This is a genomic window from Streptomyces sp. DSM 106670, assembly GCF_055792845.1.
In genome coordinates, this window is sequence record NZ_CM147704.1 from 3410643 (window position 1) to 3468313 (window position 57671).

General features: G+C 71.6%; 44 protein-coding genes and 1 pseudogene (2 of these 45 cut by a window edge). 10 read left to right on the forward strand and 35 right to left on the reverse strand.

Features of this window, described 5'->3' with window-relative positions; translation table 11 throughout:
• Positions 1–875, reverse strand: the 5' portion of a protein-coding gene (locus ACSMXR_RS15050) for an AMP-dependent synthetase/ligase (RefSeq protein ID WP_473172090.1). It extends 1042 nt beyond the left edge of the window; only the first 875 of its 1917 coding nucleotides appear in the window; it begins with the start codon at positions 873–875; its stop codon lies beyond the left edge, outside the window.
• A 104-nt stretch (positions 876–979) separates the two neighbouring features.
• Entirely contained in the window at positions 980–2275 is a 1296-nt protein-coding gene (locus ACSMXR_RS15055) for an acetyl-CoA C-acetyltransferase (protein WP_381795171.1), read from the reverse strand.
• A gap of 100 nt (positions 2276–2375) precedes the next feature.
• On the opposite strand from ACSMXR_RS15055, the gene ACSMXR_RS15060 reads away from it, so the two are divergent.
• Together ACSMXR_RS15060 and ACSMXR_RS15065 are read left to right on the forward strand one after the other, a co-directional pair.
• Complete coding sequence (locus ACSMXR_RS15060) at positions 2376–3698, forward strand: 3-oxoacyl-ACP reductase (protein WP_473172091.1); 1323 nt, start codon at positions 2376–2378, stop codon at positions 3696–3698.
• A gap of 5 nt (positions 3699–3703) precedes the next feature.
• Positions 3704–4555 (forward strand): MaoC family dehydratase, encoded by an 852-nt coding sequence (locus ACSMXR_RS15065; RefSeq protein ID WP_473172092.1) that lies wholly within the window; start codon positions 3704–3706, stop codon positions 4553–4555.
• On the opposite strand, the gene ACSMXR_RS15070 is transcribed toward ACSMXR_RS15065, so the two are convergent.
• The 10 genes from ACSMXR_RS15070 to ACSMXR_RS15115 all read right to left on the reverse strand — a co-directional run bounded on the left by ACSMXR_RS15070 (position 4552) and on the right by ACSMXR_RS15115 (position 23991).
• On the reverse strand, positions 4552–5220 hold the full coding sequence (locus ACSMXR_RS15070; RefSeq protein ID WP_473172093.1) for a DUF2238 domain-containing protein: 669 nt from the start codon (positions 5218–5220) through the stop codon (positions 4552–4554). The two genes, ACSMXR_RS15065 and ACSMXR_RS15070, sit on opposite strands and share 4 nt — an antisense overlap.
• A gap of 97 nt (positions 5221–5317) precedes the next feature.
• Positions 5318–5962, reverse strand: coding sequence for a TetR/AcrR family transcriptional regulator (locus tag ACSMXR_RS15075; protein WP_030088171.1), 645 nt, complete (start codon positions 5960–5962; stop codon positions 5318–5320).
• A gap of 83 nt (positions 5963–6045) precedes the next feature.
• Positions 6046–7986, reverse strand: coding sequence for a N,N-dimethylformamidase beta subunit family domain-containing protein (locus ACSMXR_RS15080; protein ID WP_473172094.1), 1941 nt, complete (start codon positions 7984–7986; stop codon positions 6046–6048).
• Positions 7983–9578, reverse strand: a complete 1596-nt coding sequence (locus ACSMXR_RS15085) for a condensation domain-containing protein (protein WP_473172095.1) — start codon at positions 9576–9578, stop codon at positions 7983–7985. Before ACSMXR_RS15085 ends, ACSMXR_RS15080 begins: the two co-directional genes overlap by 4 nt.
• Entirely contained in the window at positions 9571–9861 is a 291-nt protein-coding gene (locus ACSMXR_RS15090; RefSeq protein WP_364889712.1) for a phosphopantetheine-binding protein, read from the reverse strand. Before ACSMXR_RS15090 ends, ACSMXR_RS15085 begins: the two co-directional genes overlap by 8 nt.
• Positions 9858–10061 carry an MbtH family protein gene (locus ACSMXR_RS15095; protein WP_137234170.1) on the reverse strand — a complete coding sequence of 68 codons (204 nt, stop codon included), beginning with the start codon at positions 10059–10061 and terminating at the stop codon, positions 9858–9860. The genes ACSMXR_RS15090 and ACSMXR_RS15095 overlap by 4 nt, the downstream gene beginning before the upstream one ends.
• Entirely contained in the window at positions 10054–13245 is a 3192-nt protein-coding gene (locus tag ACSMXR_RS15100; protein ID WP_473172096.1) for a non-ribosomal peptide synthetase, read from the reverse strand. Before ACSMXR_RS15100 ends, ACSMXR_RS15095 begins: the two co-directional genes overlap by 8 nt.
• Positions 13242–14780 carry a class I adenylate-forming enzyme family protein gene (locus ACSMXR_RS15105; RefSeq protein ID WP_473172097.1) on the reverse strand — a complete coding sequence of 513 codons (1539 nt, stop codon included), beginning with the start codon at positions 14778–14780 and terminating at the stop codon, positions 13242–13244. Before ACSMXR_RS15105 ends, ACSMXR_RS15100 begins: the two co-directional genes overlap by 4 nt.
• Positions 14777–20581: an amino acid adenylation domain-containing protein gene (locus tag ACSMXR_RS15110; protein WP_473172098.1), complete on the reverse strand. Its 5805-nt coding sequence runs from the start codon at positions 20579–20581 to the stop codon at positions 14777–14779. Before ACSMXR_RS15110 ends, ACSMXR_RS15105 begins: the two co-directional genes overlap by 4 nt.
• Entirely contained in the window at positions 20578–23991 is a 3414-nt protein-coding gene (locus ACSMXR_RS15115; protein WP_473172099.1) for an amino acid adenylation domain-containing protein, read from the reverse strand. The genes ACSMXR_RS15110 and ACSMXR_RS15115 overlap by 4 nt, the downstream gene beginning before the upstream one ends.
• A gap of 462 nt (positions 23992–24453) precedes the next feature.
• Here ACSMXR_RS15115 and ACSMXR_RS15120 point away from each other — a divergent pair, with 462 nt between their 5' ends.
• A complete protein-coding gene (locus ACSMXR_RS15120; RefSeq protein WP_473172100.1) occupies positions 24454–25719 on the forward strand; it encodes an alpha/beta hydrolase family protein in 1266 nt (421 codons plus the stop codon).
• Positions 25720–25843: 124 nt separating this feature from the next.
• On the opposite strand, the gene ACSMXR_RS15125 is transcribed toward ACSMXR_RS15120, so the two are convergent.
• The 5 genes from ACSMXR_RS15125 to ACSMXR_RS15145 form a co-directional block, all read right to left on the reverse strand.
• A complete protein-coding gene (locus ACSMXR_RS15125; protein WP_137234176.1) occupies positions 25844–27226 on the reverse strand; it encodes a dicarboxylate/amino acid:cation symporter in 1383 nt (460 codons plus the stop codon).
• A gap of 404 nt (positions 27227–27630) precedes the next feature.
• Positions 27631–27924 (reverse strand): DUF4229 domain-containing protein, encoded by a 294-nt coding sequence (locus ACSMXR_RS15130; protein ID WP_137234177.1) that lies wholly within the window; start codon positions 27922–27924, stop codon positions 27631–27633.
• A gap of 74 nt (positions 27925–27998) precedes the next feature.
• Complete coding sequence (locus ACSMXR_RS15135; RefSeq protein WP_473172101.1) at positions 27999–28538, reverse strand: GNAT family N-acetyltransferase; 540 nt, start codon at positions 28536–28538, stop codon at positions 27999–28001.
• Positions 28539–28655: 117 nt separating this feature from the next.
• A complete protein-coding gene (mqnE, locus tag ACSMXR_RS15140) occupies positions 28656–29819 on the reverse strand; it encodes an aminofutalosine synthase MqnE (protein ID WP_218526574.1) in 1164 nt (387 codons plus the stop codon).
• Positions 29820–29868: 49 nt separating this feature from the next.
• Positions 29869–30324 (reverse strand): Lrp/AsnC family transcriptional regulator, encoded by a 456-nt coding sequence (locus ACSMXR_RS15145; protein ID WP_018961621.1) that lies wholly within the window; start codon positions 30322–30324, stop codon positions 29869–29871.
• 121 nt (positions 30325–30445) lie between these two features.
• On the opposite strand from ACSMXR_RS15145, the gene ACSMXR_RS15150 reads away from it, so the two are divergent.
• Positions 30446–30592, forward strand: coding sequence for a hypothetical protein (locus ACSMXR_RS15150; protein WP_007460445.1), 147 nt, complete (start codon positions 30446–30448; stop codon positions 30590–30592).
• Between the two features lie 8 nt (positions 30593–30600).
• On the opposite strand, the gene ACSMXR_RS15155 is transcribed toward ACSMXR_RS15150, so the two are convergent.
• The gene (locus ACSMXR_RS15155) at positions 30601–31284 is read right to left on the reverse strand and encodes a UbiX family flavin prenyltransferase (protein ID WP_137234180.1); all 684 of its coding nucleotides are present in this window, start codon (positions 31282–31284) and stop codon (positions 30601–30603) included.
• A 121-nt stretch (positions 31285–31405) separates the two neighbouring features.
• Here ACSMXR_RS15155 and ACSMXR_RS15160 point away from each other — a divergent pair, with 121 nt between their 5' ends.
• Positions 31406–32038 (forward strand): rhomboid family intramembrane serine protease, encoded by a 633-nt coding sequence (locus tag ACSMXR_RS15160; RefSeq protein ID WP_137234181.1) that lies wholly within the window; start codon positions 31406–31408, stop codon positions 32036–32038.
• A 20-nt stretch (positions 32039–32058) separates the two neighbouring features.
• Here the strand turns inward: ACSMXR_RS15160 and mqnP are convergent, their stop codons facing one another.
• Together mqnP and ACSMXR_RS15170 are read right to left on the reverse strand one after the other, a co-directional pair.
• On the reverse strand, positions 32059–32979 hold the full coding sequence (mqnP, locus tag ACSMXR_RS15165) for a menaquinone biosynthesis prenyltransferase MqnP (protein ID WP_137234182.1): 921 nt from the start codon (positions 32977–32979) through the stop codon (positions 32059–32061).
• Positions 32976–34433 (reverse strand): menaquinone biosynthesis decarboxylase, encoded by a 1458-nt coding sequence (locus ACSMXR_RS15170; RefSeq protein ID WP_137234183.1) that lies wholly within the window; start codon positions 34431–34433, stop codon positions 32976–32978. The genes mqnP and ACSMXR_RS15170 overlap by 4 nt, the downstream gene beginning before the upstream one ends.
• Positions 34434–34587: 154 nt before the next feature.
• Here ACSMXR_RS15170 and ACSMXR_RS15175 point away from each other — a divergent pair, with 154 nt between their 5' ends.
• On the forward strand, positions 34588–34944 hold the full coding sequence (locus tag ACSMXR_RS15175; RefSeq protein WP_218526573.1) for a PLD nuclease N-terminal domain-containing protein: 357 nt from the start codon (positions 34588–34590) through the stop codon (positions 34942–34944).
• A gap of 82 nt (positions 34945–35026) precedes the next feature.
• Here the strand turns inward: ACSMXR_RS15175 and ccsB are convergent, their stop codons facing one another.
• The 8 genes from ccsB to hemL all read right to left on the reverse strand — a co-directional run bounded on the left by ccsB (position 35027) and on the right by hemL (position 44776).
• Positions 35027–36109, reverse strand: a complete 1083-nt coding sequence (gene ccsB, locus ACSMXR_RS15180) for a c-type cytochrome biogenesis protein CcsB (protein ID WP_364889698.1) — start codon at positions 36107–36109, stop codon at positions 35027–35029.
• The gene (gene resB / locus ACSMXR_RS15185) at positions 36106–37893 is read right to left on the reverse strand and encodes a cytochrome c biogenesis protein ResB (protein ID WP_473172102.1); all 1788 of its coding nucleotides are present in this window, start codon (positions 37891–37893) and stop codon (positions 36106–36108) included. Before resB ends, ccsB begins: the two co-directional genes overlap by 4 nt.
• 5 nt (positions 37894–37898) lie before the next feature.
• A complete protein-coding gene (locus ACSMXR_RS15190) occupies positions 37899–38681 on the reverse strand; it encodes a cytochrome c biogenesis CcdA family protein (RefSeq protein ID WP_381851917.1) in 783 nt (260 codons plus the stop codon).
• A gap of 4 nt (positions 38682–38685) precedes the next feature.
• The gene (locus ACSMXR_RS15195; protein WP_137234187.1) at positions 38686–39288 is read right to left on the reverse strand and encodes a TlpA family protein disulfide reductase; all 603 of its coding nucleotides are present in this window, start codon (positions 39286–39288) and stop codon (positions 38686–38688) included.
• A gap of 67 nt (positions 39289–39355) precedes the next feature.
• Positions 39356–40612 carry a polysaccharide deacetylase family protein gene (locus tag ACSMXR_RS15200; RefSeq protein ID WP_137234188.1) on the reverse strand — a complete coding sequence of 419 codons (1257 nt, stop codon included), beginning with the start codon at positions 40610–40612 and terminating at the stop codon, positions 39356–39358.
• A 268-nt stretch (positions 40613–40880) separates the two neighbouring features.
• Positions 40881–42269: an enterochelin esterase domain-containing protein gene (locus tag ACSMXR_RS15205; RefSeq protein ID WP_381795200.1), complete on the reverse strand. Its 1389-nt coding sequence runs from the start codon at positions 42267–42269 to the stop codon at positions 40881–40883.
• 480 nt (positions 42270–42749) lie between these two features.
• Entirely contained in the window at positions 42750–43472 is a 723-nt protein-coding gene (locus ACSMXR_RS15210; protein WP_218525990.1) for a histidine phosphatase family protein, read from the reverse strand.
• Positions 43469–44776 carry a glutamate-1-semialdehyde 2,1-aminomutase gene (gene hemL, locus ACSMXR_RS15215; RefSeq protein WP_170994653.1) on the reverse strand — a complete coding sequence of 436 codons (1308 nt, stop codon included), beginning with the start codon at positions 44774–44776 and terminating at the stop codon, positions 43469–43471. The genes ACSMXR_RS15210 and hemL overlap by 4 nt, the downstream gene beginning before the upstream one ends.
• A gap of 295 nt (positions 44777–45071) precedes the next feature.
• On the opposite strand from hemL, the gene ACSMXR_RS15220 reads away from it, so the two are divergent.
• On the forward strand, positions 45072–45656 hold the full coding sequence (locus ACSMXR_RS15220) for a hypothetical protein (RefSeq protein ID WP_073780093.1): 585 nt from the start codon (positions 45072–45074) through the stop codon (positions 45654–45656).
• Between the two features lie 70 nt (positions 45657–45726).
• Here ACSMXR_RS15220 and ACSMXR_RS15225 read toward each other — a convergent pair.
• The 7 genes and pseudogenes from ACSMXR_RS15225 to ACSMXR_RS15255 all read right to left on the reverse strand — a co-directional run.
• Positions 45727–45897: pseudogene (locus ACSMXR_RS15225) on the reverse strand (site-specific integrase); the annotation flags it as partial.
• A 30-nt stretch (positions 45898–45927) separates the two neighbouring features.
• The gene (locus ACSMXR_RS15230) at positions 45928–47049 is read right to left on the reverse strand and encodes a hypothetical protein (RefSeq protein WP_473172103.1); all 1122 of its coding nucleotides are present in this window, start codon (positions 47047–47049) and stop codon (positions 45928–45930) included.
• A gap of 88 nt (positions 47050–47137) precedes the next feature.
• Positions 47138–49216, reverse strand: coding sequence for a methyltransferase, FxLD system (gene fxlM / locus ACSMXR_RS15235; protein ID WP_473172104.1), 2079 nt, complete (start codon positions 49214–49216; stop codon positions 47138–47140).
• A 21-nt stretch (positions 49217–49237) separates the two neighbouring features.
• Complete coding sequence (locus ACSMXR_RS15240) at positions 49238–50533, reverse strand: lanthionine synthetase C family protein (protein ID WP_473172105.1); 1296 nt, start codon at positions 50531–50533, stop codon at positions 49238–49240.
• A complete protein-coding gene (locus ACSMXR_RS15245; protein ID WP_473172106.1) occupies positions 50500–53454 on the reverse strand; it encodes a lantibiotic dehydratase in 2955 nt (984 codons plus the stop codon). The genes ACSMXR_RS15240 and ACSMXR_RS15245 overlap by 34 nt, the downstream gene beginning before the upstream one ends.
• Before the next feature lie 226 nt (positions 53455–53680).
• A complete protein-coding gene (locus ACSMXR_RS15250; RefSeq protein WP_016825826.1) occupies positions 53681–53860 on the reverse strand; it encodes an FxLD family lanthipeptide in 180 nt (59 codons plus the stop codon).
• 502 nt (positions 53861–54362) lie between these two features.
• The gene (locus ACSMXR_RS15255; protein ID WP_473172107.1) at positions 54363–54809 is read right to left on the reverse strand and encodes an ATP-binding protein; all 447 of its coding nucleotides are present in this window, start codon (positions 54807–54809) and stop codon (positions 54363–54365) included.
• Positions 54810–55035: 226 nt separating this feature from the next.
• Between ACSMXR_RS15255 and ACSMXR_RS15260 the strand changes: the two genes are divergently transcribed.
• The 3 genes from ACSMXR_RS15260 to ACSMXR_RS15270 form a co-directional block, all read left to right on the forward strand.
• On the forward strand, positions 55036–56319 hold the full coding sequence (locus ACSMXR_RS15260; RefSeq protein ID WP_473172108.1) for an XRE family transcriptional regulator: 1284 nt from the start codon (positions 55036–55038) through the stop codon (positions 56317–56319).
• Positions 56316–56855 (forward strand): GNAT family N-acetyltransferase, encoded by a 540-nt coding sequence (locus tag ACSMXR_RS15265; protein ID WP_473172109.1) that lies wholly within the window; start codon positions 56316–56318, stop codon positions 56853–56855. The genes ACSMXR_RS15260 and ACSMXR_RS15265 overlap by 4 nt, the downstream gene beginning before the upstream one ends.
• Before the next feature lie 694 nt (positions 56856–57549).
• Positions 57550–57671, forward strand: partial view of a hypothetical protein gene (locus ACSMXR_RS15270; RefSeq protein ID WP_473172110.1) — the 5' portion only. Its footprint extends 1075 nt past the window's final position; 122 of the gene's 1197 nt are visible here — the first part of the coding sequence; its start codon is at positions 57550–57552; the stop codon falls past the right edge of the window.

Consider the following 57671-nt stretch of genomic DNA (forward strand, 5'->3'; position numbering starts at 1 on the left):
AGGTCTTCCGTCTGGATGGAGGGGGCGTGGCCGAGGCGGACCCTCGCCCGCATGCAGCCGATCGCCACCATCCGGCCGAAGACATGGGAGAGGGGCAGGAAGAGGAGCGTCGAAGCCGGGTCCTTGGATACCGACTTGAAGACCGGGTGGAGGAGTTCGATCGCGTTGTCCACCTCGGCGAAGAAGTTGCCGTGGGTGAGGACACAGCCCTTCGGACGGCCCGTCGTGCCCGAGGTGTAGATGAGCGTGGCGGGGGTGTCCGGTTCCAACGTTGCGCGGCGCGCCGACACCGCCTCGTCCGGGATGTCCTTCCCCAGCGACTTGAGGTGGCCGATCGCCCCCGTGTCGAACTGCCACAGATGCGCCAGGTCGCCCAGCTGCTTGCGCTCCTGGCTGATCAGGCGGCCCTGCTCCTTCGTCTCCACCGCGCACGCCACCGCACCCGAGTTCTGGAGGATCCAGCGGGCCTGGAAGGCCGAGGAGGTGGGGTAGATGGGGACCGTCACCAGGCCGGCCGCCCAGGACGCGAAGTCCAGCAGCGTCCACTCGTACGTCGTCCGGGCCATGATCGCGACCCGGTCCCCCGCCCGCAGCCCCTCCGCCATCAGGCCCTTCGCGACCGCCACCACCTCGGCGGCGAACTCGGCGGCGCTCACGTCCTGCCACGTGCCCTCGGCGTCCTTGCGGCTGAGGACCAGGTCCCCCGGCGCCTCCCGGGCGTTGTCGAACGGGATCTCGGCCAGCGAGCCGCGCTCCACGGGCGGCGCGAACTTCGGTACGGAGACCTCCTGGACCCTGCCGTCCGGGCCGCGCTTCTTCGTCGGTTCGATCAGGACGGGCCCAGGGGGCGTGGAGGCGGAAGGTGGCGTTGACACGTGCGGCTCCTCGGTTCGGGGGTCGGGCGGGTCGGTTCGCCGGGTCGTCCGTCCGGCAGGGGGAAGGGAAGAAGGGAACAGCGGAGAAGGAAGGAACTATCCGGTCACGCGCGCTCCAGGATCGCCGTCACCCCCTGGCCGCCCGCCGCGCAGATCGAGATCAGGCCCCGGCCCGGGCCCTCCCGCTCCGCCAGCAGCTTCGCCAGGGTCGCCACGATCCGGGCTCCCGTCGCGGCGAACGGGTGGCCGGTGGCCAGGGAGGACCCGGCCACGTTCAGCCGGGTGCGGTCCACCGGGGCCAGGCCCTGCTTCTCCCAGGCGGCGAGGGTCGCCAGCACCTGGGAGGCGAACGCCTCGTGGATCTCGTACAGGTCGAAGTCCTCGATGCCCAGCCCGGCCCGCTCCAGCAGGCGCGGCACCGCGTACGCCGGGGCCATGAGGAGGCCGTCGTCGCCGTCCACGTAGTCGACCGCGCCCGTCTCGTAGAGGGAGAGGTAGGCGAGTGGTTCCAGGTCCCGGTCCCGCGCCCACTCCTCGCTCGCCAGCAGGACCGTGGCCGCCCCGTCCGTCAGCGGCGTCGAATTGCCCGCCGTCATGGTGGGGTTGGGGTCGGCCGTGCCGAACACCGGCTTCAGGCGGGCCAGTTTCTCGGCCGTCGAGTCCGGGCGCAGGTTCTGGTCGCGGTCCAGGCCGCGGTACGGGACCACCAGGTCGTCCAGGAAGCCCCGTTCGTAGGCCGCCGCCAGGCGCTGGTGGCTCGTGGCGGCCAGCTGGTCCTGGTCCTCGCGGGTGACCGCCCAGCGGCGGGCGGTGACGGCGGCGTGGTCGCCCATCGACAGGCCGGTGCGGGGTTCGGCGTTGCGCGGGATGTCCGGGACGAGGTGGCGGGGGCGTACGGCGGAGAGGGCCTTGAGGCGGGCGCCCGTCGTCTTCGCGCGGCGGGCGGCGAGCAGGATGCGGCGCAGGTCGTCGTTGACGCCGAGCGGGGCGTCGCTGGTGGTGTCGGAGCCGCCCGCGATCGCCGAGTCGGCGGACCCGAGCGCGATCTGGTTCGCGGCGGCGATGACCGCCTGGAGGCCGGTGCCGCAGGCCTGTTGGATGTCGTACGCGGGGGTGCGCGGGTCGAGCGCGGAGCCGAGGACGGTCTCGCGGGCCAGGTTGAAGTCCCGGCTGTGCTTGAGGACCGCGCCCGCGACGAACGCCCCGACCCGGTCACCGGCCAGACCGTACCGCTCCACCAGGCCGCCCAGCGCGGCCGTCAGCAGGTCCTGGTTGGATGCGGTCGCGTACGGGCCGTCGGAGCGGGCGAACGGGGTGCGGCTGCCGCCGATGACCGCCACGCGGCGCGGCTGCGGCGGCGCGAGCGGAACGAACGGGTCCTGGCGCGTCATCGTGACCATCTCGTCTCGGTCGGTCCGGGATTGTGCATCTCGACCAGCTCCTGACTCTTGAGTAACCTTACTCAAGAGTAAATCTACGACCGAGCAGGGAGTCAGGACAATGGCCGATCGCTATCTGCACCTCACCGGCACAGCACCCGGCCGCTTCCTCACCCGCAGGCTCGGCCTGCCGCAGCCCGCCCCGCTGCGCCGCTGGACCCTGGAGACACCGGGCCTGGACGGGCCGCTGCTGCATCTGACCGCCGGGGCCTCGGCGATCACGGACGGGCTGGCGAAGGTGCTGGCGGCGACCGGGCTGACCGTCGAGGCGCAGGCGTCGCGGCCCGCCGGGATCGTGCTGGACGCCACCGGGGTCGCCTCCGCCCAGGGCCTCGCCGAGGTGCACGCGGCCCTCCATCCTGTTGTACGGTCGCTCGCTCCCGGTGGCCGGATCGTCGTTCTCGGCACGCCCCCGTCCTCCGAGGACCACCATCAGGCCGCTGCCCAGCAGGCGTTGGAGGGTTTCGTCCGGTCGCTGGGCAAGGAGATCGGGCGCGGCTCCACCGCACAGCTCGTGCGGATCCCGGCCGACACCGAACCGGCGGCCGCCGAGTCCACCCTCCGCTTCCTCCTCTCCCCCCGGTCCGCCTATGTCAGCGGCCAGGTGATCGAGCTGACGGCCGCCGCCCCGGACCCCGTCGCCGACCGGGACGCCCCGCTCGCCGGGCGCACCGCCCTGGTCACCGGAGCGGCCCGGGGCATCGGCGCGTCCGTCGCCTCGGTGCTGGCCCGTGACGGGGCGCGGGTCATCGTGCTGGACGTCCCGCAGGCCCAGGACGATCTCGTGCGCACCGCCGACCGGCTCGGGGCCACCGCGCTGCCGCTGGACATCACCGCACCCGACGCCGCGGCCCGCATCGCCGCCGCCGCACCGGACGGGCTCGACGTCCTCGTCCACAACGCGGGCATCACCCGCGACCGCCGCCTCGCCAACATGCCGGCCGACCGCTGGGCCCAGGTCATCGACGTCAACCTCGACAGCGTGCTCCGCACCACCGACGAGCTGCTCACCTCGGGCACGCTGAACCGGGGCGGCCGGATCGTCGCCACCGCCTCCATCGCGGGCATCGCGGGCAACAACGGCCAGACCAACTACGCGGCCAGCAAGGCCGGTGTCATCGGCCTCGTCCGCTCGCTCGGCCCGCGCGCCGCCGCCGAGCACGGTGTCACGGTCAACGCGGTGGCCCCCGGGTTCATCGAGACGAAGATGACCGCCGCCGTGCCGTTCTTCATCCGTGAGGCGGGCCGCCGGATGAACTCCCTTTCCCAGGGCGGACTTCCGGCCGATGTCGCCGAGGCCGTCGCCTGGTTCGCGCAGCCCGACTCCACCGCCGTCAACGGCCAGGTGCTGCGCGTCTGCGGCCAGAGCCTGCTGGGGGCGTGAGCCCGATGACCTCACTCAGCGCCTCGCTCGTGCGCGGGGCCGTCACGTCACCGTTCAAGCGCGCCGGGCAGCCGGACGCCACCCTGCCCCCGGGCCGTCTCACCCGCCCGGGCTCGCCCGTCGCGCCCGGGCCCCTCGCCGCGTACGCCCGGATCTGCGGGTTCGCGGAGTCCGGCCCGCTGCCGGTCACGTACCCGCACGTCCTGGCCTTCCCGCTCACCATGCGGCTGATGACCGGGCGCGCCTTCCCGCTGCCGGTGCTCGGGCTCGTCCACACCTGGATCGAGATCACCCCGCACCGGGCCGTGCGCATCGATGAACCCCTTGAACTGACCGTTTATGCAAGCGAGTTGACCTCGCATCGGCGAGGAACCGAGGTCACCATGGCGACCGAGGCGCGGGTGGACGGGGAGCTGGTGTGGGAGTCCCGCAGCGGCTATCTGTCCCGGCACCGGCAGCCGGCCGGCGACACCCCGCCCCCATCGCACGCACCCCCGGCCGCCGAGGAGCTGCCCGCCGTCACCGAGTGGCGGCTGCCCGGCGATCTCGGGCGGCGGTACGGGGCCGTCTCCGGCGACCGCAACCCGATCCATCTGCACCCGCTGACCGCCCGGCTGTTCGGCTTCCCCCGGGCCATCGCCCACGGCATGTGGACGGTCGCCCGCTGCCTCGCCGAGGCGGGAGAGGCCGCCGAACTCCGTTCCGTACGGGCCGAGTTCAAGGCCCCTGTACTGCTGCCCGCGACCGTGACGTACGCCGCCGACCCCGCCGGGAACGCCTTCGCCCTGCGGGGTGTTGGGGGGCGCGTGCACCTCGTGGGGGCGGTGACCCGTCCGGGCCAGGTTGACACACCTTAGGGCTTGCCCAGGCCCGTACGGGTGAGGGAGCGGTCGTGGGCCCGGCTCAGGAACAGCAGGGCGCAGACCGCGCCGATCAGGGCGCAGAACATGTCCCACTGGGTGTCCCACATGTCTCCCTGGGTTCCCAGGAACGCGTCCGCGGCCTCGCCGCCGGTGACGGCCGCCAGCCATTCCAGCATCTCGAAGACGGCGCTGAAGGCCAGGCAGGCGCAGACGGTGAGCACCGGGAGCCAGCGGCTGCCGCGCAGCGGTGAGGTGCGAACGAGCAGTTCGCGTACCAGGATCGCCGGGACGAAGCCCTGCATGAGATGGCCGAAGCGGTCGTAGGGGTTGCGCTCCCAGCCGAGCACGTCGCGCACCCAGTCTCCGACGGGCACCTCCGCGTACGTGTAGTGGCCGCCCACGATGAGCACCAGGGCGTGGGCCGCCAGCAGCCCGCAGAGCAGGCCGCTCAGCGGGAAGCGGTTACGGAGCAGGATGATCAGCGGCAGGCCCGCCATCACCCACACCGTCTCCAGCAGCCAGGTGGTGGGGTCGGCGGCGCCGAACCTCGACACGACGAGCGCCGCGGTCACCGCGACGGCGAGTGCGGCCGGCAGCCGACGGCTCGGCGACAGTCTCATGTCGAGCGACGGGGCGGGGTTCGGGGTGGTGGCGGCCATCGCCTGCTCCTAGGAGGTCGGTGCGGGCCCCCAGTCTCGGGCTCGCGGGCCGACGCCTCCTTGAGTACACGTACTCAACCAGCCTCTGATGACATGCCTATGACGTCGGGGGCGTCCAGGGCTTGGCGTGCATCAGGTTCTCCAGGCCCGCCCAGGCGAAGTTCATCAGGGTCGCCGCGGCCTCCTTCGCCGAGACGTCCGGGGTGTCGTTCGCCCAGCCCGCCAGCGACTCCGCGGCTCCCACCAGGGCCTGGGCGAGGCCCGCCACATCGCGGTCCGCGAGGGCGGGATCGCTGTGGGCCTCGCGGGCGGCGGCTCCGATCAGGCCCGTCACGAACGCGACGATCTCGTCCCGCATGGAGCCGACCTCGCTGACGAACGGCTCCCCGTGCGAACGCGCCTGGCGGTGCAGGACCGACCAGCCGTCCGGGTTCTCGGCGGTGTGGAGGAAGAACGCCCTTAGCCCCGACCACAGTTGGCGGTCGGCAGGAAGGCCAGGCTCGACCCCGGCGCGTACCGCCTCCAGCAGGGCCGCCGCCTCCCGGCGGATACAGGCGGAGAACAGCTCTTCCTTGGAATTCAGGTACAGGTAGACCAACGGCTTGGAGACGCCCGCCAGCTCCGCGATCTCGTCCATCGAGGCCGCCCGGTAGCCGCGCTGCCCGAAGGTCCGCACCGCGGCGTCCATCATCTGCTTCTCGCGCACCGCGCGCGGCATCCGCTTGCTCTTCACTGCACCCACGTCCGGCTTCCTCCCCGCCCCCACTGCCCTGCTCCCCGCCCACACTACGGCGGCGGGCGGCCCGGCGTCGTGCCGGAAGCCGATCAGCCGGGCGGTACGGCGGGCCGCGCGCACAGCAGCAGCGGGCCTCCGGCGACGGCCGCGTACAGGCTCCCGGCGCGCCCCGCGAGCCCCGTGCAGACGCCCGGGTGGCCGGTGACCGGGGAAGGGCCCGGCACACCGCTGTCCGTGAAGGCGGCGGGGCCGTCCGCCGGGCCCGCCGGGAGACGGGTACGCAGCCGGCCGTCGGCGGTGACCGCCCAGAGCCTGCTGTTCAGCGTGGTCAGCGCGACCGCCCCGCCCGCGTCCCCCAGCACCTGCCACGGCTCGTCGAGCGCGAGCGCGGAGAGATGGTGGAGCCTGTCGTCGTGCGGGGTCACGGCGAAGATCCCCGCGTCACAGAGGGCCAGCGCGGTCGTGCCGGCCGGCACCGTCCCGGCCTCCACCCACTCCCGCGCCCCCGGCACCGGCCCCGGCACCGGGGCGCGGCGCAGCAGCCGGCCGTCCTCCGTCGCCGCGTACAGCTCCAGCGGCAGCCCGCCGGACGCCTCGCGCGCCGAGGCCAGCGCCCGCACCCCGGGAGCGTGCCCGGCCGGCCGCCACGGCAGGTTCTGCCCGGACGGCTCCCGGCACAGCAGCCGGCCCCGGCCGTCGACGCCGAACAGGGTGTTCGCGCAGACGGCCAGCGCATGCACGTCGTCCGGGTCTCCGGCCGCCTCCCAGCCGTCGCCGGGGGCCGCCCCGCCGAGCCGGTCCAGGACGTTGCGGGTGATGCGGTCCGCGACCGGGTCGTCCGCCAGGACGCTGCCCCAGTTGATCGTGCCCGCGTTGAACACCGTGCCCGCGCCGAGCCGGAAGACGCCCATCGTCGCCGCGCCGCCCTGCCCGTACTCCCGCCAGTGCCGCAGATCCGCGGTGGCGAGGACGACGAACGAGCCCGGTGTCCCGTCCACGCCCGTCGCCCGCGGCACCTCGCCGGTCCACTCCAGGTCGCAGGCGTCCGTCTCGTAGCCGAGCGCGCCGCGCGCGAAGGGTTCGCCGTCCGCCAGCCCCGTACCGGCGAAGGCCCAGTGCCCGGCGAACCGGGCCGTGTAGGCGTCCTTGCGCATCACCGCCATGCCCTCGCCCCACGCTCCCGCGCCCCGGCGGAAGCTGAGGCCCGTCATCGTGTTCTCCGGGCGGTCCACGGGCGAGCTGGACCACTCGACGGTGGTCCGGCGCGGGTCGGTCGCCGTCATCGGGTCGGTGAGCGCGTCCCGGTGGCAGACCATGGTGCGGCCGTCGTCCTCCAGCCGCATCTGCCACCAGGCGGTGTTGGCGGCGAAGAAGGCCACGTTGCCGCCGCGCCGCGCGAACGCCTCGACGCTGTCGCGCATCTCCATCGACCAGTACTCGTCATGGCCGTTGACGACCAGCAGGCGGTAGTGGGAGAGGAGTTCGTCGCCGCCGTGCAGGTCCAGGCCGGAACAGAAGTCCACCGGCCGGCCGGCCGTCGGCAGCCAGCGCAGCAGCCCTTCCTCCCAGCGCTCGGGCGGTGGCCCGCCGCCGGGCGAGGCGAAGGAGACCCGGGCGGCGCGGTGGGGCTGCTCGGAGTAGTAGAGGCCCCGGTGCGGCTGCCCGGCGTGGGTGTACGCCCGCCAGGTGGCGAACGGGACCGTGACGAGGATCCGGGAGGCCGTGCCGGGGCGGGCCGCCCGGACGACGAACCACACCTCGTGCTCGGCCTCGTCGGTCGTCGGCCGGTCCTCGCCCGGTACGTCGAAGACGGCGCGGCAGAGCGAACTGGGCCACTCCGGCGGGACGTCCAGAGTCCAGCCGGGGCCGGTCGCCGCAGCCGTGAGGAGCAGTTCCTCGCTCACCCCGTCGAAGACGCGGACCCGGACGTCCGTCGACCGGTCCGCCCCCGTCAAGTGGAAGGCGAGCCGGCCGCCCTGGACGCAGGAGGTCCGGTCGGCCCAGGCCCGCAACGGTTCGCCGGTGGTCATGGCCGGTCCCCCTCCGCCGTCTCCAGCAGCGCGCGGAGCTCCGCGACAAGCGGCGGGCCGCCCGCCGCGCTCGTGACGATCAGCTCCTCCATCGCGTACAGGTGCGCGCGGATCGCCTCCGGCGGCAGATACGCGGTGTCGGCGGTCAGCGAGACCGCCAGCGCGTCGCCCTCCTCGGTGATGTGCAGGCAGTAGCGGCACGCCACCCGGTCCTGGGTGGCGGGGAAACCGAAGGCGGTCCGCCGCCGGGCCTCCGTCAGCTCCTCCGCCAGCTCCCGCGCGGTCGGCCGGGGGCCTTCGGACACGGGCCGTTCGACCAGCCGCATGTCGTTGAAGCAGCAGTACGGGTGCACCTCGCTCCCGTACTCCGCGTGCAGCCGCTCGCCGAGCGCGTCCCACTCCACCGGGTCGTACACGGCGGCCCGGTAGGCACGCAGGGCCGCACGGTGGGCGGCGGGAAGGAGGTCCGTGAACCGGGCCGCCCCGGTCTCTTCCCCGGCCCCCTCCCCGTCGCCCTTCCCGTCTCCGTCCCCGTCGTCGTGCTTCCCTTCGGACCCCGCCAGGTCGAGGACGAACAGGCCGTCCTGCGACAGCGTGGAGACCAGGTCGCGCAGGGCCCCGGCGGTGCGGTTGCCGACGATCGGCATCACGGCCGCCGTACGGTGCCCCTCCCCGGCGGCCACCAGCGCGGCCGACGCGGTGAGCAGCACGGTGGAGCCGCTGACCCCGTGCGCGGCGGCGACCGCGCCGACCGCGCGGGCCAGGGCGGGCGACACGATCCGCCCGGTCCAGAAGCGCGGGCTGCGGGGTTCCGCGCACGGCTCGGGGAACATCGTCGGCGGCGCGGCCCGAAAGCCCGCCTCCCAGTGCGCCAGGGCCGCCGCGCCACGCCGCCGCCCGCGCTCGGCGTGCTGGTCGCGGGCCAGGTCCAGCGGGGTGGTGGCGGGCGGCCGCCCGGCCGAGCCGCGCCGGACCAGCAGCCGCAGATCGCGTACGAGGACCTCGGCGGCGTGCCCGTCGGCGGCGAGGTGGCACAGCACCAGCACGGCATGGGTGACCCGGTCGCCGACGGTGACCAGGGCGGCGCGCAGCGGCCATTCGGCCGGGTAGTCGAAGCGGGTGGCGGACAGCCCGTCGAGGAGCGCCTCCGCCTCGGCCGCCGCCTCCGGCAGCCCGGTGGCCGGGGCGATCGTCACGGGCAGCGACCCGGTGGCCGCGAGGCACTGCGCCGGTTCGCCGTCCGCCGCCGCCGGTACGAGCCGGGTCCGCAACGCCTCGTGCCGCTCGATGAGCCGGGCCAGCGCGTCCAGCGTCGCGGCGACCGTGGCGGGGCGGCCCCGGTCGGCCAGCGGCAGGACGCGGCCGATGTTGAAGTAGTGGTCGTTCGGCGCGGTGCGGCGGATCGCGTGCCAGATGGCCCGCTGGCCCCAGGTGAGCGGGGCCGTCCCGGACCGCTCACCACGGAAGCTCACCTCGGTGGGGATGGTCTCTCCGGCAGAGCCGGCAGAGCCGGCAAAGGCGGGGGCGCCGGTGGGGGGCGCGGTGGCGGTGCGGGTGCCGGTGGGGGTTGCTTCCAGCGCGGTCTCAGCCATGGTCGCCGCCGCCCGGTTCCACGCCCAGCCCGGCCAGATGGCCGACCAGGCCGTCGAGGTCGTCCAGGAAGCGGAACGGCCCGTCGAGGTCGAGGAAGATCCCGAACTCCTCCTCCACCGCATCGATCAGCCGGAGAAGCGCCAGCGACGTCACCCCGAGAGCGGTCAACGAGACGCCCTCGGCGAGCAGTTCGGCCTCGGTCACCTCGCCGTCGGTGGCGCGGGACACCAGCGCGGCGACCCGCGCCCGCAGCGCGGCCCCGGCGGCGGCCGGGGCCGTCACCGGCCCTGCTCGGTGAGACGGCGGCGCAGGCCGAGCGGGCGGATGTCCGTCCAGACCCGGTCGACATGGGCCATGCACTCCTCCTCGGACCCGGAGAAGCCCTCCGCCCGCCAGCCGGCCGGCGGATCGGTCCTGGCGGGCCACAGCGCGTGCTGCTCCTCGTCGTTGACGACCACCTGGTACGCGGTTGCGTCACTCATCGCTGCTCTCCTCCTGCTGCTGGAGCTCGCTCACCACGGCCGAGACCTCGGCGAGCGTCGGGGTGTCGAAGAAGACGTCGAGGGGCACCTCGACGCCGAGCCGCTTGCGGATCCGGGCGGCGATGGCGGTGATCGTCAGCGAGTGGCCGCCGAGGTCGAAGAGGTCCTCGTCCGGGCCGATGTCGTCGAGCCGCAGCACCTCCTGCCAGATGTCGCGCACCACGGCGGCGGCTCCGGCCGGCGGTGCACCGGCCGCCTCGGCAGCGACGGTCTCAGCCGTCTCGGCGGTCCCGGCGGTCTCCGGCCGGGTCCTCGGGGCCTGCGGCAGCCGGGCCCGGTCCACCTTGCCGTTCGGGGTGAGCGGCAGCGCGGACAGCGGGACCCAGGTGGCGGGGACCATCGCGGCGGGGAGCGTACGGGCGAGGTGGGCGCGCAGTCCGTCGGCGGCCGGGGCCTCCTGCCCGGCTCCGACGACGTACGCCACCAGCCGGTCCTGGCCCGCCTCCCCGGCCTCCCCGGTCCCCTCGGCGTCGTCCACCCGGTCCAGGACCACGACCGCCTGGGACACCGAGGGGTGTTCGGCCAGCCGGGCCTCGATCTCGCCCAGTTCGATGCGGTGGCCGCGCAGTTTGATCTGCGTGTCGACGCGCCCGGCGAACTCCAGCCGCCCGTCCGGCAGTCGGCGCACCAGGTCACCCGTGCGGTACATCCGCGAGCCCGGCGGCCCCCATGGATCCGGCACGAAGCGCTGGGCGGTCAGCCCGGGGCGGCCCCGGTAGCCGTGGGCCAAGCCCGCGCCGCCGAGGTGCAGTTCGCCGGGGATGTCGTCCGGTACGGGCCGGCCGCGCGCGTCGAGGACGTACGCCCGGGTGGCGGCCAGCGGCCGTCCGATCGTGACCGGGTCGCCGGGGCCGAGCTCGGCCAGGGTGGACCAGACGGTGGTCTCGGTCGGCCCGTAGACATTGATCAACCTGCCGACGGATCGGCCCAGTTCGGCCGCCAGCGGCTCCGGCAGCGCCTCGCCTCCCGCCAGGCCGACGAGACCCGGGCGGTGCAGACCGGCGGCCAGCATCAGCCGCCAGCTGCTCGGCGTGGCCTGGACATGGGTGACGTCATGGGCCTCGATCAGCTTCAGCAGCGCCGCGCCGTCGCGCTGCCGCTCCTCCGGGACGAGGACGACGCGGGCTCCGGCGGTCAGCGGCAGCAGCAGTTCCACGGTGGAGATGTCGAAGGACAGCGAGGTCAGCCCCAGCCAGCGGTCCTGCGGCCCCGCCGCCAGCCGGTCGGCCAGCGCGCCCAGGAGGTTGGCGAGCGCACTGTGCGGCACCTCGACGCCCTTGGGCCGGCCGGTGGAGCCGGAGGTGTAGAGGACATACGCGGGATCCCCGGCGGCCGGAGCGGTGGCCCGGTCGCGCGGCGGTACGGGAGCCCCCCGGCCCTCCGGGGACGCCTCGCGCCCCGGGCACACCCCGTGCTCCGGGGACAGCACCGGGAGGCCGTCGGGCAGTCCGTCCGGCGCGGGTCCTTCGACGACCAGTGCGGCCAGGCGCGCGTCCGCGCGGACGAAGGCGAGCCGGTCGGCCGGATAGCCGGGATCCAGCGGTACGTAGGCCGCGCCCGCCGCCAACGTACCGAGCACGGCGGTCAGTTCGCCCGCCGATCGTGCCACCTGGACGCCCACGAGATCACCGGGCCCGATGCCCTCGGCGGCCAGCCGGTCCGCGAAAGCCTCTGCGGCCGCGTGGAGTTCAGCGTAGGAGAGCTCTGTTCCGTCCGGCGTGACCACGGCCACGGCGGACGGGGTCGCCGCCGCCCGTTCCGTGAACATCGCCCACACCGTGGCGTCCGCCGAGCGGGCCGGGGGCGTGCCGTTGCCCGCGTACAGCGCCCGGTCCAGCTCGTCGCCCGCCAGCAACGGCAGGTCGGCGAGTCGGGTGTCCGGCGCGGTGAGCACCGCTTCGAGCAGGGTGCGGAAGTGCCCGACGATCCGGGCGGGCGCGCCGGGCGCGAAGGCGTCGGTGCGGTACTGCAACGAGCCGTCCACCCCGTCCGGCCCCTCCACGAGCTGGAGGTGCGCCAGATTGCGGACGGAGTGCGTGAAGCCGATCCAGTCCACGGCGACGTCCGGTGCTTCTCTCACCTCCCGGCCGGTGCGGCGGCGGTAGCTGACCGAGAGCGGGGTGAGCGCGGTGCGCGGGGTGAGGCCGCCTCGCACGGCACGGCCGAGCGGGACCGTGCGGTGGTCGTAGAGGGCCCGCAGCTCGGCGCGGACGTCCCGGACGAAGTCGGCGAACGGCCGGTCCGGGCCGGGCCGGCTGAAGAGCGGCAGCTCGTTGACGTACAGGCCGACGTGGTCGGGACTTCCCGGGCGTCTGGTGGAGAGTTCCAGCGCGGTGACGGGTGCTCGGTCGCCGTAGCGGAACAGCAGCGTGTGCCAGAGCGCCAGGAGCAGTTCGAAGCGGGTGACGCCGAGCGACCGCGCGGTGTCGGTGATCCGGGCGTGGAGCGGGCCGTCGAGCGTGAAGGGGACGGCGGAGCCCGGTGCCGGAGCGGTGGTGTCGCGTACGGAGGGCGGGAGGCCGGGGAGCACAGGCGCGGCCGGGTCGGACCAGCGGCCGGCCCAGAACTCCGCTGCTGCGGCAGCCTCTTCGGCTGTCGGCTCGGCGGGCTCGTCCGGCGGCAGGCCGGCGGTCGTCTCCGCGCCGAGGATCTCCGCGAGCAGGACGTCCTTCGACGTGCCGTCGAACACCAGGTGGTGGACCACGGCGTGCAGCACCGGGCTGTCGTCCCCGGCCGTCACGAGCGCGAACCGTACGAGCGGACCGGCGGCCAGGTCGAAGGGCCGGGCGCTCTCCTGCGCGAGGAGCGCGTCGAGTTCGTCCGGCGCGCAGGTCAGCCGGCGGAGTTCGGGTGCGCGGCCGGTGGCCGGAGCGAGCGCGGGGCCCTCCGGGTCCAGCCGCGACGCCAGTACCGGATGCCGTGCGAGCAGGCGGGCGCAGCCGGCGTCGAGCGCGGCCGGATCGGGCGGTACGGCGAACCGTGCGGTCACCGCGAGGTGATGCGCCGCGCCGGGCCGCAGCACCTGTTCGGTGACCCACATCCCGTGCTGGGCCGGGCCGAGGGCGCGTTCGGGGGAAGAGGAAGCGGAAACGGAAGGAGAGGGGGACGTCGTCGTGTTCGTCATCGCAGGGCCTCGTCGTCCAGGAGCGGGCGCAGCTCGCGCTTGAGGATCTTGCCGCCCTCGTTGCGCGGCAGGAAGGGGCGGAACAGCAGGCGGGCCGGGAGTTCGTGGGCCGCCAGCCGGTCGAGCAGGAAGGTCCGCAGCTCCGGCACGGTCAGCTCGCCGCGCGGCACGACCACGGCGGCTACGACCGCGCCCAGGACGGGGTGCGGAACACCGAACGCCGCCGCGTCCGCCACCGCCGGATGGGCGTGCAGCGCGTCCTCCACCTGGAGCGTGGAGACCTTGTACGCACCGGACTTGATGACGTCCCGCTCCCGGTCGAGCAGCTGCAGATACCCGTCCTCGTCCAGCCGCCCGAGGTCGCCCATCCGCACCCAGTGCCCCTGGAAGACCTCCGACCGGGCGGCGTCCTCACCGAGGTAGGCACGGGGTGCGGCCGGGGTGCGGAGCCGGACCTCGCCCGGTTCGCCGGGCGGCAGCGGGGTCCCGTCGGGGGCGGTGATCCGCAGGTCGCGCAGGGAGGCGGGGCGGCCCGGGGAGTCGGGGCGGTCGGGGTCGAAGAGCAGGGTGATCTGGGCGGGGGCGGCCTCGGTGGAGGTGTAGTAGTTGACGACCTGGGCGCGCGGGAAGGCGCGGGCGAGGCCGAGGGCGACGGGCCCGGGGAGGGCGGCGGCGGTCGAGCCGACGAGCCGGACGCTGTCGGTGGCGTACCGGCGGGCGGCCTCGGAGCCGAGCAGTTCGATGGCCATCGCCGGCACCAGGAACACGCTGCCGACCCCGTACTCCTCGATGAGCCGCGCGAACCGTCCCGGGGTGAACTGCGGTGCGGCCACGGCGGTGGCGGCGGAGTCGAGGGCGTTGACCAGCATCGTCTGCCCTGCGTTGGTGCCGACGGGGAAGGCGTGCAGGAAGTGGCGGGAGTGCCGGAGCGGACGGCGGCGTTCGTCGAGCGTGCAGCCGTACGCCAGATTGCCGTGGGTGGCGGTGACGCCCTTGGGCCTGCCGGTGGTGCCGGAGGTGTAGAGGATCTGGGCGAGGTCGGCGGGGTCCGGCTCCGCGAGCGGCTCGGCGAGGGGGGCGGGGCCGGGCTCGGCGAGCGGCTCGGCACCGGACCATGCGGCTTCCGCCGCCTCGATCTCCTCCGCCGTGGCCGACCACACTCCTGGCGGGAGCAGGCCGGAGGGCAGATCCGCCCCGGACGGGCGCAGTACGGCCGTGGCCCCGCTGTCCGCGAGGACGTGGGCGGCGGTCGCCGGGGACTGCCGGTCCGAGAGCGGTACGGCGACACAACCGGCGCGCAGGACACCGCAGTACGCGACGGCGTACGCGATCCAGTCGCCGCTGCCGTAGCGGAGCACGACCCGCGCCCCCGGCCCGAGGCCCCGGCTCCGCAGCCCGGCGGCGAGCGCCTCGGCCCGCTCGTGCCACGCGCCGAAGGTCAGGGTGCGAGGGCCGCAGATCAGCGCGGTGCGGCCGGGGTCGGCGGCGGCCCGGTGGCCGAGCAGGGCGGGAAGGCTGCGCGGGGCGGTGGTCATCGGACGTCCTCCAGGATGGCCTCGGCGTCCTGCGTGTCCTGTGCGGACCGTGTGTCCTCTGCGGACCGTGTGCCCTGTGCGGACTGCGTGTCCACCAGGTCCCGCGGCTCCCGCACCTCCCGCGCCTCCCGCTCCCGGCGTTCGCGCTCCTGGATGCCGACCAGGTCGTCCGGCAACGCGTCCGGGACATCGAGGTCGAAGCGGGCCAGCACCGGCAGCCGGAGGCCGATCACCACCAGGGCCAGCATGGCCGCGCCGAACAGCAGGTACATGAACCCGATCCCGCGCCCCGGCCCCGTACCGATGAGGGCTCCGACCGTCGAGGTCAGCGAACCGCCGTCCTCGAACATCGGGCCGAAGACCGACGAGCCGACCGGCGCGATGATCCCGTGCCCGATCGGCAGGGTGGACCAGGCGACCAGCGTGTTCAGCGCGAACACCCGGCCGTGGAACCGCTGCGGGACCTTGATCTGGACGATCGTCGTGTAGACGCCGTTCACCATCGACAGCGCGCAGGACATCCCGAACGCGCCGACCCCGATGATCCACAGGTCCGCCCGGACCCCGACCAGCGCACAGGCCACCGCGAGCAGCCCGGCCAGGCCCAGCATGCCGCGCATCCGGTTGCGCTTCGGGCCGCCCCAGAAGCCCATCGCGATGCCGCCGAGAATCGCGCCCGCCCCTCCGGCCACCGAGATCCGGGCCACCGCCTCCAGCGAGTCGAACGACAGCACCAAGGGCGTGACCAGCAGGAACAGTGGGGACAGGAAGATGTTCAGCGCCGCGAACCACAGGAGCATGGCCCGGAAGCCCCGGTTGCGCCAGGAGTGGGCGAAGCCGTGCTTGATCTCCGCGACCAGCGACTCCCGCCGCGTCCACGGCAGTGTCTTCGGGAACTTCACGAACGACAGCACGCCGATGGCGATGGTGTAGCTGACGACGTCGAGGATGAGGATGCCCTTCAGCCCGATTCCGGCCATCAGCGCCACCGCCGCCAGCGGAACGATGAACTGCGCGAAACCGAAGGCCATTTGCGTGATGCCGTTGGCGTGACCGAGGTACTGCTTGGGCACCAGCTGCGGTACGGAGGAGGCGTACGCGAGCCGTTGGAAGGTGAGCGCGACCGACAGCACGCCGAGCAGGACGTAAATGTGCCAGGAGGCGAGGTTGCCGCTCAGCAGGAGCGTGAGCAGCGCCGCCTGGGTGGAGCCGGCGACCACGTCGCTGGTGAGCATGACCCGGCGGCGATCGAGCCGGTCGACGACGGCTCCGGCCAGCGGTCCGACGAGGATGCCGGGCAGCATGCCGATGACGGCGTAGAGGGCGTACTTGCCCATCGAGCCGGTCTCCATGTAGATCCACACCGGCAGGGCGAACTCGGTGAGCGCGGAGCCGGTGATGGAGAGCAGCTGCCCGAAGGCGACGGCCAGGAAGCGGCCCATGCCGGGCGGCGGCCCGGCGTCGGCGACCTGCCCGGCCTGCGCGACCTCCTCGGTCTTCTCCAGCGCCCCGTTCTGGTGCGCCGTGCCGGCGGCGGCGGCCTCGGTCCGCTCCCCGCCCTTCCCGCCCTTCCCGCTCACCTCGTGGAACCACCACGACCCGTCGTCCGCCTCCTGCGGCAGCTCCCGTACGGCCTCCGGACCGGCCGCGACCGCCGCGTGCGTGCGCGTGACGATCTCGACGAGCTCCCGGGCCCGGTACTTGAGGAAGAAGTGACCGCCCTCGTCCAGGACCGCCAGCGCCGAACGCTCCGCGAGCATCTGCCATTCGCGGTAGCGCTCCTGGTGGAAGTCAGTCGCCGGATCGCGGTTGCCGATCACCGAGATCACCGGGGCCCGCAGCAGCGCCCCGCCCGCCTCGACCTCGGCCAGCACCTCGGTGAAGTACTCCTCCGCCGCGCGGGAGTCGGCGCGCATGTTGCCGATCATGAACTTCATCTGGGCTTCGTCGAGGTCGCCGACCTCGGCCCCCATGGAGCGCAGCCAGGTGAAGTAGACGCGGTCGCTGAGCAGCGGGTCCAGCGCGGAGATCCGGCTCAGCAGGCCCAGTACCCGGCCGCGCGGCCGGGCGAACGGGAACTGGGCCCCGATGTAGACGGCCTCCACCTCCCGGTCCGCCCCTTCGAGGAGCCGGGCGACGGCGACGGTCAGCGCGCTGCCGACGGCGCAGTGCCCGTACAGCGCGACCGGTCCGTCGACCCGTTCGCGTATCTCGTCGGCGATCTTCCCGGCCAGCTCGTCGAAGGCCAGGTGTTCCTCCGTGACGCCCATGTCGTGGCCCGGGATGGCCACGGACCACAGGTCGTATCCGGCGGGCAGTTCGTCGGCGACCGGCTGGTAGACGACCGCGCTGCCGCCGCCGTACGGGACACAGACGAAGGAGAGGGTGCGCTCGGCGGGCGGCGTGGGGCGGGTGAGCCGGTGGAGCAGGTGGCGCGGGCCGCGCTCGGACTCGTCCAGGTCGGCCAGGGCGGCGAGTTCACGGACCGTACGGGAGGTGAACAGGTCCATGACGCTGACCGGCCGCGCTCCGGCCTCCGGCAGGCGTCTGCGGGCGCGGGCGATGACCTGGGTGGCGAGCAGCGAGTGGCCGCCGAGGTCGAAGAAGTCGTCGTCGACGCCGACTTCGGGCAGATTCAGGATCTCGGCCCAGATCTCGGCCAGCACCTGTTGGGTGGCGGTCTCCGGCGCGGCCATCGCGCCACCGGTACGGCGGGCCTGCGGCGCGGGCAGGGCGCGGCGGTCGAGCTTGCCGTTGGGGGTGAGCGGGAGGGCGTCGAGGGTGACGAAGGCGGCCGGGACCATGTAGTCGGGGAGGGTGCGGCGCAGGGCGGTGCGCAGGAGGGCGGGGTCGAGATCGGTGTCCGCGTCCGGGCTTCCTGGGTGCTTCGGGCCGGTGTCCGCGTCCGCCGCGCGCACCACGTACGCCACCAGGCGCTTGTCGCCCGGGTTGTCCTCGCGGACGATCACGGCCGCGGCGGCGATGCCCTCCTCGGCGCGGAGCGCGGCCTCGATCTCGCCGGGTTCGATGCGCAGGCCCCGGATCTTGACCTGCTGGTCGATCCGGCCCAGGTGCTCCAGCTGGCCGTCCGCCCGCCACCGGGCCAGGTCTCCGGTGCGGTAGAGGCGGGCGCCGGGCGGGCCGAAGGGGTCGGGGACATAGCGTGCGGCGGTCAGGCCGGGTCTGCGGTGGTAGCCGACGGAGACCTGGACGCCGCCGATGTGGAGTTCGCCGGGCGTGCCGACGGGGACCGGGCGCAGGTCGGCGTCGAGGACGTACAGCCGGGTGTTGTCGACCGGTGCGCCGATCGGCACGACGGCGAGGTCGCCCGCGCACTCCCAGCTGGTCACGTCGACGGCCGCCTCGGTCGGCCCGTACAGGTTGGCGAGCGCGCAGTGCGGCAGCCGGGCGGTGAACGCGCGGGCGGTGTGCGGGGCCAGCTCCTCGCCGCTGCACACGACCCGGCGCAGGGTGGTGCAGCGCTCCACGTCGTCCTCGGCGAGGAACACGTCGAGCATCGCGGGCACGAAGTGCGCGACGGTGACGCCGTGTTCGGCGATGGTGTCGCGCAGATGCGCGGCGTCCTTGTGCCCGCCGGGCTGCGCGACGACCACCCTGGCCCCGGTGATCAGCGGCAGGAACAGCTCCCAGACCGAGACGTCGAAGCCGGTCGGCGTCTTCTGGAGGACGGCGTCGGCCGGCGTGAGGCCGTACGTACGGGCCATCCACAGCAGCCTGTTGACGATGGCCCGGTGGGTGTTGGGCACTCCCTTGGGTCGGCCGGTGGAGCCGGAGGTGTAGATCATGTACGCGAGGTCGTCGGCGGCGGGACCCACGGGGCGTACGCCGTCGCCGCCGGAGCTGTCGCCGGGGCCGTCGTCGTCGCCGTCCCACTCCGCCGGGTCGTCCAGCAGCAGGACGCGCGCCGCGCACCCTTCGGGCACCGGCACCCGGCGCTGGGTGAGAAGCACCTCCGCACCGCTGTCCGCGAGCATGAACGCCAGTCGCTCGGCGGGGTATTCGGGGTCGAGCGGGGTGTAGGCGGCACCGGTCCTGAGGACGCCGAGGAGGCCCGGGAGCAGGTCGGGCGAGCGCTCGGCGCTGACCGCCACCAGGCTTCCGGGGCCGACGCCTTCGCGGGCCAGCCGCCGCGCGATCCGCTCGGCGGCCCGGTCCAGTTCGGCGTACGTCAGCGTCTCGCCGCCGAAGCCGACGGCGACGGCGTCCGGCGTACGGGCGATCTGCTCGGCGACGAGGCCGGTCAGGGTCGCGTCGTCCGGGAGGGCGACGGCCGTGTCGTTCCACGTGTCGAGCATCCGGGTCCGCTCGACGGGATCCAGGACGTCGTGCGCGGAGACCGGCAGGCCGGGCCGGTCGGCGACGGCGTGCAGCAGGCGGCCGAGGCTGTCGGCGATCCGGGCGATGCCGGACTCGTCGAAGAGGTCGGTGTTGTAGTTGAACGCACCGCGCAGCCCGCCGGGCCACTCCATCAGGAACAGCTCCAGGTCGAACCGGGTCCCGGCGGCGCGCAGCCCGAACGGCTCGACCTCCAGGGCGAGTTCTTCCTGTGGGGCGGCAGCGGCGTAGTTCTGGATCGCCAGGACCGCCTGGAACACCGGTGAACGCGTCACGTCCCGTTCGACGTTCAGCTCGGACACCAGCTGGGCGAACGGCAGCTCCTGGTGGGCGTACGCCTCCAGGCAGGTCTCCCGGGTCCGGCCGAGGAGTTCGGCGAAGGTCGGGTCGCCGTCCAGCCGGGCCCTGAGCGCCAGGACGTTGACGAACATCCCGACGAGACCTTCGAGTTCGGGCTCCGGACGCCCGGCCACCGGCGAGCCGACGGCGAAGTCCCGCTGCCCGGAGAACCGGGACAGCACCAGCTGGAACGCGGCGAGCAGCACCATGTGGACGGTCGCGCCGTGCTGCTTGCCGAGGGCGGTGAGCCGGTCGAGGAGATCCCGGTCGATGTCGAAGCCGAACCCCGCGCCGTCGAAGGTCTGGCGCTCGGGTCGCGGCCGGGCCGTCGGCAGCTCCAGCGGCCGGACGCCGGACAGCTCGCCGGCCCAGTACGCGACTTCCTCGGCCAGTCGGCCGCCGGTCAGCCGGTCGCGCTGCCAGAGCGCGAAGTCGCCGTACTGGACGGGCAGTTCGGTGAGCGGGTCCGGTCCGCCGGTCGCGTACGCGGTGTAGCCGCGCAGCACCTCGGAGACCAGCACCTCGCTGGACCAGCCGTCGCTGACGCTGTGGTGCACGACGAGGAGGAGGACGTGGTCGTCGTCGGCGATGCGGACCAGCAGGCCGTTGATCAGCGGGCCGGTGACCAGGTCGAAGGGCAGGGCTCCGAGTTCGTCGACGAGCCGGGCCGCGTGCTCCTCGTCGTCCGCGTCGGCGGTACGCAGGCCGAACGGGGCGGGTGCGGCGATCTCCAGGACCGGGCGGCCGTCGTCGGTGGCCGGATAGCGGGAGCGCAGGGTCTCGTGGCGGGCGATCACCGCGTCGAGCGCCCGTTGCAGGGCGGGGCGGTCCAGCGGTCCGCGCAGCCGGCGGGCGACCGGGATGTTGTACGCGGCGGTGCCGGGCGCGAACTGCTCCATGAACCACAGGCGTTCCTGCGCGAAGGAGAGCGGCGGCACGGTGGATTCGGGACGCCTCGGCACGGCCTGCACGGGGCGGGCGCGGCCGCGCAGCCGCTGGGCGAGCAGGGCGCGCTTGGCGTCGGAGAGCGGGGCGGCGGGCCTGCCACCGGGTCGCGCGTCGCCGTCCCGGGTGCCGTCCGTCGGGTGTGCCTCGGTGCTGCTCATGCCGTGGTCGTTCCGTTTCTCTCCGGGCCGGACTCGGCCGCGAGCAGTTGCTCGGCGTCCTCGTCGCTCAGCGCTTCGATCTCCGCCAGCAGCAGGTCCTCCACCGCGACCGCGAACGCCTCGACGGTGCGGTGGGCGAACAGCGCCCGCAGCGGCACCGACAGACCGGCGGCCGCCCGGATCCGGGCGACGACGCGGGTGGCCAGGAGCGAGTGGCCGCCGAGGTCGAAGAAGTCGTCCAGCGCGCCGACCCGGTCCAGGCCCAGCACCTCGGTCCACACCTCGGCGACGAGCCCCTCCGCATCGGTGCGCGGGGCCACGTAACCGGGTCCGAGGTCGGGCCGCTGCTCGGGCGCGGGCAGGGCGCGGCGGTCCACCTTGCCGTTCGGGGTCAGCGGCAGGGCGTCCAGGACGACCAGGGAGTTCGGGACCAGGTGGGCGGGGAGCACGGCGGCCAGAGCGGCGCGCAGAGCCCCCGCCGTGAGCCGCTGCCCACCGCTTCCCGAGGCTTCGGGATGGCGGCCTTCGGGACGGTTGCCGCCGCTTCTCCGGTCGTCCGGACGGTCACCGCCGTCCCGTTCCGGCACCACGTATCCGACCAGCGCCTCGTCCCGTACGGTCACCACGGCCCGGCCGACTCCGTCCAGGGCCAGCAGCGCGGTCTCCACCTCGCCGGGCTCGACGCGGAAGCCGCGCACCTTGACCTGGTCGTCGATGCGGCCGAGGAACTCCAGCCGCCCGTCCGCCCGCCACCGGACCAGGTCGCCGGTGCGGTAGCGGCGGGCGCCCGGCGGGCCGTACGGATCGGGCACGAAGGCCCGCGCGGTGGCCCCGGGCCTGCCGCCGTAGCCGTACGTCACCCCCGCGCCGCCCACGAGGAGTTCGCCGGGCGCTCCGTACGGCATGAGCCGGCCCAGCGCGTCGCAGACGGTGAGCGTGGTGCCGCCGACCGGGCTGCCGATGGGCGGGCGGTGGACCGCGTCGGCGCGGCCGAGTTCGGCGGTGGCGGCGATGACGGTGGTCTCGGTGGGGCCGTAGGAGTTGACCACCCGCACGGTGTCGCCGAAGCGGGCCCGCCAGGCGGCGACCGCGCGCTGCTGCACCTGGTCCGCGCCGAGGATCAGCAGCCGCAGACCCGGCGGCCGGGCGATCGCGTCGAGGTCGTCGACGAGCTCGTGCCAGTACGGCGTGGGCAGGTCCAGGACGGTGGGTCCGCGGCCCCCTCCGGCGGCGGCGAGCCGGAGGTGGTCCGGCAGGGTGCTGTCGGATCCGGCGACGACCAGGCGGGCTCCGGCGGTGAGCGCCGGGTAGATCTCCTCGGCGTGGGTGTCGAAGCTCAGGGAGGCGAACTGGAGCACCTCGTCGTCCGCCGTGATGCCGTAGTTCTCCCGCATCCAGCCGACCCGGGCGGCCAGCGCGCGGTGCGGGACGACGACGCCCTTGGGCGTTCCGGTGGAGCCGGAGGTGTGGATGACGTACGCGGGGTCGTCCGGGCCCGCCTCCCAGCGCGCGTCGGGCACGCCGGTTCCGTCCGGGCCGTCCGGCGCGAGCACGGTGACCCGCCCGGCGAGGCCCGCACCGATGGCCCCGGCCCCGGTCCCGTCCGGGTCCGCCACGACCACGCGTACGCCGGTGTCCGCGACCATGAACTCCAGGCGGGCCGCCGGGTAGGCGGGGTCCAGCGGCAGATAGGCCGCGCCCGCCCGCCAGGCGGCCAGCATCGCGGTGACCGCCCGCGTGCCGCGCGGCAGCAGGACGCCGACGACGTCCCCGCCCCGTACGCCCGCCTCCCGCAGCCGCACCGCGAGCGCCCCGGCCGCCGCCCACAGACCCCGGTACGTCAGCTCCCCCGACCGCTTTCCCGACTGCTCGCCCGACCGCTCGCCCGGCTGCTCGCCCGACGCGTCGCGCACCGCCGTCCGGTCGCCGTACGTCTCGGCCGCGCGGCCCAGGGCGGCGGGCAGCGCCTCGGTGTCGGCCGCCGGGACCTCCGCCCCGGTGCCCAGGGCCAGCAGCTCGTCCACCTCGGACCGTGCGAGGAGCGGCAGTTCGGACACCGGCGTGTCCGGGTCGGCCAGCGCACCGCGCAGCAGCGTCTCGAAGTGCCGGGCGAACCGGGTGACCCAGGCGTCGTCGTAGAGGTCGGTGCGGTAGCCGAACACCGCGATCAGGTCGTCGCCCTCACGGCGCAGGTCGAGCATCACCTCGAACTTCCCGGCCGCGTGACCGCCGTCGACGTCGGCACACCGCAGCCCCGCGAAGTCCCGTTCGCCGCCGCCCTGTTCGTCCTGGGTGTGGACGGTCAGCAGGGTCTGGAAGAGCGGGCTGACGCCCAGGCGGCGCTCGATGCCCAGCTCGTCGATGAGCCGCTCGAACGGCACGCGGTCGTGGGTGAATCCGGCCAGCGCGGACCGGCGGACGCGCCGCAGGAGCTCGCCGAAGGACGGCGAACCGGCGAGCTCGGCGCGCAGCACGAGCGTGGTGGAGAAGTAGCCGATCAGCTCTTCGAGTTCGGGCTCGTTCCGGCCGGCCGCCGGCACCCCGACGCAGAAGTCGTCCTGCCGGGTCCAGCGGTGCAGCAGGACCTGGTAGGCGGCGAGCAGCACCATGAACGGCGTGCACCGCTTCTGCCGGGCCAGTGCGTCGACCGCCGCGCCCGCCCCGGCGATCCGCCGGGTGTGGAACGCCCCGCCGGTGACCCCGGCCCCCTCCGCCACCGTCGGCCGCAGATCGAGCACCGGCGCGCCCGCGAGCCGATCCCGCCAGTGGGCGAGCGCGGCCTCCGCTTCGGAGCCCTCGGCACCCTCGGCGAACTCGCGTTCCCTGCGCGCGTATTGGGTGTACGGGAGCAGCTCGGGCAGAGCGATGGCGCGGCCTTCGAGGTGCGCGGCGTAGCGGGTGGCCAGCTCGGCGCGCAGCAGGTTCAGCGACCAGCCGTCGGCGACGATGTGGTGGAGGACGAGGCACAGCAGATGCTCGTCCTCGTCCGTGCGCAGCAGGCTCACCCGCAGCAGCGGCCCCCGCGCGAGGTCGAAGGCGGCGTTGGTCCGCTCCGCCAGCAGCCGGGCCGCGTCCGTGGGGCGGCCGCGCAGGTCGATGCTTTCGACGGGCACGGGCGCGGGCGGCCCGACGAGCGCGGCGGGCCGGCCGTCCAGGTCCGGGAAGCGGGTGCGCAGGGCCTCGTGCCGGGCGGCGGTCCCGTCGAACGCGGCGCGCAGCGCCGGTTCGGAGAGCGCGCCGGTCAGCCGGAGCACGAGCGGGATGTTGTACGAGGCGTCGTCGGGCTCCAACTGCTGGAGGAACCAGAGGCGTTCCTGCGCCGGGCTCAACGGCAGCCTCTCGCCGCCCCCCTGGCCCGCGTCGGCACTGTCGTAAGTGTCCGCCCCGGTTTCGCCGGCCGTACCGATCATGTGCGGTGCTCCCCTGTGTGCCGACCGTTGGTGACGGCACCGCCGAGGACGGCGGGCAGCACCGGACGCAGTTGCCGACGGGTCGTCAGAAAGCAGCGCAGGGGGCGGCAGCGAAGCGTTCCGGCCTCCCCCGCGACCTCGGCCCCGGGCAACGGTCACGGTAGGAGGAGGGGGCAGCCCAAGTCAATGGTCTGGACCACGCAGGGGTGGCCGGTACCGGTCGAGCGGATGGCGACGAACCACCAGAAACAGTGCGGCAATACCTGCTTCACTGGCCGAAATCGCCCGTCCCGAACGGCACGTACGCCCCCCGGTATCGATGCCGGAATCGCGTCCGCCCTCCCCGCCGCCGGGCAGTCGCCGCCCTCCCCCGCCCGGCGGTCGCCGTCCTCCCCTGGTCCGACACCGGCTCCACCCGGCGTCCGATGCGGGCGGAGCGTGCCGCCGCCTAGCGTTGCGGGCATGACGATCTTCGCTCGCAGCAACCGACCGGCCATGGCCGCAGCGACCGCCGCGGCCCTCGCCCTGACCGCGCTGGCCGCCCTCGCCGGGACGGCCGCACCCGCCGCGGCGTCCGGCCCGCACCCGGCCTCGGCCCCGCCCGCCGCCTTAACCACCGCCTCCGCACCCGGAGATCAGGCGGCCGGGCCGGCTTCGCTGCCCCGCCCCACCGGCCCGTACGCCACCGGCCGCGACACCCTGTTCCTGACCGACCACGCGCGCCCCGACCCGTGGGTGCCGGCCGCCGGGCCGCGCCGGTTGCTGGTGTCGCTGCACTACCCGGCCCGCCCCGGCAGCGGCGGTGACCCGGTCCCGTACATGACGACGGAAGAGGCGCGGCTGATGCTCGCGCAGCGCGGTCTGGAGGACGTCGTGCCGGCCGACGTCCTCGGCGCGACCCGCGCCCATGCCCGTAACGCCGCCCGTCCCGCACCCGGGCGCTTCCCGCTGGTCCTGCTCTCGCCCGGCTTCGGCACGCCCCGGGCCACACTGACCGGGCTCGCGGAGGAGCTGGCGAGCCGGGGTTACGTCGTGGCGACGGCGGACCATCCGTACGAGTCGACCGGTACGGAGCTGCCCGACGGGCAGGTCCTGACCTGTGCCGCCTGCGACCGGGTGGCCGCGCAGCCCGACGACGCCGCGCGGCGCGCGGTGCTGGCCTCCGTCGCCACCGGGCGGGCCGCCGACTTCTCGTTCCTGCTGGACCGGCTGACCGGCCCGCACCCGGCGTGGCGGCACGCCCGGACGATCGACCCGCACCGGGTCGGCATGGCGGGCCACTCCATCGGGGGCAACGCGGCCGCCTCCACCATGGCCGCCGACCGCCGGGTGGACGCGGGCGTCAACATGGACGGCACGTTCTTCGCCCCGGTGCCCGCCGAGGGGCTGGACGGGCGGCCGTTCCTGATGCTGGGCACCGACCCCGGGCACGGACCCGGCGCGGGCGACACGTCCTGGGACGACGGCTGGGACCGGCTGAACGGCTGGAAGCGGTGGCTGACGGTGCGCGACTCCGGGCACTTCACCTTCACCGACACCCCGGAGATCGGTGAGCAGCTGGGCATCGAGGACCCGGACCCGGACGCGACGCTCTCCGCGGCCCGTTCGACCACGATCACCAGGAGCTATGTGACCGCCTTCTTCGACCGGAGCCTGCGCGGCCGGCCCGCCCGGCTGCTGAACGGCCCGACCCCGGCCAACCCCGAGGTCCTCTTCCAGAACCCCTGACGGGCAAGCACGGACGAGCACGGACGAGCACAGACGGCACGCACAACGGCACCCCCGGGCCCGTACGGAAACGTACGAGGCCCGGGGGCGCCGACCCGCGAAGTGCGGAGTGCGAAGTGCGGGGTTACGCGGTGACCGGCACCGCGCCCTTGGGCTCCGCGTCGCGCACCTCGTCCTGGTCGGTGTCGCCGAAGGCGTCGATCGGGGAGGCCGAGGCCGAGTTGTACTTGTCGTGGTCGAGGATCTTCTCGCGGGCCGCGACGATGACCGGGACGACCGCCTGACCGGCCACGTTGGTGGCGGTACGGATCATGTCCAGGATCGGGTCGATGGCCATCAGCAGGCCGACGCCCTCCAGCGGGAGGCCCAGCGTGGACAGGGTGAGGGTCAGCATGACCGTCGCGCCGGTGAGACCGGCGGTGGCCGCCGAACCGATCACCGAGACGAAGGCGATCAGAAGGTAGTCGCCGATGCCCAGCTGCACGTCGAAGATCTGCGCGATGAAGATCGCCGCCAGCGCCGGGTAGATCGCGGCGCAGCCGTCCATCTTGGTGGTCGCGCCGAACGGGACGGCGAAGGAGGTGTACTCCTTCGGAACGCCGAGGCGCTCGGTGACCTTCTGGGTGACCGGCATGGTGCCGACCGAGGAGCGGGAGACGAAGGCGAGCTGGATCGCGGGCCAGGCGCCCTTGAAGAACTGGAGCGGGCTGACCTTGGCGACGGTGGCCAGGAGCAGCGGGTAGACGCCGAACAGCACGATGGCGCAGCCGATGTAGACGTCGGCGGTGAACGTCGCGTACTTGCCGATGAGGTCCCAGCCGTAGTCGGCGATGGCGTAGCCGATGAGGCCGACGGTGCCGATCGGGGCCAGCCGGATGACCCACCACAGGGCCTTCTGGAGCAGCTCCAGGACCGACTGGCTGAGGGTGAGGATCGGCTTGGCCTTCTCGCCGAGCTTGAGCGCGGCGACACCGGCGACGGCGGCCATGAAGACGATCTGGAGCACGTTCAGCTCGGTGAACGGCGTGATCACGCTGTCCGGGACGATGCCGGTCAGGAAGTCGATCCAGCTGCCCTTGGTCTCGGAGAGCTTGCCGTCCTTCGGCGTGAGGCCGGTGCCGGAGCCCGGGTTGGTGACCAGGCCGATCGTGAGGCCGATGGCGACCGCGATCAGCGAGGTGATCATGAACCAGAGCAGGGTGCGGGTCGCCAGCCGGGCGGCGTTGTTGACCTGGCGCAGGTTGGTGATCGACACGAGGATCGCGAAGAAGACCAGCGGGGCGACGGCCAGCTTCAGCAGCTGGACGAAGAGCGAGCCGATCTCGTCGAGGGTGGTGACGAGCCAGCCGATCTCCTGGCTGCGGGCCAGCCAGCCGAGCAGCACACCGAGCACCAGACCGGCGACGATCTGGGCCCAGAACGGAACCTTGGGTATGCGGAAACCGGGGCCGGAGCCGGTGGACGGCTGCTCGGCCTCGGGGGCGGCGGACGCGGGATTCGCGGACACGGACACACTCCAGTTAAGGACGCATCGGGACGCACGGAGGCAGTCCGTACGGTCGTGCGGTGGAACGGGGACGGGGTCGCGGCGCCCGCGTCGGGGGCGGCGCCGCTGCATGATGCCGTATCAGACCTTGCGGCAACAGACCGCGGACATACAGCGGCAGAGATCGACATGCAGGCGCGCCACGAGCGGGATGCTCGCGGCATGGCGGATGCGCACAGCTGTCTTCATGTCGAATACGTTAACACTTGAACTTTGGGAACCTCAAAGCTTTTCTTTGGCTCACGGGCGGCCCTGCGGCCGGTGCACCTGGCCGGAAAACGCCGAGAACCCCGTACCGGAGCGGTTCGCTCCGGTACGGGGTCCGGCGGAAGAGAAGGAGACGCGCGGCGCGCGTGTGAGGAACCTTACTGAACGGCGTCCTCGCGGGTGCGGTTGGCGTCGAGGCGTGCCTTGGTCCGGTCGACCGTGGAGACGATCTGCTCGGACAGCTCGTCGCGCTGCCTGCGCAGCAGCACATAGCTGAGCGGGGCGGAGAGGACGAGGCCGAGGAGGATCACCCAGACCATGTTGGAGCCGCCGAGACCGGCGGGGATCAGCCCGAAGTGGACGGCCACACCGGCGACGAAGAAGCAGCCGACGAAGATCAACAGGCGCAACGCGGTGTACCGGATCATCGCGCTCGGCTTGGCAGCGGACACGGCTGGCCTCTCTTCCCCTGGACTCTCGGCATGCTTCTGCCCGTCCAGTGAAGCATGGCCCGAATTCTCTCGGTTCAGGGGGTTGCCGGGGCTCCCAGCGGAAGCAGCATGATGATGTCGTCGCGGTCGTCGCCGGGCGCGACCCGGATGGCGTCCGGAACGCGGCCGACCTCCTTGTAGCCGCAGGCGGTGTAGAAGCGGTCGGCGCCGGTGCCGCCCCGGCAGGTGAGCCGGATGGCCTCGATGCCCTCGATGGAGCGCGCGGCGTCGGCGGCGGCCGCCATGAGGTCGCGGCCGTACCCCCAGCCCTGGAGGCGGGGGTGGACCATCACGGTGTAGAGCATCAGCCAGTGCTGGAGCAGCCGGTGGTCGTTGAGGCTGAGGAAGGCGGTGGCGGCGACGGAGCCGTCCTCGTCCCGGCCGACCAGCAGCCTCACCCGGCCCCGCTCCATGGCGGCGAGGTGCTTGAGCAGGTCGGGCCGGGTCTCCTCGGGCGTGACGGGCGCGACGAAGCCGACGGCCCCGCCCGCGTTGGTGACGTCCGCCCACAGCGTGGTGATGCCGTCGCGGAGGGCGGGGGTGAACGAGGGATCCAGCTCGAATGTAAGCGCCATTAGGCAAGAGTAACTATTACCTACCGACCGGCTCAACCCTGTCCGGAACATGAGAAAGCCCCGGCCGGGGACGGCGGCCGGGGCTCACACGGGACACGGAAAGCGCGTCGGACGCGGTCAGACGCGCATCGGCTGCGGCGACTCGCGCCGGTCGGCCTCCGGCCCCGGGTACTCGCGCAGGATCTCGTACCGGGTGTTCCGCTCGACCGGCCGGAAACCGGCGTCGCGGATCAGGTCCAGCAGATCCTCGCGGCCGAGCTTGTTCGGCGTACCGAAGTCGTCCGCGTCGTGCGTGATCTTGTACTCGACGACCGAGCCGTCCATGTCGTCCGCGCCGTGCTGCAGCGCGAGCTGGGCGGTCTGCACCCCGTGCATCACCCAGAACACCTTGACGTGCGGCACGTTGTCGAAGAGCAGCCGGGAGACCGCGAAGGTCTTCAGCGCCTCGGCGCCGGTCGCCATCGTGGTGCGCGCCTGGAGCTTGTTGCGGACCTTGCCGTCCTTCATGTCCACGAAGTCGTGCTGGTAGCGCAGCGGGATGAAGACCTGGAAGCCGCCGGTCTCGTCCTGCATCTCCCGCAGCCGCAGCACGTGGTCGACGCGGTGACGGGGCTCCTCGATGTGCCCGTACAGCATCGTCGCCGGGGTCTTGAGCCCCTTCTCGTGCGCGAGGCGGTGGATGCGCGACCAGTCCTCCCAGTGGGTGCGGTGGTCGACGATGTGCTGGCGGACCTCCCAGTCGAAGATCTCCGCGCCGCCGCCGGTCAGCGATTCGAGACCGGCATCGATCAGCTCGTCGAGGATCTCGGAGGCCGAGAGGCCGGAGATCGTCTCGAAGTGGTGGATCTCCGTCGCCGTGAACGCCTTCAGCGCCACGTCCGGCAGGGCTTCCTTCAGCGCGCTGAGCGAGCGCGGGTAGTAGCGCCACGGGAGGGTCGGGTGGAGTCCGTTGACGATGTGGAGCTCGGTGAGGTTCTCGTTCTCCATCGCCTTGGCGAGCCGGACGGCCTCCTCGATGCGCATCGTGTACGCGTCCTTCTCGCCCGGCTTGCGCTGGAAGGAGCAGTACGCGCACGAGGCGGTGCACACGTTCGTCATGTTGAGGTGGCGGTTGACGTTGAAGTGCACCACGTCGCCGTTCTTGCGCGTCCGCACCTCGTGCGCAAGACCGCCCAGCCACGCCAGGTCGTCGGACTCGTAGAGGGCGACCCCGTCCTCGCGGGTCAGCCGCTCGCCGGCCCGGACCTTCTCCTCCAGCTCGCGCTTGAGTCCCGCGTCCACTAGGCCGCCTCCCATTTCTCCGTGTATCAGACTCCGACCAACCGTACGCCTACGCCTCCTCGGGAAGTTCTCCGACCCGGTTCTCCCACTTGGTGGAGAGCACGATCGTGGTACGGGTCCGCGAGACGCCCTTCGTACCGCTGAGGCGGCGGATCGTCTTCTCCAGGCCGTCCACGTCACCTACGCGCACCTTGAGCATGTACGAGTCGTCGCCCGCGATGAACCAGCAGTCCTCGATCTCCGCGAGGTCCTTCAGCCGGCGCGCCACGTCCTCGTGGTCCGCCGCGTCCGAGAGCGAGATCCCGATCAGCGCGGTCACCCCGAGGCCGAGCGACGCGGAGTCGACGGTGGCGCGGTAGCCGGTGATGACCCCGGCGGTTTCCAGCCGGTTGATGCGGTCGGTGACGCTGGGCCCGGAGAGCCCCACGAGCCGCCCCAGCTCGGCGTACGAGGCCCTGCCGTTCTCTCTGAGGGCCTGGATGAGCTGCCTGTCCACCGCGTCCATATGACTGAAACCTTCCATTGTTCAGCAGTACCGCGAGTTTACGTGTAGAATCTAAGGCACGCAGGGTCGACACCCTGCAAATCTTCTAGAACATCCAAGAAACGCTTTCGAATCTTCAGGAGTGAACTTCACCGTGTACACGATCGAGATGGCCTACGCCCGGATGCGCGAGCTGCAGGACCTGGCCAACCGCTCGCGTGCCCACCAGCCCGCCGCCGCCCACCGCGTCGACAAGACCCGCACCCCGCGCGCGCACAAGAAGCGCTGACCAGCGGCCTAACGGTCCTGCGGACCCCGGGAGCCACCGAGCTCTCCTTCCCACCGGCGGTACAAGCGGTGCGGCACACCTGCCGCGTCCAGCACCCGCCCCGCGACGAAATCCACCAGGTCCTGGATGTGCGTCGCACCCGCGTAGAACGCCGGAGAGGCGGGCAGCACGACCGCGCCCGCCTCGTCCAGGGCCACCATCTGCTTCAGCGTCTGGCCGCTCAGCGGGGTCTCGCGCACCGCGACGACGAGCGGGCGGCGCTCCTTGAGCGTCACGCTCGCGGCCCGCTGGAGCAGATCCTTCGACAGACCGAGCGCCACTCCGGCCACACAGGCCGTCGAGGCCGGCACGATCAGCATCCCCTTCGCCGGGTACGACCCGGAGGACGGCCCGGCGGCCAGATCGCCGGCCGGCCAGTGGCGTACGCGCTCCAGCTCCGCGTCGCCCACCGCGAACGCGTCCGGCTTCCCGTCGGCGCCACGATCCAGCCAACCGCGCAGATCCTCGCGCCAGTGCCCGTCCCGGAACGCGATGCCGGTCTCGTCCAGCAGGGTGAGCCGCGAGGCCCGGCTCACCACCAGGTCCACGCTCTCGCCGGCCGCCAGGAGCCCGCGCAGAACAGCGGCCGCGAACGGGGTACCCGAAGCACCGGATACCCCGACAATCCAAGGCCGCCGCTGCTGATGAGTCACTGAAGTCCTGGATTCCACACCTGCGAGCCTATCCGGCACGCCCCCGCACCCGGCACCCGGAACCGGGCAGGCGCCCCGGACGTTCTCCGGGTGACGGGCAACCCGGGGGCAGGGGCAGACCATGGGCGATTACTGGACCACCGACCGCACCGCGGACAACGGCACCACCGGCAGCGCGCGGGCCCTGACCGCCGGGCTCCTGATGGCGGGCTGGGTGGCCCTCCTGTGGATCCTCGAAGGCATCGACACGGCCTCGGGCCACGCCCTGGACACGTACGGCATCAGCCCGCGCGAGCTCTCCGAGCTGCGGGACGTGGTGCCCGCCGCGTTCCTGCACAGCGGCTGGGAGCACGTGGCATCCAACAGCGTCCCGCTGCTGGTCCTCGGCTTCATCACCGCCCTCGCGGGGCTGCGCCGGTTCGCCGCCGTCGTCGTGACGATCATCCTGGCCAGCGGTCTCGGCGTCTGGCTGACCGCCCCGGCGAACACGATCACGCTCGGCGCGTCCGGCGTGGTCTTCGGGCTGCTCGGCTATCTGCTGGTCCGCGGCTTCGTGGACCGCCGGCCCTGGGACGTCCTCATAGGCATCGGCGTCGCCGTGGTCTACGGCTCGCTGCTGTGGGGCGTCCTGCCCACCCAGTCGGGCGTCAGCTGGCAGGGGCACCTGTTCGGGCTGATCGGCGGGGTGGCGGCGGCGTTCCTCTTCCGCCGGCCGTCCACGCGCCGAGGCCCGGACAACCTGGTCACGGTCTGAACCCTGATCCGCCGAGGAGCTTACGGAGTCAGACCGCGCGACAGCAGATCCAGCAGCGCGCAGGCGAACAGCGCGATGCCGATGAAGCCGTTCACCGAGAAGAACGCCCGGTTCAGCCGGGACAGATCGTGCGGCCGCACCACCCGGTGCTCGTAGACGAACGCCACCGCGACGATCGCCATGCCGATCCAGTAGAAGACCTCGGCGTCCGTGGCCAGCCCGAACCACACCAGCAGCCCGGTCGTGACCGCGTGGCACACCCGCGCGCCCCACAGCGCGGCCGGGATCCCGAAGCGCGCCGGGAAGGAGAGCACCCCGTGGGCCCGGTCCGCCTGGACGTCCTGGCAGGCGAAGATCAGGTCGAAGCCGCCGATCCAGATGCCCACCGCGAGCCCGAGGATCACCGCGTCCCACGACCAGCTGCCGGTCACCGCGAGCCAGGCGCCGACCGGGCCGATGGCCTGCGCGAGGCCCAGGATCGCGTGCGGGAAGTTCGTGAACCGCTTGCCGTACGGGTAGACCACCATCGGCACGACGGCCAGCGGCGCGAGGGCCAGGCACAGCGGGTTGAGCAGGGCCGCCGCGCCCAGGAAGACCGCCAGCGCGACGATCGCGCCGGTCCACGCGGACCGCACCGACACCGCGCCGGTCACCAGCTCACGGCCGGCGGTGCGCGGGTTCCGGGCGTCGATCTCCCGGTCGATGATCCGGTTGGCGGCCATCGCGAAGGTCCGCAGCCCCACCATCGCCAGCGTGACGAGGAGCAGGACGCCCCAGTGGATGCTGCCGTCCAGCAGGAACATCGCGGTCAGCGCGGCGATGTACGCGAAGGGCAGCGCGAAGACCGAGTGTTCGATCATCACGAGCCGCAGGAAGGCCTTGACCTTGCTGCTGGAGGGTGCGGGGCCCTGGACGGACGCCGCTTCTGCCGCACTGCTCACAGCCCGTATTCCTTCCAGCGGCGGTCGACCTTCGCCGCCGTCTCCGGATCGGAGACGACCATCTCCGGCCAGCCCCCGTCCCGCGTGTAGCCCTCCGTGGGCAGCTTCTTCGTGGCGTCGATACCGGCCTTGCCGCCCCAGAACTGCTGGTACGAGGCGTGGTCCAGATGATCGACGGGCCCTTCGGTGACCACCAGGTCGCGGGCGTAGTCGGTGTTGCCGAGCGCCCGCCAGGCGACCTCGTGCAGATCGTGGACATCGCAGTCGGAGTCGACGACCACGATCAGCTTGGTCAGCGACATCATGTGCGCGCCCCAGATCGCGCTCATCACCTTCTGGGCGTGCTTCGGGTACTTCTTGTCGATCGAGACGATCGCGCAGTTGTGGAAGCCGCCCGACTCCGGCAGGTGGTAGTCCACGATGTCCGGCACGATGATCTTCAGCAGCGGCAGGAAGAACCGTTCCGTGGCCCGGCCCAGCGGCCCGTCCTCGGTCGGCGGGCGGCCCACCACGATGGACTGGAGCAGCGGCCGCTTCCGCATGGTGACGCAGTCGATGGTCAGTGCGGGGAACGGTTCCTGCGGGGTGTAGAAGCCGGTGTGGTCCCCGAACGGGCCCTCCGGCAGCATCTCGCCCGGCTCCAGCCAGCCCTCGATGACGACCTCCGCCTGCGCGGGCACCTGGAGCGGCACGGTCTTGCAGTCGACCATCTCGATCCGCTTGCCCTGGATGAACCCGGCGAACAGATACTCGTCGATGTCTCCGGGCAGCGGCGCGGTGGAGGCGTACGTCACGGCGGGCGGGCAGCCGAAGGCGATGGCGACGGGCAGCCGCTCACCGCGCCGCGCCGCGACCTGGTAGTGGTTGGCGCTGTCCTTGTGGATCTGCCAGTGCATCCCGATGGTGCGCTTGTCGTGGCGCTGGAGCCGGTAGAGGCCCAGGTTCCGGACGCCGTTCTCGGGGTGCTTGGTGTGGGTGAGGCCGAGGTTGAAGAACGAGCCGCCGTCCTCGGGCCAGGTGAACAGCGCGGGCAGCTTGTCCAGGTCGACGTCGTCGCCGGTCAGCACCACTTCCTGAACGGGCGCGTCGCCGGACTTCACCTTCTTCGGCGGCACGTGCACCATCGAGCCGAGCTTCCCGAAGGCCTCCCGTACGCCGACGAAGCCCTGCGGCAGCTCCGGCTTGAGGAGCCCGCCGATCTTGTCGCTGATGTCGCTGTACGACTTGAGGCCCAGGGCCTTCAGGAGCCGCCGGTCGGTACCGAAGACGTTCATGGCCAGGGGCATCGAAGACCCCTTGACGTTCTCGAACAGCAGGGCGGGGCCGCCGGCCTTGTTGACCCGGTCGACGATCTCACCGACCTCCAGGTGGGGGTCGACCTCGACCTTGACGCGCTTGAGATCACCATCGCGCTCAAGAGCCCGGAGCAGGGAGCGAAGATCGTCGTAAGCCATGCCGTCCAGTTTGTCATCCCCGCCCCCGCGGCCCCGCCGGGGCTCCCCCGTCCCGCGCCCCGGTTCCTTCATGCCGAGCCGGTACCCTGGCCGCGATACGGGGCAATCGTCCCGCCCGCCGCCACTTCCTGGGGGACGCACCATGAGAGCCCTGATGTTCATCGTGCCGCTGGCTCTGACGATCTACGCGTTCATCGACTGCCTGAACACCTCGGAAGAGGACACCAAGCACCTGCCGAAGATCGCCTGGGTCTTCATCATCCTGCTGTTCTGGATCGTCGGCCCGGTCGTCTGGCTCATCGCGGGCAAGGTCCGCCACACCACGGCCGAAGGCGCCGGGCCCTCCTCCTGGCAGCGGAACAGGCGGCAGCAGTGGGTGGCCCCGGACGACAACCCGGACTTCCTGAAGTCCCTCAAGGACGACGTGAAGCCCGAGGCGGAGGCCGAGGAGGAGCCGGGCCGTCGCGACGGCGGCACGGGCCCCGACGACAAGACCCCGCCCACGTCCTGACGGCGCACCACCGGCACACGACGAAACGGCTCCCCGGACGAGAATCCGTCCGGGGAGCCGTTTCGTGTCCTGTCGGGCTTGCTCAGACTCCCGCGTAGGAGTGCAGGCCGGAGACGAAGATGTTCACGCCGTAGTAGTTGAACAGCCAGCAGGCGAAGGCGACGAGCGCCAGGTAGGCGGCCTTGCGGCCCTTCCAGCCGGCGGTGGCGCGGGCGTGCAGATAGGCGGCGTAGGCGACCCAGGTGATGAAGGACCAGACCTCCTTGGGGTCCCAGCCCCAGTACCGGCCCCAGGCGTCGCCGGCCCAGATCGCGCCCGCGATGATCGTGAACGTCCACAGCGGGAAGACGGCCGCGTTGATCCGGTACGCGAACTTGTCGAGCGAGGATGCCGAGGGCAGCCGCTCCAGGACGGAGGAGGCGAACTTCCCGGGCGTGCCGCCGGACGCGAGCTTGTTCTCGTAGCTGTCGCGGAAGAGGTAGAGGACCGTGCCGACCGCGCCGAGGTAGAAGACGGCGCCGCAGATGATCGCGGTCGAGACGTGGATCCACAGCCAGTACGAGTGCAGCGCGGGCACCAGCTGGTCGCTGTCGGTGTAGAGCGTCGTGACCGCGATGCCGAGGTCCAGCAGGACCGTGGTGACCAGCGGGAGCCCGATCCATCGGACGTTCTTCTTCAGCGCGAGCAGCACCAGGTAGGAGCCGACCGCCACCGTGGAGAAGGTGATGGAGAACTCGTACATGTTGGCCCAGGGGGCGCGCTGCACGGACAGGGCGCGGGTGACGACCCCGCCCGCCTCGACGAGGAACGCCACCACGGTCAGCGAGACCGCGATCCGGCCCCACAGGTCGCCCTTGAACGTGCCGCCGGCCGCGCCCGGGCCGTCGGGCACATCACGCGTGCCGGCGGCGGAGCGGGTGACGACCTCGGGCCGCTCCAGTACGGCGGTGCCGCCGGCCTGGGTCTTCACCACCGGGGCGGTGGCGGAGGCGGCCGTTCCGGAGGCGGACAGCGCGGCGGCCGTACGGCCGACCTTGCTGCGGCTGCCGAGGACCCACTCCGCGATGTGCGCGAAGAAGGCCAGGGTGTAGACGGCCATCGACGAATAGATCAGCACATTGCTGGTGTGCGCCAGGCTCTCGTTGGTTGCGGCGGCGAGATTCACTTCTCAGCCCCTTCGGCAGGTGCTTCGGCAGGGTGTACGGGCCGGCTCCCGGCCTCGTTGGTGGCATCGGGTCCGTCCGTGTCCGTGGACGTGGACGCCGCGGGTTTCTCCGGCGCGACCGGCGCGGTGGTGACGAGAGCGGCCGCGAGGTCGCCCAGTTCCTCGGGGAGCTTCGCGGACTCGCTGCGGCCCAGGCCCGCCATCTCCACGACCGTGACGCCGTCGGCGCCCCGGACCGCCCGCACCCACACCCGGCGGCGCTGGATGAACAGCGATCCGGCGAGTCCGGCGATGGCGGCGACGGCTCCGCCGAGCGCCCAGCCGGTGCCCGGCTGCTGCGAGACCTGGAAGCTGGCCCATTCCTCGACGCCGTCGAAGGAGATCGATCCGGCGCCGTCGGGCAGATCCAGCTTCTCGCCGGGCATCAGCATCTTCTTGAGCAGCTCGCCGTCCTTGTCCTTGAACTCCTTCATCTTGGACGTGTCGAGCTGGTAGACGTTCTGCGCCAGCCCGGAGTCGACGCCGAGGGAGCCCTGGTAGGCGCTGAGCGCCAGCACGGGGAAGTCCAGGCCGGGGAACTGCGAGAACATCTGGCCCTTGCCGTGTCCGGCGAAGGTCGGCACGAAGAACGCCTTGAAGCCCAGCTGGGTCTTGACGCCCTTCTTGTCCTTGTAGCCGTCCATCACCTTGATCGCGCCGGACGAGGTGATGTTGTTGTCGATCGGCAGCAGCGGCACGGCGGTCTTCGAGACGACCTTGCCGGAGCCGTCCCGGACGGTGACGACGGGCGCGTAGCCGTGGGCGATCAGATAGACCTTGGTGCCGTCCACGACGAGCGGTTCGTTGACCTTGATGACGCCCTTGCGCTCCGCGCCCTCGGCCCCTTCGGTGTACGTCACCCGGGCCTCGAAGGTGCGCGGGGTGCCGCGCTGCGGGCCGCTCTTCTCGTACGTACCGACGAAGTCGTCCAGCACGAAGCTGAACGGGGCCAGCGAGTCGGAGTCGTAGAGCGAGCCCGACTTGAAGTCGTCGTACTGGGTGAGCGTGTTGGAGAAGCCGTCGCCCTCGACGACCAGCTTGCCGCCCTCGGACTTGAAGAGCTGCCCGGAGGCGAAGGCCAGCAGCATCACGATCAGGGCGATGTGGAAGACCAGGTTCCCGGCCTCGCGGAGGTAGCCCTTCTCGGCGGCGACCGCGCCGTCCACCTCGTGCGTACGGAAGCGGCGCTTGCGCAGCACCGCGAGGGCTGCCTCGCGGACCGCCTCGGGCTCGGCCTCCGTGCGCCACGTGGTGTACGCGGGCAGCCGGGTCAGCCGCTTCGGCGCGCCCGGCGGGCGGCTGCGGAGCTGGCCGATGAACTGGCCGGTGCGCGGGACGATGCAGCCGATGAGCGAGACGAACAGCAGGATGTAGATCGCGGAGAACCACACCGAGCTGTAGACGTCGAAGAGCTGGAGCTTCTCGTAGATCGGGGTGAGGGTGGTGTGCTGGTCCTTGAAGGCCTGCACCTTCATGTCGTCGACGCTGGTCTGCGGGATCAGCGACCCCGGGATCGCGCCGAGCGAGAGCAGGAAGAGCAGGATCAGCGCCACCCGCATCGAGGTGAGCTGCCGCCAGAACCAGCGGACCCAGCCGATCACGCCCATCGCGGGCACGGCCGCCCCGGTGTCGGGGCGCTCCTCGCGGGGTGCGGTGGAGAGCCGGTCGCCGGCCGCGCCGTGGGCGGAGCCCTGCGTCTGCTCGTCCGCGCGCTGCCGCGTCTCGGTGCTGTTCGCCTTGCTCATTGGACTCAGATCCCTACAACGAAGCCGCTGGACCAGCTCTGCATGTGCTGCATGAGCGTGGCCCACGCACCGGTCAGCAGCAGGATTCCGGTCACGATCATCATGCCGCCGCCGATCCGCATCACCCATGCGTAGTGGCGCTTGACCCAGCCGAACGCGCCGAGCGCCTTGCGGAAGGCGACGGCGGCCAGGACGAACGGGACACCGAGTCCGAGACAGTACGCGACGGTCAGTATCGCGCCACGTCCGGCGGTGGCGCTCTCGGTGGAGAGGAACAGCACCGAGGAGAGCGTCGGGCCGATGCACGGCGTCCAGCCGATCCCGAAGAGCGCGCCGAGCAGCGGCGCACCGGCCAGTCCGGCCACCGGCCGCTTGTGGAGGCGGAACTCGCGCTGCGTCACACCCGGCAGGAGCCCCATGAAGAAGACGCCCATGAGGATCATCAGGCCGCCGAGGACCTTGTTGAGCACCTCGGAGTGCGCCTGGAGCTCATTGCCGAAGTAGCCGAAGAGCGCGCCGGTGGAGGCGAACACGACGGTGAAGCCGAGGACGAAGAGCGATGCACCCGCCACCACCCGGCCGCGCCGGGCCTCGGCGAGGTCGGTGCCGCTGACCCCGGTCACGTAACTCAGATAGCCGGGGACGAGCGGCAGCACGCACGGGGAGAAGAAGGAGATGAGACCGGCCAGCAGGGCGATGGGCACGGCCAGCAGCAGGGCCCCGCTCAGGACGGTGTCGTTGTACGCGGCCAGCGTGACGGTCTCGTGGGGGGCGGCGAGCGGGATCACCGGATCACTTCTCCGCGATGATCGGGTCGATCATCTTGCGCAGCTCGTCCGCGTCGAGCGCCTGGAGCGTGCGGGCCGCGATCTTCCCGTCCCGGTCGATGACCACGGTGGACGGGATGGCCTGCGGGTTCAGGGTGCCCTTGGGGAAGCGGAGGATGAGCTTGCCGATCGGGTCGTAGAAGCTCGGGTACGCGACCCCGTAGTCCTTCTCGAAGTTGATCGCGGCGTCCCGCTGGGAGTCGCGGGTGTTTATGCCGACGAACTGGACGCCCTGCGCCTTCGTCTCCTCGGAGACCTTCGCGAAGTACTTCGCCTCCAGCCGGCAGGGGCCGCACCAGGAGCCCCAGACGTTGAGCACGACGACCTTGCCCCGGTAGTCGGCGAGGTCGAGCGACTTGCCCTCCAGGTCGTTGCCGTCGAGCTTCGGCGCGGCCACCCGGTCGCCCTTCGCGACGGTGGAGATGCCTCCGCTGCCGGTGACGAAGTTGGTGTTGCCGCCGCCCCCGGCCTTGTTGCCGCCGCCGCACGCGGACAGCGTCAGGGCACCGGCCACGGCGGTGGCGGCGAGCAGGGTGAAGCGGCGTCGGGACGCGCGGCCAAAGCTCATGTGAAAAGTTTCGCATGGCAGTTTCCAGGCCTTCCCGCGCCCCCCTCGCTGCCCGTAAAGCCCCTTGTCAAGCCTGATTAAAGAAGGAGTTCCAGCCGCCCGCGGGCGCCTGCCCGACGTCCAGCGTGCGGAGCTTGGCGAGAACGGCGGGATCCTGTGCGTCGAGCCAGTCGACGTACTGCCGGAACGAGACGAGGCGCACGTCGTCCTTGTCCGCCACCTTCTTGATCACTTCTTCCACGGCGTCCATATAGATGCCGCCGTTCCACTCCTCGAAGTGGTTGCCGATGTAGAACGGCGCACGATTCGAGTCGTAGGCGCGCTGGAAACCGGCGAGATAGGCGTCGGTCGCCTGCTTGCGCCAGCCCGGATAACGCGAGGGCATGCCCTTGGTCGAATTCTGCGACTGGTTGGCGAGGATGTTGTAGTCCATCGAGAGCACCTCGAAGGAGTGCCCCGGGAACGGCATCGCCTGCAGCGGCAGATCCCAGACGCCGCCGCGCTTCACGGGCCAGGTCTGGCGGCCGCCGGGCGAGCTGGCGTCGTAGCGCCAGCCCAGCTTGCTCGCGGTCGGCAGGAGATTGTCCTGGCCGAGCAGACAGGGGGTGCGGCCGCCGACCAGTTCCTTGCGATAGTCGAACGGGAGCGGGTCCTCGTTCTCCCAGCCGGTGTTGGTCCGCCATTCCGTGACGAAGGACACAGCCTGATTGATCTCGCTGTGCCATTGGGCCGGAGTCCAGCGCTCCACGGATCCGGAACCGCCGCAGAAATGCCCGTTGAAGTGGGTGCCGATCTCATGGCCGTCCAGCCATGCCTGGCGCACGTACTTCAGCGTGTCCTTGACGTGGTCGTCGGTGAGATAGCCGATGTCGGAGGCGCCGCGAGGGTTGTTCGGCGGACGGTAGAGAGATTTCTTCGACTCGGGCAGCAGATAGATCCCGGAGAGGAAGAACGTCATCGCCGCGTCGTGTTCCTTGGCGAGTTCGAGAAAGCGCGGGAAGAGCCCGTTGCCGACCTCGCCCGCACCGTCCCAGGAAAAGATCACGAACTGCGGCGGCTTCTGGCCGGGTTCGAGCGGGACGGGCGCCGGCGGCTGGTGGGGCTGCTTGCCGGTGTCGGCGGTCGAGCCGTCACCGATCAGCCGGACCTTGTTCTTCGGTGAGCCGTTTCCGCTTCCGTTGCCGCCGGTACCGGCGTCGCCCTTGCCGCCCTGGCCGGACCCTCCGTCGCCGGAGGAGCCCGAGGTGCCACAGCCGGCGAGTCCGATCGCGGCTGCGGCCCCGAGCCCCGCCCCGAGCAGGCCCCTTCGATTGATGTCGCGCATACCGTCCCCATCTGCGGTCGTTTTATCTCAAGCCCATACAAACTGCTGAAGGGTTAGATGGGGCGCGTAACACGTCGGTTCCGTGCATTTGGGGACTTTCTTTACGCTTTACCTTGCCGGCCGACGGCCGATCCTGGCGCTACGTCCGTACGGCGTTCGCACGCCCTTACGAGCAGCTCTGCTGAGGGACGCGCGGACGGCCCTCCGCAGTTCTGCCGTCGGCCGACGGATCGCCGGCCGACGGGTCGGATTCCCTGAAACCTCGAACTCATGCGCGGGCGTGAAGACCGTCCGCCGGCCGTTCCTGCCGGAAGGTCTCCACCAGGGCGTCGGCCAGGAGCCCCTGCCAGCAGGCGTGGTCGCGGCCGCCGTTGTGGACGGTGCGGAGGACCTGGTGTCCCTGGGCGCGCAACACCGCGACGAGGGCCTCGCCGTGCTGGGCGGCCGCGGCCCCGTCGTGCAGACCGAGGCCGAGATGGACGACGGGCCGGGCGCCCGCGCCGCCGTCCGTACGCCACACGCCGGCATGCGTACGCGGCACGTCGCCGTCCGTACGCGGCCCGAAGCCGCCCGTACGCAGCTCGCCGCCGTCCGTACGCCGCTCCTCGCCGGGCGACCATCCCGGCGACGGCGACTGGACGAGCACCCGGCCGAACCGTTCGGGCCGGGTGAGACCGGCGTACAGCGCCGCCGCCCCGCCGGACCCCTGGCCGGAGACGGCGGTACGGTCCGCGTCGGCGGTCAGCGGCCACCGGGCGCGCGCCCAGGGCAGCAGTTCGTCGGCGAGGAACGCGGCGTAGGCCTCGCGCCCGCCCAGGTCGCGCCGCCGGGTCGCGGCGTCGACGGCGTCCGGGGCGAGGACGGCGAGCGGCGGCAGGGCCCCGTCGGCGATCAGCGCGTCGAGCGCGTCCTGGAAGCCGAGCCGCCCGAACCACATGTCCCCGTCGCAGAGCACGAGCACCGGCAGCGGCCCGTCGGCGCCGGGGCCGTCCGCCCCGCCCGCACCCTCCGGCGGCAGGTACGCCCAGACCTCGCGCTCCTCCCCCAGCGCCCGGCCGTCGAGGGTGTGCCGCTCGACGGCGCCGCGCCCGATGCCGGTCCGCCGGCCGGCCCAGGGCTGGGGCGGGGCCTCCGGCAGGGCGAACACCGAGTTCTCCACGGCGCGCCAGCGGACCGGCAGGCGGCGGGGGTTGAGCGGGTCGGCCACGCCGTGCGCCATCAGCGCCACCAGCCGCCGCTGGAGCCGGACGGGGTCGGCGGGCGCGGGGCCCGGGGAGATGTCGGCCACCAGCCGGTAGGACCCGCGGTGGTCGGCGCGCAGCCGGTAGCCGAGGTACCAGATGTCGGTGCCCGGGAGGTGGTGGAGGAGCGAGTCGGCGGGCCGGTCGCGGTCGCCGATGCCGGTCGCCATCAGGAGGACCTGGCGGGTCGCGCGGTGGCCGCGCCAGAGGAAGGTGACGGCGCGATGGCCGGGGGCGTCGTCGAGCGCTTCGACGAGCGGGGTTCCGGAGCGGGCGACGTCACCCCAGAACGCCTCGGTCAGGGCGTCCCGGGCGGCGGCGTCCCGGGCGGCTTCGAGCTGGCGGGCGAGTCGGGCTATCCGGGGTCCGGTGACCGGGCGGGGGGCGGCGTCCGCCGCGCAGACGGGGTCACTCATCGGCCGGCCTCACCGGGAGGGACCGCTCCGACGGTCTCCGGTCGAGCACGTCTCCGGGGGCAGTGCGCGTCATCGTTACACCGTTTCGTCGTAGGCGTTCGCGACCACGACGAGTCCCACGGGAACCACTGCCACCACGGGTCACAGCGGAGACAGGGAAGGCGAGACGTTCGAAGCGGTCACGACGGTCGCAGGGGCGCAGCGTTCACCGCTGCCGCGGTGGTCACGACGGCCACCGCCGCCGCCCGCACGACCGGGCCCGACGGGACGTCGTCCCACCCACCTGAGGTCAACTTAGCTTAGCCTAAGCTAAGTAAAACGGAGCGTGATTTTCCATGATCCGGCCAGAATCTGACGGCCCGGCACATCGCCCTCGTACCAAGGGGACGGGACCGGCCGCCGTAGATCGGGCGACCGGTCCCGTCAGGTCCCGCATGTTCGTTCCAGCGGCCACGGCCGCTGCTGGGGCTACCGCTGCGGCTACGCGCCGAACGCCTTGGACTGCCCCGGCTTCCCCTTCACCGGCTTGGCCCCGGCCAGCAGGTGCGCGGGCACCAGGTCCCGGGCCGGCTCCGAGTAGCCGACCGAGACGATCGTGTCGCCCCGGTAGGTGAAGGTGGTCAGCGAGGCCAGCGTGCACTGCCGCTTGCGCGGGTCGTGCCAGAGGCGGCGGCGCTCCACGAAGGAGCGCAGGATCCAGATCGGCAGCTGGTGGCTGACGCAGACCGCCTCGTGCCCACGCGCCGCGTCCCGGGCGGCGTCGATCGCGCCCATCATCCGGACGACCTGATCGACGTACGGCTCGCCCCAGGACGGCTTGAACGGGTTGGTGAGGTGCTTCCAGTTGTCCGGCTTGCGCAGCGCGCCGTCGCCGACGCCGAAGGTCTTGCCCTCGAAGACGTTGGCGGCCTCGATCAGCCGGGCGTCGGTGGCCAGGTCCAGGCCGTGCGCCTTGGAGATGGGCGCGGCCGTCTCCTGGGCGCGCTCCAGCGGGGAGGCGACGACATGGGTGATGTCGCGCTTCTCCAGGTGCTCGGCGACCCGGTCGGCCATCTGCCGGCCGAGGTCGGAGAGGTGGTAGCCGGGGCGGCGGCCGTAGAGCACCCCGTCCGGGTTGTGGACCTCGCCGTGCCGGACCACGTGCACCACGGTCAGCTGCTCGTCGCGGCCGGCGCTTTCGGGGCCGGTGCTCTTCTCGCTCATGCGGTGGCCTCCGATGCGGCGCGGGCGGCGGCGGGCAGGGCGGCGGCGATGCGCTCGATCGCCCGCTCGTCGTGGGCCGTGGAGACGAACCAGGACTCGAACGCCGAGGGCGGCAGATAGACGCCCTGCTCCAGCATGGAGTGGAAGAACGCGGTGAAGCGGAAGACGTCCTGCTTCTTGGCGTCGTCGTAGTCGCGAACCGGCTGATCGGTGAAGAAGACCGAGAACATGTTGCTCGCGGCGGACACGGTGTGCGCGACGCCCTCCTTGGTGAGCGCTTCGCCCACCAGGGAGCGCAGCTCGGCGGAGACCGCGTCGATCTTCGCGTACGCCGCGTCGTCCAGCAGCCGCAGCTGGGCGAGCCCGGCGGCGGTGGCGACCGGGTTACCGGAGAGGGTGCCCGCCTGGTAGACCGGGCCGGCCGGAGCCAGGTGCGCCATCACGTCGCCGCGACCGCCGAAGGCCGCGGCGGGGAAGCCGCCGCCCATCACCTTGCCGAAGGTCATCAGGTCGGGCCGGACGCCGTCGACGCCGTACCAGCCGGCCTTCGACGTACGGAAGCCCGTCATGACCTCGTCGGAGATGTACAGGGCGCCGTTGGCGGCGCACAGCTCCTTGAGCCCGGCGTTGAAGCCGTCCGCGGGCGGGACGACGCCCATGTTGCCGGGCGAGGCCTCGGTGATCACGCAGGCGATCTCGCCCGGGTGCGCGGCGAACGCGGCGCGGACCGCGTCCAGGTCGTTGTACGGCAGCACGACGGTGTCGCCGGCCGTGGCGCCCGTGACGCCCGGGGTGTCGGGCAGCCCGAAGGTGGCCACGCCCGAACCGGCTGCGGCGAGCAGCGCGTCCACGTGCCCGTGGTAGCAGCCGGCGAACTTCACGACCTTGGCCCGGCCCGTGAAGCCGCGGGCCAGCCGGATCGCCGACATGGTCGCCTCGGTGCCGGAGGAGACCAGGCGGACCTGCTCGACGGGCTCGATCCGCGCCACGATCTCCTCGGCGAGCGCGACCTCGCCCTCACCCGGCGTACCGAAGGAGGTACCCCGGGAGACCGCCTCCTGGACGGCGGCGATGACCTCGGGGTGGGAGTGGCCGAGAATCATCGGCCCCCACGAGCACACGAGGTCGACATACTCACGGCCGTCGGCGTCGGTGAGGTACGGACCGGTGCCGGACACCATGAACCGGGGCGTACCGCCCACGGCCCGGAAGGCACGCACGGGTGAGTTCACGCCGCCGGGCGTCACGACGGACGCCCGGTCGAACAGCGACTGCGAAACTGGGGCTTCGTATGAATACGCCACTTTGGTCCTGATCTGCGATTCGGGTATCGGGAGGCCGGGCCGGAAATCAACGCTCAATCCCGGCCACCGGTGAGCAGGGAGCGCACTTCCCTCGTATCACGAAAGAGCGTCGGCACCCTCACGTCTGCGAAACTGGGGCGACATAGGGAAAGCTCACACATGCCATGGTGTCAGAGGCACGGACGGTCTTGCGGACAGGTGTTTCACCGCACGCCCGCGGGGGAGGTCACTGACACGATGATCGGGTTGCGCGGCGGGGGCTGTGTCTCCTAAGAAGTAGTCGGGTGGATGAGATATGCATCGCGGTGGCGGAGTGGGCGAAGGGACCGACGACCTGGGGCCCGAGCCTGCCCGGCGAGGGCGGCACCGGCGCAGGGCCGAGCGCGCCCAGAGCAGGGGCGCGGAGAGCACGCCGCCCCCCGGGACCAGGAGCGGGGGCGGGATGGGCGTGACGTACAAGTACTTCGGCGCCCCGGACGGCGCCACCGCCGCCCGTGTGCCCATCTCGATGCGCCCGGAGGAGCTCGGCGGTGACGAGCTGGGCATGGGCGGCATGTTCACCAAGATCAAGCCGGAGACCGTGGCCGCCATGGTCCTGACCGGAATCCAGGGCATACCCCTGCACAAGGTCCCCCCGCTGGAACTGGTCGTCCTCCACCCCGACTACGCCGTGGTCAAACTCCCGATGACCGTCGTCGACCCGCTGCGCGGCGTCGGCGAGGAGTCGGTCGGCGCGGCGGCCTTCATCTGGTCCACGGTCCCCGACCGCGGCGGCCCGCGCGACGCCTTCAACGTCTACCAGCTGCTCCACGAGTGGCAGGACTTCTCCCACCGCCTGCACGACGCGGGGCACCAGGCGTACTGCCTGGTGTGGCCCTGACCCGGGGTTTCGCTGGATTCGAGCGGGGTTTCCGGGCCTCGCCCTCGTCATGTGTCGGTAGGGGCCGTCAGGCGGCCAGGGCCAGCTTCCAGGCACCCATGTTGAAGACGCTGCGGTTGTAGGCCCGGCTCTCGTCATCGGCGAAGAGAAGGCGGACAGACTTTGGTTCGCCGCCCGGCTTGGCCCAGGTCAGGGTGACGGCAACGGGCGGGAACTCCTTCATGTGGGCCTTGAGGGCAGCCACGTGGCGGCCACCGTCCAGGCTTCGCGCTCACCGCGGGGACAGAGGCGTTGATGATGGCGCGAGACTCTTCCGGATGACGCTGTCGGCGGCACGCAGAGCTGCTGACAGCGCTCCTTGCATTCGGTCCGGGAGGGTCTCTGCCCCGAGGGCGCAAGCCCGCACCAAAGCGCGGCAGTCCTGCTCTTGCCGGTTCGTAGCGAGTTCGATGAACAGAGAGTTCGCCAAGTTCTCACGTGCCGCGTAGCCGTTCTCGGCCTCCGTCGCTCTCCGGTGCAAGTCCTCGGCGATGCGGTGCGCGGCCGGAAGATTGGGGGACCCGACCATGTCGAGGACGGTCAGGCCCAGTCGGATATCAAAGACGGTCATCCCCGGCTCGGCCCCCCGCTCAAGGTAGGCGTCTGCCAAGTCCGCCAGGTAACCGGCGACTGGTTGTCCCGCGTCGCGGCGCCACAGGGCAGTCAAGCATGCCGTGACAGTCTGCTCCCACGGCTCGCCGGGCACCGTACCGGCGAGGAGCGTCGCAGCGTGTGCCGTATCTCCCGCAGCGAGCGAGGCGAGTACCGCTACTTGGCGTCCATCGAGCATTCGCCTGCCCACGCCTCGGTGGGTCTCCATGTGCGCCAGGGCCTCGGACCAGCGCCCTTCGGCAGTAAGAGCGCGCGTGCCGTCGGCGAGGAGCACGCGCCATAGCCACGCGCGAACCTCGTGGCGGTCTTCGTCGGTCGCAGTGAGGTCCGCGGGCACGGTGACGCCCTCGAACCGAGCAGGCGCGCCTACCTCGACGGCCCCATACAGGTCGAGCAGTCGCCGACGACCCTCATCTGCGCGGCCGGCGCGGATCTGGAGGCGGGCGAGGTTGACGACGGGCTCCAGCCCCCGGATCGCGGTCATGCCGGGCAGGGGGCAGGCGTGGAGGTAGGCGGCGGCATGTTGGTGGCACATCTCGCGTGCGAGGTCCGGAAGGGCGAGATCGGAGGCGATGAGCGCAGCCTGGTTGTAGACGGAGGACGCCACCCCCTGATCGGTCTCCGCCATCGCAGTGCCGGCCAGGTCGACGAGGGCGCGCACGCGCTTCGGCAGGGGAAGGCAGGCGGGCCGGAATCGGGCGACGAGCGGAAAGCGCTGAGCTGTGGATCCGTGCGGGTCCATGGACTCCCCCAGGTGTGTGTGAAGACGGGTAAAGCCACGGTGGCCGCCGGTTGCGCGCCGGCGGCCACCGCCCACTACGCGTGGGGTGTCAACTCCAGTCGACGACGATGCGGTTCAGCGGGGTGTCAAGCGCGAAGAGGCCGGCTCGCTGCTCGATCGCGGGGGCGTCGAGAGGCTGGATCTCGAACGTGGCTTCACGGCCCCGGTACTCCAGGTCCCACACGCGGATGGCCGCAGCGACCCTTGCGGCCAGTTCATCGCTGCCGGGACCGTGGCCGATGACCCCGAACTCCCACAGCTTGCCGCCCTCGGAGGTCTTCTTCTCAGACAGACGCCGTGCGAGGTAGGTGACGGCGCCTTTGTCGACGGCTGCGGTCGAGGAGGGGTAGGGGTCCTCGGTGAGCAAAGTGCCCTTGGCGGCTTGCGGGAAGAGCATCCGGATCAGGCCGGAGGGAAGGGAGCAGGTGAGGAACAGTTCCATCCACTCCGGCGACTCCATGGCGCGGACCGTCATGCCCGTCCACTCCTCGGTGCGCGGCTCGTGCAGGACACCGTCGAGGGCCTCGGTGTCGATTGTCTGCCCGGCGGGGGCCTGGAGCCGTACGGTTCCGTCCGTGCTGAGCGGGATGACCCGGCGGTCGTCGTCGGCGATGCCCCGCCTGAGCGGCATGAAGGTGTTCATCTCGCTACCGAGGGACATCCACCGGCCATCGCGCTGCTCATAGGCGATGGAGCGGGACACCGTGCCCTTGAGCCGCTGCGGGACGAGAAGCCGGCCCCCGGGAGCAAGCTGCTGCAACCAGGCGTGCGGCACGCCGTGCGCGCCTACGGTGGCGATGATTCGGTCGTACGGCGCACCTTCCGCGTAGCCGAGGGCCCCGTCTCGGGTGACCGCCTCAACGTTGGTGATTCCGGCGGCGGAGAGATGCGCGCGGGCGCCCTCTACGAGGTCGTCGTCGACATCGAGCGTGGTGACGTGCCCGCTCTCACCGACCAGATGGGCGAGCAGACCGGCGTTGTAACCGGTGCCTGCGCCAAGTTCGAGGACGCGCTCGCCTTGCTGGGCGTCGAGCTGGTCCAGCATGAGGGCGACCACGCCCGGCTGGGAGGCACAGGAGATCGAGCTGCCGTCGGTGTCGTACTTGATGTGCACCGGCGCGTTGGCGTATGCGTCTTCGAGCGGCACATCGGGCACGAACACGTGACGGGGCACGGTCCGCAACGCGGTCTCCACGCCGGAAGTGCGGGCGCTTCCGTCAGCGCGGAGCTTGTCCACCAGGGCGTTACGGAGGCGCGCGGCCTCGGACGTCGGAGTAACGATCGTGTCGGTGTTCACCCCTTTCACGCTATCGGCGTCGGTCGTCGACTCGGTCGGCGACGCGGTGTGGTCACTCGTTCCCATGACTGCCTCTCGTGCAATGTTGGACAGAGCGCTCTGGTCGTCCCTGATGAGACCGGCGCGGTTGGCGTGGAAGATGATGTGGTGGGCTATGACGGCTCGCAGGCCGCGTGTGAGGGCGCCGCGGCAGGCCAGCGCGGCGAGCGCGACACCGGCCCGTTCGAAGGCGGTCACCCACTCCTCGTGCGCGTGGAGTGGACCACCCTGGTTGCAGAGCCTGTAGGCGTCAGCGGTCATGAGCTTCCGCATCGCCGGAACCAACTCAGCGGCTCTCTCGGAGCGCGCCGGGTCGGTGGGCGGCCGAAGAGCCGAGACCTTCGCCCATACGTCACCCTGCTCGAACCAGTCGAGTCCGGCGCCGCGCATCATGGCGCTCGCCAGCAGGACCGCAGTCTCCTTGCGCCCCAAGTGGTCCGGGCTTGGCTGGTAGGTGAGCAGGTGGCGGGAGTCGCTGTGGAACAGTCCGTGGGCCGTATCCATAGCGCCCGGACCGCCAAATGCCTCGGACTCGGGCTCGTAGACAGAGGGCAGCCATGACACGACCGCCCCGTCACCCACGAGATCGCTCAGCAGCGACTCAATGATCGGGGAGGGCTCGTCGGCGAGGTACCGCAGCGGCCAAGGCTGCTTGTTCATGAACCACCAGCCGGTGAGCTGCCCATCGGTCTCGGCTGTGATCAGGGCGGGCCCGAGGCGTTCGTCGATGGCGTGCCGGGCGCTCTCGCGGTCGATGAAGGTGATGTTGTGCTGCTGCCAGTCAGGGGGCATCGAAGTCCTTCGGTCGGTGAATCAGGCAATGAGCAGGCAGGAATCCCAGGCGGACTGGGGTGGTGCGGCGGTATCGGCAGCGAGAAGAGCCAGGGCTGTTCCGGCAGCCCCATCGAGCAGGCCGGGCCCCGATCCGGTGCCGCTGACAAGTGCCGTGGCCGCGCGTTCGAGGTCGTTGTCCACCGGGCAGATCGCGGCCAAAAGTCCCGGGATCGCAGCTCGGAGTCGACCGACGCTTGAGGGATGGGCGTCTGCGGCCGTGCGGACGGCGATGTGGGTGAGGCCGGCAAAGCCGTGGCACAGGCCGTGGTCCGTCGTGGCGCCGAGCTGGTCCGGGTCGGTGAGGGCGGCGGCGAGCGCGTTCTCCGCCGTGATCTGGCGTTCGATGTCACCGGTAGCGAGCGCGGCAAGTTGCTGAGCGCGGGCGAGGCCGGCGGTGCCGTAACACCATGACGAACGCCGGAGTTTGGACGCGGCGCAGCGACCGGTACGTAGCTCGCTCCGGGTGATCCAGTACGGCCAGGTTGCTCCTCGGCCTGTCTCCTCCTGCCAGCGGTCGAGCCACGTCAGGATGGTGTGCAGCGCTCTGAGGTGCCCGTTCGTAACGGTGCTCTTCCGGGCGGCGAGGGCCAGAAGCACGAGCACTCCGGCGATGCCGTGGGCCATGCCGGTGTTGGCATGGCCACCGGGGAATTGTTCGTCCGGTCTGCCCGAGGGCCCCGTCGCAGTCCACCAACCCGGAAGGTCCTCGCTGAATTCCCTGATCGGTTCGGTGAGGCGCACGCAGTAGTCGAGGACAGCGCGCACCGTAGGACTGTCTGGGTTCCGGCGTAGAAGGTAAGCCCCGTATCCGGTCAGGCCCCGGATGGCGTCGAACTCGGCCAGTCGCGGAAGGCATCCGGCATCGATGCGGCGATGCGCTGCGTCGAGACGGCGTCTGACGTCGATCCCGATCTGTCGGTCCATCGAGTCCAAGGCGCGCTGGTAGGAGCCAGGAAGATGGTCGGCGGCGCAGGCAAGGGCGTGGGCGAAGGCGGGCACGCCGTAGAAGGGGTGGCTGTCGGGTCCGCTCGTGAGGGATCCGTGGGACGCAGCAGCGAGCCAGTTGTGCGCATGCTGCCACGGTCCGAGGCCGTTCGCGGCCCGCTCGATGTGAAGAAGCGCGATCCCTGGCGGGCCGTAGGCGAGATGTTGCCGATGTGTCTGGAGGACGGAGGGCACCGTGCCGGGGTCGGCGAGCCTCGCAGCAACGGCATCGACCAGGCCGAGCGTCGGGAGCACGGTCACGCCGGCCTCCTGGTGGTGCGGGCAGTCCACGCCAGAGCAGCAGCGCGAGCCAGGTAGAGGCACACCTCTTCCTCGGGGAAGTTCACCGCGACGTGCCGCACGAAGTGGACGTGCAGAAGGGAGGTCAGGACGTCATCGACGGCGATGCCCTGGGTGTCCGGGCCGGGAAGGTGCAACCGGTACGCGGCGAGTGCCGCATCGCGCTCTGCCCAACCCGACACGATGGCGTCTCCGCCCTGGACCTCGCGCAGGGCGGCCCAGTCGTCGGCTGGGTTCGCGAGCCGTACGGCCTCGCTGAACTGCGGGCGGGGAACGGACGCAGGCGCCGTCGGCGAGACGTGGTCGGCCAGCCAGCGCATCGCGGCCTCGGTGCTGCCGAGGAACGCGGAGACGATGGCGACGGTGTGGGCCGCCACCAGCGTGCGTTGCGCCGGCCTCTGCGGCTCTGTGAGCTGGACCAGAACGGCGTGCGAGTCTGCCCGAAACACATCCTCGGCCGCCTCCCAGGCGGCACCGGAGCCCCAACGACCCATTTCTCGATAAGAGGTGGGATAGCGCAGGTCTGCCAGCAGGCCGGCGTTGCGCAGGCCGTCGGCCCACGCGCTCACAGTCCGCGCCGTCTGAGCGAAAGTTCTGCGGTCAGGGAGAGCGATGCGGACGCGGAGGTGCTGGTCCGGGTCACGGAAGCGGATGAACCACCACCGCGGGTTGCCCAGTCGTTCGATGAGTCCGGGGAGGTGTTGGGAAAGCAGGAGGTCCTGGCGGCGGGGATCTCCGTACAAGGCGGCAAGCAACACCGATGAAGCAGCGGGAGTCTGCAGCTGGGCCGACGAGAGGGCGCGAGCCTCAGTGGGAACAGGCAGGGGCGGCCAGGGCGGCGGCCGGGTCGCTTTGAGCGGCACCACGATCTCGTGGGCTCGCCCGCCGCACCAGCCGTTCGCTTCTGGTTCCGGGGCCTCGGTGAGCACGGCCTGGTGAGCGCGGTCGAGGTGTCGGAGCAGGAGCGTCCGATGGCCGCCTTCGTCGAGGTCGAGGAAGAGACGCCGGTCGTCTTCCACAAGGAGCACGCGGCGAGGCAATCCCCGCTGTGCCCGCCATTCGGAGAGCGCGGTGTCCCACTCAGCGCGAGGACAAGCACGGCCGGGTAATTCGGACGCCTCCAGACGCCAGCGCGCCGGGGTCAGCACCGTACGCCCGTACCGCAGGCGCGGCAGGAACGGCATCGCTGCTGCGACGCCCCAGTCAAAGGTGGTGACCTGCGCGCACTGGGCACGGGACAGTTCAGTGAGGAAGCGTGCCAACGGCGGAGTGTGCGTGTGCAGGTTCAGCGCGTTCATGCCGACGGCCTCGACGCGATGCCCCCGTTCCGGAGCGGCCAGGTACATGCGGCGGCCATCGCACCCCACGGCCAGGTCCTTCGGGGTGAGAACGGTATCTTTCGGTGCGCAGTGCTCTTGGAGGCTGATCAGGGTAGGCAGGACCTGCGGGGCGCGGGTGACATGAGCGCTCTCCGGGAGCAGCGGCGGGAAGGAGAGCTGGGCGGGCACGGTGTCGCTGTCCGCAGCCGGAAGATCGGCCAGCTCCGTGGCCAGGGCCTGACGCTCGGAGGGTGCCAGTACGTCGAGGAACCGGCCTGTCGAGACGCCGGCCCCGCGCGACACGCTCACGACCTCCAGCTGGAATCGTCCGCGCTGCAAGTCCTTCAGACTGGCGGCGTGCACTCGCACCCCTACCTCCAGATGCGGCGGCAGTCGTGGCTCGTCGGGCCCCACGTCCAGGACGTCGATCTGTTCGTCAGTGAGTACGACCTCGTCGCGGCGGTCGAGCGCAGCACCCTGCGCCAGGCGTACGAGGGCGTCATCCCGAGCGGAGACGCGGGGCCGACGCGAACCGTCAGGGCTGCCCGGGTAGCCGTCGGGGTAGCCAGTCCCGCTGTCCGCGACGACCTCCGCGAGCGGGACCATCGTGCCGATGCCGTACCGCTCGTAGAAGCGCTGGTGGTAGGCGTTCCACGCGGCTGTCCCGTACGGGCGGGTGCTCACCCGGGTCAGGATGAAGGCGGCGCGCTCGATCTCCCGAGCCACTTCCTCCGGTAGGACGAGACGCGCATCCAACCGCAGGTCAAACGCAACAGGGTGTCGACGCAGGCCGGGCACGAGGGCCCGCATCCGCGCTGCGGTGCTGTCCCGGCCGCCGCGCGTGGCGCACTCCTTCAAGCCCATTCGGACCGCGTGCAGCTCGCGTGCCGTCTCCGCTACCGACGCAAGGTTGTCGACGCCGATCGTGTCGAGTTGGTCGAGCAGATACCCGAGGGCGTCGGTCTCGGTACTCGGAGCGTGCAGGCTCGTGATGAGCACTCGTCTCCGGACCAGCTCCGCAAGCAGACGGTGCACCTTCTCCGTATCGGCCTCGGGGAACTCCGCCCAGAGCCTTTCCGCGAGAGCTCCGCAGCGAATCGGCGTCCGGGCCGCGGCGAGGACCGCACGCACCGGCTCTGTCAGAGCCAGGGATGCCTCGACCGCGCGCATCCGGTCGTCATTCGGATCGGGTTGGAACGGCACGATGAGCCGGTCCCCCCGGCTCAGCACGGTGTTGTTGACGACGACGGGCAGCTGGTCGAGGAGTTCCGGGCAGGACTCGAGCCGTTCGACCACAGCGGCGAGCCACTCCGCACCCGCGCGGCCCACAGCCACGTGAGCCTTGCCCCACTCCGCACGTGCCTGCGAGCCGAACCCCACAGTAGTCACTCCGGCGAACAGACCGAAGGGCGTGGCCCGGTGCTGGGCCCGCAGGAGGTATCGGGACATCGACAGCGCCACGCGCCGTATGTCTCGAAGGGGAGGATTCTCGGTGGTACACACAGCCCGCACCTGCCTGGCCAAAGCTGGGCTGGAGTGCGCCACGGCGCCGGCGATGTGCTGGTCCGCCCAGACTGCGCGAAGCCACGTCACGCAGGAAGAGGAGCCGTCGGAAGAGTGGTCATCCGGGTCAGGGCACGGAGGAACCGGCAGAAACGGTCGGGCCACGGCGCGCACGAGAGCGGTGGAACCGGCCCGGAACACTGTGGGTTGAGCAACCACCGATGACCTCCATGGGCGAAGGGATGGGCGGCTGGCGCCGCCGCGCGGGAGCGCGACGGCACCAGACCGAAGGTGACCTGGGGTTTCAATTCAGGCGTCAGGCGACGTTGGTGGTGCAGGCGCCGCAGGTGGAACCGCAGTTGTCGTCGGTCAGGTTGACCAGACCTGCCGGGTCGGCGATCTCCACGAGCGAGACATCCAGGTCGAAGCCGTCTGATGCACCCGGAATCTGCGGTCGTACTTCGGTACGGCTGGGCACCACGGTGCTGCGCGTCATGCTGTACTCCTCTTCATCGTTGGTTGTTGCTGAGCTGGGCTGGAATGCCCACCAGGAGCCGCCAGAAGAGCGAAACCAGACGGCTGGCCCTCGGACCAGCTCCTGGCCGCCCGGCACGAGGGGGCGCGGCCCGCACAGAAAGCGCTGGCCGGACCGCCCGCTCACGCCGGGAAGTCGTGTACGAGGGGCTGATCGAGCCGAGGCCGATCAATGCCCCATGAGGTAAGTGAGGGCCTGTGCCTTGAGACGATCAAGGCACACCTCACATGCGTAGAAGGGGGCGTGCTGCCCGTCCCACTGAACCGGGCCGAGCCAGATCACCCGCACTCCGGTCCGTTCGCAGCCGAGCCAGCAGTCACCGGTGATCCACAATGAATTCATCGAGGAACGGACCTTCCCCCAGCTGGCCGATCCGGCAGCCTGGTATCTGGCGGTGTCGGCCCAGACCTGAAACGGCGGACGGGCAGGGCCCAGAAGAAGCGAGAGCATCGCATCCGGGCCCTCACACGTCGCCCTCGGTCTGGAGTTCGGCCCAGACCTCTTTGCCACGCAGACGTCCGCCTGCACTCTGAAGGTCACAGCCCCAGCGGTCGGCCACAGCTTCGACGAGAAACAGCCCGCGACCCGATTCGTCCTCGTCGCCCGCGTGGCTCAGCTCCGGCAGACGCGACGGTTCCTCGTCCGCGATCCCGACGCGTACCCGTGTCGCAGTTGGCCGCCCGACAACGAGACGGACTTCGGGGCAGGGGGTATGCCTGGCGGCATTCGCGATCAACTCAGTGACGATCAGCTCGGCGCGGTCAGCGAGGACATCCAGGTGCCACATCCCGAGAACCCCCCGGACAAGCCTGCGTCCGGTCTCGGCCGTGGACGGCACGCACGGGAAGACCTCGCTGTACGTGGGGTGGCTGGCGAGGACCGTCTCAACTGCTTTCTTCAGAATCGGCATGGGATGGAGCCTTCGTGTCGTCTCGGCGCTCGCTCCACCCCTTGTGGCTTTCCAGGGGCGGACCGAGCCGTCAACAGCCGCTCGCGGGGAGTGACCGACACCCAGATAACTCCGTTGCCTGGAGGGCCGGTTAGGGCTTTCAGGTGCTCGTCCGACGGGCTCACCTAGGACGTTTTGACCTGCTCTTTACCTGGTGGGTAGGGAGCGCGCGGGCTACCGTGCCCGCATGGACGCGATCCGCAACACCGTCCTTGAGGCGTGGATGACCGAGCACGGATACAGCTCAAACGGCCTGGCCGACGCCGTGAACAGGGCTGTTGAACAGCTGACGGGACACGTAGGCGGGCTCGACGGGTCATCGGTCCGGGCGTGGAAAGCGGGCCGAGTCACCTGGCCAAAGTCAGCAACTCGTACCGCACTTGAGGTCGTCTCCGGATTACCCGCCGTCGCCTTAGGGTTCGTGCCACGGGGCCGGCCTTCGCCCACCCCAGCGCCATCGCAGCAGGAGGAGCCCGACATGAAGCGCCGTACCCTCGTCGGCGGCATCGCTGCTGCGGCTGCCGCAGCAGCAACCCCAGGGACCGCGTCACCGCGCCGAATCGGCATGAGCGACGTCAACCGACTGAACAAGCGCTTCGCCGAGATCATCGCCAGCGACCACCGCCACGGCGGGCAACCTGGCATCGAGGAGCGGGCCGCCGCGCTCGCCGACGAGGCGCTCAACCTCCAGAACGCAGGCAGTGCCACGCAGCGGGTTCGCAGCAGTCTCTACGCCTCCGGAGCCGCATTCCGCTCGTCTGCGATGTGGGCCGCCATCGACGGCCGGCGCTACGACGTCGCGAAGGTGCACATGCGCGAAGCCCAGGCCCTCGCCGAGATGTCGGGGGACCAAGCAATCAAGTTCCGTATCTGGAGTCACGCGGGCACCATGTACCGCCACATGGGTCGCCCCGCCGACGCATGCGCCGCCAACGATGTCGCCCGCAACCTGCACCTCACCCGTCGCGACCCGCTGTTCGCGTCCCTCGGTCTGGCCCGCCAAGGCGCCATCCACGGTACGGCCCAGAACCGGACCGATACACGTCGCGCGTTCGAGCAGGCGCAGGACGCCATGCTGCGCGCCGATCCAGCCGACCACCGGCCGGTCTGGTTGCTCGCCTTCTACGACCAGGCCGAACTGGACTCCTTGGCCCTCTCCGCGTACCTGGCACTCGGCGACCACCCGACCGCCGAATACCACGCCCACCGCTGCCTCGCCTCGCTCCGACCTCACATGGTCAGGTCCCGAGCCATCACCACGACACGTCTCGCCCACGCCCTGCTCGCCCAGGGCGCCGCCGAGGCCGCAACAGCCACCGCGATGAAGGTCCCCGCAGACGCCGCCACCCGCCACGCCCGCGTGTCTCGCATGCTCCAAGAGTTCGGGGCCGCGCTCCGCGCGACCGCCCCGCGAAGCGCCACCGTCCAGACCTGGACCGAGCACACCACCACCTGGAGGACGGCCTCATGACCACGGCACCCGCCACCGAGCTGCGCACCTTCACCACCTTGGACACCATCCGCGGCGACCTCCTCGACGTGTACGCCGAGGTACGCGCCCGGTTGCTCCACCTGCCGAACTACGCGGTGACCGCGTTCGGCGAACGCATCGACCGGCACTCCGCCGAACCAGGTTTTACGGCCGTCCTCGCGTACGCGGCCGGCCAACCGGTCGGCTACGCGTACAGCAACACCATCGAGCACGGCGACCGCTACTGGCAGCGGACCAGCCCAACGCCGGCGGAGAAGTACACCGAGCGACCGGCCGTGGCTCTGAAGGAGATCGGCGTCCGACCGGCCTGGCGGAAGACCGGCACGGCTCGCCGTATCCACGACACGCTCCTCGCCACACGCGACGAGCCCTACGTCACGCTCATGGTCAACCGAGCCGCCGGAGACGGAAAGGTCCACGCTCTCTACACGTCGTGGGGGTACGAGGACATCGGGCAGAGCCAACCATCGCCGGCCTCACCTGTGCTTACCGTCATGATCCACACCAACCGTTGACCACCACGGAGGTTGGGGGTGGCGGAGTGGGCGGCGGCAGCGGCGGGCGGCATTGTCAGTGCTCTGTGCGACCGTAATCGCACTTGAGTTATGGGACGGTCACGGCTCCATGCGTGCCCATCCCATCCGCTGGCATAGCGCCGACAGCAAAGGGGATGTCAAAACAATGCGCTTCGGCACGCTGCTCATTCGTCGTCTCACGTCGTCGAATAGTGAACGGAGGACGAGAACGGAGACACGGGTGAGGGTTCCCGATCCGCGCAGGGTGAGGGACGATTCTCCGTCCGGCGGGCCTCAAATTGGCGCAGCTGTCGATGAAGTGGAAGTCCCTCTGCCGACCGCAGGGTTCGACGAGCGGGTAGATCTGGTCTTTCGGGCTCCGAAGCGTGGGCGCGATCAGTTGCTCGCCAAGGGGTTGTGCGAGCAACAAGGTTGGGCTATCCGACCGGCCGGTGAGCAGGAAGATCCAGGACGGCCGGAGGGCCAAGCTGCATACGTCGTAGAAGTGCGACTCCCCGGCTCGCGCAGGGGCGCTGAAACCGGTGCCCGCCAGCGTCTGCTGGAGGTTGTGGGCAAGCACGTGTCCGTAACCATCGTGGGAGGGTCTCTCGTCCGTGCCCAGACGCCTGAGCCGTTGGTGACATGGCGCGTCTTTCGAGAGTCCAGCTGGCGGAGCAGGCGGGGTCTCGGCTGGTTGGCCTCGCTGCGTACCCAGTCGGGGCTCGCCGACGAGCAGCGCACCATCGGTGTTGCTCCATCCGTCGAAGAAGCGGAGGTCCGCGAGCTACTCGGGCGACAGCGGCTCGGAGGCTTCGA

What these genes read in the sequence shown, in the direction of transcription:
- ACSMXR_RS15175 (WP_218526573.1), top strand. Translation starts at nt 34,588, where the DNA reads ATGTTCATCGTGCCGCTGGCTCTGACGATCTACGCGTTCATCGACTGC.
- ACSMXR_RS15060 (WP_473172091.1), top strand. Translation starts at nt 2,376, where the DNA reads ATGGCCGATCGCTATCTGCACCTCACCGGCACAGCACCCGGCCGCTTC.
- ACSMXR_RS15085 (WP_473172095.1), bottom strand. Translation starts at nt 9,578, where the DNA reads ATGGCTGAGACCGCGCTGGAAGCAACCCCCACCGGCACCCGCACCGCC.
- ACSMXR_RS15105 (WP_473172097.1), bottom strand. Translation starts at nt 14,780, where the DNA reads ATGACCACCGCCCCGCGCAGCCTTCCCGCCCTGCTCGGCCACCGGGCC.
- ACSMXR_RS15265 (WP_473172109.1), top strand. Translation starts at nt 56,316, where the DNA reads ATGACCACGGCACCCGCCACCGAGCTGCGCACCTTCACCACCTTGGAC.
- ACSMXR_RS15145 (WP_018961621.1), bottom strand. Translation starts at nt 30,324, where the DNA reads ATGGACGCGGTGGACAGGCAGCTCATCCAGGCCCTCAGAGAGAACGGC.
- ACSMXR_RS15065 (WP_473172092.1), top strand. Translation starts at nt 3,704, where the DNA reads ATGACCTCACTCAGCGCCTCGCTCGTGCGCGGGGCCGTCACGTCACCG.
- ACSMXR_RS15260 (WP_473172108.1), top strand. Translation starts at nt 55,036, where the DNA reads ATGGACGCGATCCGCAACACCGTCCTTGAGGCGTGGATGACCGAGCAC.
- ACSMXR_RS15200 (WP_137234188.1), bottom strand. Translation starts at nt 40,612, where the DNA reads ATGCGCGACATCAATCGAAGGGGCCTGCTCGGGGCGGGGCTCGGGGCC.
- ACSMXR_RS15160 (WP_137234181.1), top strand. Translation starts at nt 31,406, where the DNA reads ATGGGCGATTACTGGACCACCGACCGCACCGCGGACAACGGCACCACC.
- resB (WP_473172102.1), bottom strand. Translation starts at nt 37,893, where the DNA reads ATGAGCAAGGCGAACAGCACCGAGACGCGGCAGCGCGCGGACGAGCAG.
- ACSMXR_RS15080 (WP_473172094.1), bottom strand. Translation starts at nt 7,986, where the DNA reads ATGACCACCGGCGAACCGTTGCGGGCCTGGGCCGACCGGACCTCCTGC.
- fxlM (WP_473172104.1), bottom strand. Translation starts at nt 49,216, where the DNA reads ATGCCCCCTGACTGGCAGCAGCACAACATCACCTTCATCGACCGCGAG.
- ACSMXR_RS15170 (WP_137234183.1), bottom strand. Translation starts at nt 34,433, where the DNA reads ATGGCTTACGACGATCTTCGCTCCCTGCTCCGGGCTCTTGAGCGCGAT.
- ACSMXR_RS15250 (WP_016825826.1), bottom strand. Translation starts at nt 53,860, where the DNA reads ATGACGCGCAGCACCGTGGTGCCCAGCCGTACCGAAGTACGACCGCAG.
- ACSMXR_RS15195 (WP_137234187.1), bottom strand. Translation starts at nt 39,288, where the DNA reads ATGAGCTTTGGCCGCGCGTCCCGACGCCGCTTCACCCTGCTCGCCGCC.
- ACSMXR_RS15070 (WP_473172093.1), bottom strand. Translation starts at nt 5,220, where the DNA reads ATGGCCGCCACCACCCCGAACCCCGCCCCGTCGCTCGACATGAGACTG.
- ACSMXR_RS15220 (WP_073780093.1), top strand. Translation starts at nt 45,072, where the DNA reads ATGCATCGCGGTGGCGGAGTGGGCGAAGGGACCGACGACCTGGGGCCC.
- ACSMXR_RS15120 (WP_473172100.1), top strand. Translation starts at nt 24,454, where the DNA reads ATGACGATCTTCGCTCGCAGCAACCGACCGGCCATGGCCGCAGCGACC.
- ACSMXR_RS15100 (WP_473172096.1), bottom strand. Translation starts at nt 13,245, where the DNA reads ATGACGAACACGACGACGTCCCCCTCTCCTTCCGTTTCCGCTTCCTCT.
- ACSMXR_RS15095 (WP_137234170.1), bottom strand. Translation starts at nt 10,061, where the DNA reads ATGAGTGACGCAACCGCGTACCAGGTGGTCGTCAACGACGAGGAGCAG.
- ACSMXR_RS15135 (WP_473172101.1), bottom strand. Translation starts at nt 28,538, where the DNA reads ATGGCGCTTACATTCGAGCTGGATCCCTCGTTCACCCCCGCCCTCCGC.
- ACSMXR_RS15205 (WP_381795200.1), bottom strand. Translation starts at nt 42,269, where the DNA reads ATGAGTGACCCCGTCTGCGCGGCGGACGCCGCCCCCCGCCCGGTCACC.
- ACSMXR_RS15255 (WP_473172107.1), bottom strand. Translation starts at nt 54,809, where the DNA reads ATGCCGATTCTGAAGAAAGCAGTTGAGACGGTCCTCGCCAGCCACCCC.
- ACSMXR_RS15210 (WP_218525990.1), bottom strand. Translation starts at nt 43,472, where the DNA reads ATGAGCGAGAAGAGCACCGGCCCCGAAAGCGCCGGCCGCGACGAGCAG.
- ACSMXR_RS15230 (WP_473172103.1), bottom strand. Translation starts at nt 47,049, where the DNA reads ATGGACCCGCACGGATCCACAGCTCAGCGCTTTCCGCTCGTCGCCCGA.
- ACSMXR_RS15115 (WP_473172099.1), bottom strand. Translation starts at nt 23,991, where the DNA reads ATGATCGGTACGGCCGGCGAAACCGGGGCGGACACTTACGACAGTGCC.
- ACSMXR_RS15110 (WP_473172098.1), bottom strand. Translation starts at nt 20,581, where the DNA reads ATGAGCAGCACCGAGGCACACCCGACGGACGGCACCCGGGACGGCGAC.
- ACSMXR_RS15055 (WP_381795171.1), bottom strand. Translation starts at nt 2,275, where the DNA reads ATGGTCACGATGACGCGCCAGGACCCGTTCGTTCCGCTCGCGCCGCCG.